The 57671-nt window shown below is 43.9% G+C and carries 46 protein-coding genes, 1 tRNA gene and 2 pseudogenes; 22 read left to right on the top strand and 27 right to left on the bottom strand.

Going from position 1 to position 57671, the window contains the following annotated elements:
* Positions 1-96 precede the first annotated feature (96 nt).
* Both F6K63_RS01770 and F6K63_RS01765 read right to left on the bottom strand, forming a co-directional pair.
* On the bottom strand, positions 97-882 hold the full coding sequence (locus F6K63_RS01770) for a toxin-antitoxin system YwqK family antitoxin (protein ID WP_287310530.1): 786 nt from the start codon (positions 880-882) through the stop codon (positions 97-99).
* A 428-nt stretch (positions 883-1310) separates the two neighbouring features.
* On the bottom strand, positions 1311-2123 hold the full coding sequence (locus tag F6K63_RS01765; RefSeq protein WP_287310528.1) for a toxin-antitoxin system YwqK family antitoxin: 813 nt from the start codon (positions 2121-2123) through the stop codon (positions 1311-1313).
* 1029 nt (positions 2124-3152) lie between these two features.
* Here F6K63_RS01765 and F6K63_RS01760 point away from each other — a divergent pair.
* The 4 genes from F6K63_RS01760 (at position 3153) to F6K63_RS01745 (ending at position 7347) form a co-directional block, all read left to right on the top strand.
* A complete protein-coding gene (locus F6K63_RS01760; protein ID WP_287310526.1) occupies positions 3153-4646 on the top strand; it encodes an FHA domain-containing protein in 1494 nt (497 codons plus the stop codon).
* A gap of 279 nt (positions 4647-4925) precedes the next feature.
* Positions 4926-5741, top strand: a complete 816-nt coding sequence (locus tag F6K63_RS01755; protein ID WP_287310524.1) for an SDR family oxidoreductase — start codon at positions 4926-4928, stop codon at positions 5739-5741.
* 87 nt (positions 5742-5828) lie between these two features.
* The gene (locus tag F6K63_RS01750) at positions 5829-6365 is read left to right on the top strand and encodes a DNA-binding protein (protein WP_287310522.1); all 537 of its coding nucleotides are present in this window, start codon (positions 5829-5831) and stop codon (positions 6363-6365) included.
* A gap of 514 nt (positions 6366-6879) precedes the next feature.
* On the top strand, positions 6880-7347 hold the full coding sequence (locus F6K63_RS01745; RefSeq protein ID WP_287310520.1) for a hypothetical protein: 468 nt from the start codon (positions 6880-6882) through the stop codon (positions 7345-7347).
* A 463-nt stretch (positions 7348-7810) separates the two neighbouring features.
* Here F6K63_RS01745 and gltX read toward each other — a convergent pair whose 3' ends face one another.
* From gltX to F6K63_RS01725, 4 genes are all read right to left on the bottom strand, one after another.
* Positions 7811-9259, bottom strand: coding sequence for a glutamate--tRNA ligase (gltX, locus tag F6K63_RS01740; RefSeq protein ID WP_287310518.1), 1449 nt, complete (start codon positions 9257-9259; stop codon positions 7811-7813).
* 130 nt (positions 9260-9389) lie between these two features.
* Positions 9390-9463, bottom strand: a tRNA-Asp gene (locus F6K63_RS01735).
* Positions 9464-9742: 279 nt separating this feature from the next.
* Entirely contained in the window at positions 9743-10006 is a 264-nt protein-coding gene (locus F6K63_RS01730) for a hypothetical protein (RefSeq protein ID WP_071986763.1), read from the bottom strand.
* Positions 10007-10209: 203 nt separating this feature from the next.
* Positions 10210-11766 (bottom strand): TM0106 family RecB-like putative nuclease, encoded by a 1557-nt coding sequence (locus tag F6K63_RS01725; protein ID WP_008177541.1) that lies wholly within the window; start codon positions 11764-11766, stop codon positions 10210-10212.
* Between the two features lie 834 nt (positions 11767-12600).
* On the opposite strand from F6K63_RS01725, the gene psaK reads away from it, so the two are divergent.
* Positions 12601-12870 carry a photosystem I reaction center subunit PsaK gene (gene psaK, locus F6K63_RS01720; protein ID WP_287310516.1) on the top strand — a complete coding sequence of 90 codons (270 nt, stop codon included), beginning with the start codon at positions 12601-12603 and terminating at the stop codon, positions 12868-12870.
* 128 nt (positions 12871-12998) lie between these two features.
* Here the strand turns inward: psaK and F6K63_RS01715 are convergent, their stop codons facing one another.
* From F6K63_RS01715 to uvrA, 4 genes are all read right to left on the bottom strand, one after another.
* Positions 12999-14291, bottom strand: coding sequence for an FGGY-family carbohydrate kinase (locus F6K63_RS01715; protein ID WP_287310514.1), 1293 nt, complete (start codon positions 14289-14291; stop codon positions 12999-13001).
* Positions 14292-14408: 117 nt separating this feature from the next.
* A complete protein-coding gene (locus F6K63_RS01710) occupies positions 14409-14747 on the bottom strand; it encodes a XisI protein (protein WP_287310512.1) in 339 nt (112 codons plus the stop codon).
* Positions 14732-15151: an element excision factor XisH family protein gene (locus F6K63_RS01705; RefSeq protein WP_287310511.1), complete on the bottom strand. Its 420-nt coding sequence runs from the start codon at positions 15149-15151 to the stop codon at positions 14732-14734. Before F6K63_RS01705 ends, F6K63_RS01710 begins: the two co-directional genes overlap by 16 nt.
* A gap of 122 nt (positions 15152-15273) precedes the next feature.
* Positions 15274-18258, bottom strand: coding sequence for an excinuclease ABC subunit UvrA (uvrA, locus tag F6K63_RS01700; protein ID WP_287310510.1), 2985 nt, complete (start codon positions 18256-18258; stop codon positions 15274-15276).
* Here uvrA and F6K63_RS01695 point away from each other — a divergent pair.
* Together F6K63_RS01695 and F6K63_RS01690 are read left to right on the top strand one after the other, a co-directional pair.
* A complete protein-coding gene (locus tag F6K63_RS01695) occupies positions 18257-18394 on the top strand; it encodes a hypothetical protein (protein ID WP_154659628.1) in 138 nt (45 codons plus the stop codon). The two genes, uvrA and F6K63_RS01695, sit on opposite strands and share 2 nt — an antisense overlap.
* A 257-nt stretch (positions 18395-18651) precedes the next feature.
* Positions 18652-19626 carry a potassium channel family protein gene (locus tag F6K63_RS01690; RefSeq protein ID WP_287310509.1) on the top strand — a complete coding sequence of 325 codons (975 nt, stop codon included), beginning with the start codon at positions 18652-18654 and terminating at the stop codon, positions 19624-19626.
* Between the two features lie 352 nt (positions 19627-19978).
* On the opposite strand, the gene F6K63_RS01685 is transcribed toward F6K63_RS01690, so the two are convergent.
* Positions 19979-20128 carry a hypothetical protein gene (locus tag F6K63_RS01685; protein ID WP_165691804.1) on the bottom strand — a complete coding sequence of 50 codons (150 nt, stop codon included), beginning with the start codon at positions 20126-20128 and terminating at the stop codon, positions 19979-19981.
* 149 nt (positions 20129-20277) lie between these two features.
* Here F6K63_RS01685 and F6K63_RS01680 point away from each other — a divergent pair, with 149 nt between their 5' ends.
* The 3 genes from F6K63_RS01680 to F6K63_RS01670 all read left to right on the top strand — a co-directional run bounded on the left by F6K63_RS01680 (position 20278) and on the right by F6K63_RS01670 (position 23251).
* The gene (locus F6K63_RS01680) at positions 20278-21090 is read left to right on the top strand and encodes a spondin domain-containing protein (protein WP_044491755.1); all 813 of its coding nucleotides are present in this window, start codon (positions 20278-20280) and stop codon (positions 21088-21090) included.
* Between the two features lie 128 nt (positions 21091-21218).
* Positions 21219-21455 carry a hypothetical protein gene (locus tag F6K63_RS01675; protein WP_287310507.1) on the top strand — a complete coding sequence of 79 codons (237 nt, stop codon included), beginning with the start codon at positions 21219-21221 and terminating at the stop codon, positions 21453-21455.
* A gap of 20 nt (positions 21456-21475) precedes the next feature.
* Entirely contained in the window at positions 21476-23251 is a 1776-nt protein-coding gene (locus F6K63_RS01670; RefSeq protein WP_287310505.1) for an ABC1 kinase family protein, read from the top strand.
* Here F6K63_RS01670 and F6K63_RS01665 read toward each other — a convergent pair.
* The 7 genes from F6K63_RS01665 to F6K63_RS01635 all read right to left on the bottom strand — a co-directional run bounded on the left by F6K63_RS01665 (position 23246) and on the right by F6K63_RS01635 (position 30735).
* Positions 23246-24433 carry a hybrid sensor histidine kinase/response regulator gene (locus F6K63_RS01665; protein ID WP_287310503.1) on the bottom strand — a complete coding sequence of 396 codons (1188 nt, stop codon included), beginning with the start codon at positions 24431-24433 and terminating at the stop codon, positions 23246-23248. The two genes, F6K63_RS01670 and F6K63_RS01665, sit on opposite strands and share 6 nt — an antisense overlap.
* A 165-nt stretch (positions 24434-24598) precedes the next feature.
* On the bottom strand, positions 24599-25036 hold the full coding sequence (locus F6K63_RS01660) for a response regulator (RefSeq protein ID WP_287310501.1): 438 nt from the start codon (positions 25034-25036) through the stop codon (positions 24599-24601).
* Positions 25037-25051: 15 nt separating this feature from the next.
* On the bottom strand, positions 25052-26176 hold the full coding sequence (locus tag F6K63_RS01655) for an RNA-guided endonuclease InsQ/TnpB family protein (RefSeq protein WP_287310712.1): 1125 nt from the start codon (positions 26174-26176) through the stop codon (positions 25052-25054).
* A complete protein-coding gene (locus tag F6K63_RS01650) occupies positions 26163-26792 on the bottom strand; it encodes an IS607 family transposase (protein WP_008177576.1) in 630 nt (209 codons plus the stop codon). The genes F6K63_RS01655 and F6K63_RS01650 overlap by 14 nt, the downstream gene beginning before the upstream one ends.
* Before the next feature lie 64 nt (positions 26793-26856).
* Positions 26857-29139: a sensor histidine kinase gene (locus F6K63_RS01645; RefSeq protein WP_287310499.1), complete on the bottom strand. Its 2283-nt coding sequence runs from the start codon at positions 29137-29139 to the stop codon at positions 26857-26859.
* Between the two features lie 346 nt (positions 29140-29485).
* Positions 29486-29680, bottom strand: a complete 195-nt coding sequence (locus tag F6K63_RS01640) for a hypothetical protein (RefSeq protein WP_287310498.1) — start codon at positions 29678-29680, stop codon at positions 29486-29488.
* On the bottom strand, positions 29653-30735 hold the full coding sequence (locus tag F6K63_RS01635) for a DNA cytosine methyltransferase (RefSeq protein ID WP_287252444.1): 1083 nt from the start codon (positions 30733-30735) through the stop codon (positions 29653-29655). Before F6K63_RS01635 ends, F6K63_RS01640 begins: the two co-directional genes overlap by 28 nt.
* 494 nt (positions 30736-31229) lie before the next feature.
* Between F6K63_RS01635 and F6K63_RS01630 the strand changes: the two genes are divergently transcribed.
* From F6K63_RS01630 to F6K63_RS01620, 3 genes are all read left to right on the top strand, one after another.
* Entirely contained in the window at positions 31230-33014 is a 1785-nt protein-coding gene (locus F6K63_RS01630) for a pentapeptide repeat-containing protein (RefSeq protein ID WP_287310496.1), read from the top strand.
* Positions 33015-33512: 498 nt separating this feature from the next.
* Positions 33513-33968 (top strand): DUF6335 family protein, encoded by a 456-nt coding sequence (locus F6K63_RS01625; RefSeq protein WP_008177584.1) that lies wholly within the window; start codon positions 33513-33515, stop codon positions 33966-33968.
* 350 nt (positions 33969-34318) lie between these two features.
* On the top strand, positions 34319-35161 hold the full coding sequence (locus F6K63_RS01620) for an excalibur calcium-binding domain-containing protein (RefSeq protein WP_287310494.1): 843 nt from the start codon (positions 34319-34321) through the stop codon (positions 35159-35161).
* 11 nt (positions 35162-35172) lie between these two features.
* On the opposite strand, the gene F6K63_RS01615 is transcribed toward F6K63_RS01620, so the two are convergent.
* Positions 35173-36408: an RNA-guided endonuclease InsQ/TnpB family protein gene (locus tag F6K63_RS01615; RefSeq protein ID WP_287310710.1), complete on the bottom strand. Its 1236-nt coding sequence runs from the start codon at positions 36406-36408 to the stop codon at positions 35173-35175.
* 329 nt (positions 36409-36737) lie between these two features.
* On the opposite strand from F6K63_RS01615, the gene F6K63_RS01610 reads away from it, so the two are divergent.
* The 3 genes from F6K63_RS01610 to F6K63_RS01600 all read left to right on the top strand — a co-directional run bounded on the left by F6K63_RS01610 (position 36738) and on the right by F6K63_RS01600 (position 43819).
* Positions 36738-42494: an alpha-2-macroglobulin family protein gene (locus F6K63_RS01610; RefSeq protein WP_287310708.1), complete on the top strand. Its 5757-nt coding sequence runs from the start codon at positions 36738-36740 to the stop codon at positions 42492-42494.
* A 194-nt stretch (positions 42495-42688) separates the two neighbouring features.
* Entirely contained in the window at positions 42689-43501 is an 813-nt protein-coding gene (locus F6K63_RS01605) for a hypothetical protein (protein WP_131827032.1), read from the top strand.
* A 120-nt stretch (positions 43502-43621) separates the two neighbouring features.
* The gene (locus F6K63_RS01600) at positions 43622-43819 is read left to right on the top strand and encodes a hypothetical protein (RefSeq protein WP_131827033.1); all 198 of its coding nucleotides are present in this window, start codon (positions 43622-43624) and stop codon (positions 43817-43819) included.
* A 124-nt stretch (positions 43820-43943) separates the two neighbouring features.
* Here F6K63_RS01600 and thrC read toward each other — a convergent pair whose 3' ends face one another.
* From thrC to F6K63_RS01570, 6 genes and pseudogenes are all read right to left on the bottom strand, one after another.
* Positions 43944-45062 (bottom strand): threonine synthase, encoded by a 1119-nt coding sequence (gene thrC / locus F6K63_RS01595; RefSeq protein ID WP_438941752.1) that lies wholly within the window; start codon positions 45060-45062, stop codon positions 43944-43946.
* A 200-nt stretch (positions 45063-45262) separates the two neighbouring features.
* Entirely contained in the window at positions 45263-46672 is a 1410-nt protein-coding gene (locus tag F6K63_RS01590; RefSeq protein WP_287310492.1) for a DEAD/DEAH box helicase, read from the bottom strand.
* 402 nt (positions 46673-47074) lie between these two features.
* Positions 47075-47206 carry a hypothetical protein gene (locus tag F6K63_RS01585; RefSeq protein ID WP_287310490.1) on the bottom strand — a complete coding sequence of 44 codons (132 nt, stop codon included), beginning with the start codon at positions 47204-47206 and terminating at the stop codon, positions 47075-47077.
* A 521-nt stretch (positions 47207-47727) separates the two neighbouring features.
* The gene (gene rimO / locus F6K63_RS01580) at positions 47728-49050 is read right to left on the bottom strand and encodes a 30S ribosomal protein S12 methylthiotransferase RimO (protein ID WP_008177602.1); all 1323 of its coding nucleotides are present in this window, start codon (positions 49048-49050) and stop codon (positions 47728-47730) included.
* A gap of 29 nt (positions 49051-49079) precedes the next feature.
* Positions 49080-49178 (bottom strand): annotated as a pseudogene (locus tag F6K63_RS37040) (hypothetical protein); the annotation flags it as partial.
* 688 nt (positions 49179-49866) lie between these two features.
* On the bottom strand, positions 49867-50307 hold the full coding sequence (locus F6K63_RS01570) for a hypothetical protein (protein ID WP_131827034.1): 441 nt from the start codon (positions 50305-50307) through the stop codon (positions 49867-49869).
* Positions 50308-50402: 95 nt separating this feature from the next.
* On the opposite strand from F6K63_RS01570, the gene btpA reads away from it, so the two are divergent.
* The gene (gene btpA, locus F6K63_RS01565) at positions 50403-51233 is read left to right on the top strand and encodes a photosystem I biogenesis protein BtpA (RefSeq protein ID WP_008177609.1); all 831 of its coding nucleotides are present in this window, start codon (positions 50403-50405) and stop codon (positions 51231-51233) included.
* Here btpA and F6K63_RS37575 read toward each other — a convergent pair.
* Positions 51205-51348 (bottom strand): annotated as a pseudogene (locus F6K63_RS37575) (hypothetical protein); the annotation flags it as partial. The gene btpA and the pseudogene F6K63_RS37575 sit on opposite strands and share 29 nt — an antisense overlap.
* Before the next feature lie 292 nt (positions 51349-51640).
* On the opposite strand from F6K63_RS37575, the gene F6K63_RS01555 reads away from it, so the two are divergent.
* From F6K63_RS01555 to F6K63_RS01540, 4 genes are all read left to right on the top strand, one after another.
* Positions 51641-52633, top strand: coding sequence for a vitamin K epoxide reductase family protein (locus tag F6K63_RS01555; protein WP_287310488.1), 993 nt, complete (start codon positions 51641-51643; stop codon positions 52631-52633).
* 35 nt (positions 52634-52668) lie between these two features.
* Entirely contained in the window at positions 52669-52809 is a 141-nt protein-coding gene (locus F6K63_RS01550; protein WP_287310486.1) for a hypothetical protein, read from the top strand.
* A gap of 26 nt (positions 52810-52835) precedes the next feature.
* Entirely contained in the window at positions 52836-54113 is a 1278-nt protein-coding gene (locus tag F6K63_RS01545; RefSeq protein WP_287310484.1) for a BaiN/RdsA family NAD(P)/FAD-dependent oxidoreductase, read from the top strand.
* A 338-nt stretch (positions 54114-54451) separates the two neighbouring features.
* Positions 54452-54985 (top strand): hypothetical protein, encoded by a 534-nt coding sequence (locus tag F6K63_RS01540; protein WP_287257243.1) that lies wholly within the window; start codon positions 54452-54454, stop codon positions 54983-54985.
* A 31-nt stretch (positions 54986-55016) separates the two neighbouring features.
* Here the strand turns inward: F6K63_RS01540 and F6K63_RS01535 are convergent, their stop codons facing one another.
* Entirely contained in the window at positions 55017-55856 is an 840-nt protein-coding gene (locus F6K63_RS01535) for a prephenate/arogenate dehydrogenase (RefSeq protein ID WP_287310482.1), read from the bottom strand.
* Positions 55857-55914: 58 nt separating this feature from the next.
* Between F6K63_RS01535 and F6K63_RS01530 the strand changes: the two genes are divergently transcribed.
* Positions 55915-57477 carry a pentapeptide repeat-containing protein gene (locus F6K63_RS01530; RefSeq protein WP_008177617.1) on the top strand — a complete coding sequence of 521 codons (1563 nt, stop codon included), beginning with the start codon at positions 55915-55917 and terminating at the stop codon, positions 57475-57477.
* Positions 57478-57671: the final 194 nt, after the last annotated feature.

Here is a 57671-nt window from a genome sequence, read left to right as displayed (position 1 = left end):
GGCTGCAATTATTCTCTACACCCCAAACCCAGAGCCAAGTTTGAGTTCCACATCCTTAGGAGCTAAAAAGGCTGCTTGTTACCCCCTGAGGTTCACTTACTTACTCTGGTTAGTCTGCTGGTAAGTCTGCCAAGAAAGTTTTACGATTGCCAACTCCCACCAGAAATAGTTCCTGGAGCTCGAGTGAGAGCGGTTCCGCTCAAAGCGGTTGATTTCTGTGAGGATGCGATCGCATTCTGTGGTGCTAACTATACTACAAGCCTGGCTCAGTAAACTATCCACTGAAGTACTTTTACCCTCAGGAGTATACCACCCATGTGACCCCTGTTTAGCAGTCTGACCGTTGGGATAATACCGAGTTAACCCCCCGGCAGTCTGACCGTTGGGATAGTACCAAGTTAACCCCCTGGCAGTCTGACCGTTGGGATAATACCAAGTTGACCTCGATTTGGCTTTTTTCCCATTTGGCCAGTCTAACGAATACCTCCGATCTTGCCTAGGACGTTTGCAGATAACTTGCTGTAAACCTTCAATCGTACCCACAAACTTTTTTCCCTCTTCTGTCATGCTGGCTAGTTCTGCCATTACGGTCAGATCGAAGCAATCTTTAGAGGAATTTAGTGGTGACTCAATACTTGATGAAGGTAAGTTACTATGTCCACAGTACTTATATTCTAGGGTAGCTAGATTATCACTATCTAAGTTTTCGCGAATCGCCAAGCGACGCACAGCACGAATCTCGCTACATTGATTAGATTTAGAGGTAGCCCGGTCTTGGGGGTTTTCCTCATAAGCGACTACCGGTGCAGATAGGTTATTAGTCCCTAAGCCAATAGTACATAAGGTTAAGAGTGATAATAACACTCGAATCGGATATTTCATGGAGATGAATCTTCCTTAACAGATCAATAGTCTGAACAGCCAGGATTATCAGATGCCTTGGCTTCTCACTGACTACTACAGACGTTGGATGATATTAAAAGTTTCAGCATTAAAATAATATTGGTCGGGATTGCAAAGTAAGCATTCAGCTGTCAGCTATTAGCTATCAAAAGTTATGTTTAGGTACTTATAGCAATTCTCAATAAATCTAGTCTAGGGTTTGAATTATAGCGCTACGCGCAAGGCAAGAGGTAAGAGGCAAGAGGGAAAAGTTTACTACAAAAGCTTTTGAGCTTTTATCAATGTCCTAAGTTTAATGCGTAGTGCTATACAGCTCCAATTATTCACTAAACCCCAAACCCAGTGCCAAGCTCTGGCTCCACACCCTTACGAGCTAACAAAGCTGCTTGTTAGCCCCTGAAGTTGAATTACTTACTCTGGTTAGTCTGCAGGTAACTCTCCCAAGAAAGTTTTACGATTGCCAAATTCCGCCATAAAGTGCTTCTGCGGTTCTCCTCAGAGTTTTTCCCGTCAGAGCTGTTCTGGTCAAAGCGGTTGATTTCTGTGAGGATGCGATCGCATTCTGTGGTGCCAACTATACTACAACCCTGGCTCAGTAAATCATCCACTGAAGTACTTCTACCCTCAGGAGTATACCAATTTGACCCCGATCTGGCAGTCTGACCATTGGGATAATAATTCCAATATGATGACTTGTATTTGACAGCCTGACCGTTGGGATAATACCAATTTAACGACGCCGATTTGGCAATCTGACCATTGGGATAATACCAATTTGACCCCAATTTGGCTGTTTCCCCATTTGGCCACTCTAACAAATACCTCTGACCTTGCCTAGGACGTTTGCAGGTAACTTGCCCTAAACCTTCAATCGTACCCACAAACTTTCTTCCCTCTTCTGTCATGCTGGCTAGTTCTGCCATTACGGTCAGGTCGAAGCAAGCTTGAGAAGAATTTAGTAGTGACTCAATACTTGATGAAGGTAAGTTACTATTTCCACAGTACTTATATTCTAGGGTAGCTAGATTATCACTATCTAAGTTTTCGCGAATCGCCAAGCGACGCACAGCACGAATCTCGCTACATTGATTAGATTTAGAGGTAGCGCGGTCTTGGGGTTTTTCCTCATAAGCAACTACCGGTGCAGATAGGTTATTGGTTACTAAGCCAATAGTACATAATGTTAAGAGTGATAATAACACTCGAATTGGATATTTCATGGAGATGAATCTTCCTTAACAGATCAATAGTCTGAACAGCCAGGATTATCAAATTCCTTGGCTTCTCACTGACTACTAGAGACGTTGGATGATATCAAAAGTTTCAGCATTGAAATAATCTTGGTCACAATTCCAAGGTAAGCATTCAGCCGTGAGCTATTAAGCTGTTGTGAATTTAAACTGTATAAGCGAGTGAAATCAAATAAAAAATATAGATCCCAGTCCCCTTTTGCCTCTTGCCTTGCTAAAACGCATTTTCATTTGATATGTAAACATAAAATTGATCTAAAAAGCGACTGCATCGCTTTTCCCTATTCTCTGTCCCCTGTTCTCTAAAATCCAATTTAATCAGATTAAAGAATTAATTTTTATGAGGTTTTATGAATTTTTATGAGGTTTGATGAGGTTTTATGAAGTGGCTTGTGTAGACAGTTTATGAATACTTTATAATCCTAAAAATTCCCAGTAAATTGTTTAATACCAAAATAACTTGAGAATAAATTATTATCCAGAGCATCTACGTAGTAGATCTGAGATCAGCATCGCGTCAGCTATCAGCTAACGCGCTTCTTGAAAAGCTGCCCAAACAGCGATTGATGATAAGTGCAACAGAAGCAAGCAGCCATGAAAAGCCCATGGGCGTAGCAAGTCGCCCACTAAAGAGAGCCCTTACTGACAGCTCACTGCTGATAACTGAATGGTTAGTGTCTGAGTAAGAAAATGGTATTGCATAAAAAATTACCAAAAGGCTGAAAAGTATATAGCCATGTGTCCAACACTGAACTTTTGCGAGAGGTCAAGGGTACTAGGTATGATGCTGGTATCAAGTGTTAATTCAATTGTGAAGTTAGCATAGATCATCCTCTCATAGTTCATTACCAGGACTTATGCCAAATTGAGTAACAAACGCAAACGCACTTATATAGTATGGTGTGTTATTAACGCACCCTAGCGGCAGAGTTTATGGGTAAGTCCTGAGTAATTGACACAATTGACCGATTATTGCGGTAATCTGGAGTGACACGAAACATGCTGAAAACTATACTTATCAACTCTCAAAGCAACGAGTTACAGGAAAAAACCCTGAAACGGAAAACTGGGATTCAAGGTGAGTATCTTATTGGTCGTCACCCGAGTTGTGACCTAGTTCTGGATAGTCCTGTAGTTAGTCGTGTACATGCCAGAATCCTATGCCAAGGGGGACAGTATTACTTTGCTGACCTCGGTAGCACCGATGGCTCTCGGATCAATAATGAGGACATGGATGTTAACCAGAACTGGCTCCTGAGGGAACAGGATATTATCCGCATCGGTGACTTTGTCCTGCTGGTCAAAGAACTACAGGAGTATGATTCTAACCAGGAACAGAACCTAGTGGTAGATGGCAATAGCACTGGGATGAAGCGGTGGACTAAGGGTAAGATTACTGTCCGCTGTGTGCAGATCATTGATCAGACCCATGATGTCAAGACCTTTCGCTTTGTGGCGGACCCGCCAATGTTGTTCAGCTATAAGCCAGGTCAGTTTGTCACTCTGGATTTGGAGATTGATGGCAAACCAGTCAAGCGTTCCTACTCTATCTCTTCGGCCCCCTCACGTCCTTATACTTTGGAAATTACTGTCAAGCGAGTGCCAGCACCAGCCGATGCTCCTGATGTACCTGCGGGTTTGGTGTCTAACTGGTTGCACGACAACATCAAAGTCGGGTCCGAGGTCAGATTAAATGGCCCAATGGGGAAATTTACCTGTGCTGACCATTCTGCTAATAAACTGCTGTTCATTTCAGCAGGTAGCGGGATTACTCCGATGATGTCCATGTCTGAGTGGCTTTGTGACATTGGGGCTGATGTGGATGTGGTTTTTGTCCACAGCGCTCGTAGCCCAAAAGATATCATCTTCCGTCAGAAATTAGAGTTGATGGCGGCTTTGCACCCCAACTTTAAGCCTGCTATTACCACCACTCGTCCAGAACTAGACCAAGCTTGGTGGGGTTATATCGGAAGACTTAATCAAGCCATGCTGGAAGAGATGGCTCCTGATTTTCGCGATCGCATTATTTATGTCTGTGGTCCGAATCCCTTTATGGCAGGGGTGAAAGAGATGCTAGCCGGTCTAGACTTCCCGATGGAGAACTACTATGAAGAGAGTTTTGGTGGCAAAAAGCCCTCAAAAAAGACAGCAGCAGCACCGACTCCTGAACCAGTCAAAGCGGAAGGTCGTCCTAAACTACAGTTAGTGAAATCACCGTCAACCTGTTCAGAACCAACTGTAGTCTTTGCTAAGTCTGGGAAAGAAGTCACCTGTGATGCAGAGGATGTGATCCTAGATGTGGCGGAACAAGAAGGTGTGGCATTACCAAGCGGTTGCCGCATGGGAGCCTGTGGTGCTTGTAAGCAAAAGCTTCTAAAAGGGAAAGTAGAGTATGACGAGGAACCTGATGCTCTCGAAGAGGATGAACGGAAGGAAGGCATGATTTTGACTTGTGTGGCTCATCCTGTCGGACAAGTGGTAGTTAGCGCTTGAGCTATAGCAGTTCTCAATTCGGTGAGGTACTTTCGTCCTAGGTTTTAGGGAGTCGGGAGTCGGGAGTCGGGAGTACCTTATACATTATCTGTCTTTTACAACAGTCATCTTTTCGCTTTTTGTCACATAACGTGAATAATTTTTGATTGGCGCACGTTGCATGTAGTTTGGCGTAACTTGCTAGTGAAATTTCCCCCTTCGTTAGTATAGGATCAAACTGAATCGACATTCAAGCATGAATTGTCATAGTCAAATAACAAAAATTAGTTTGAATCCAAAATGAGTAATACAATTTTAATTACAGGAGCAAGCAGCGGTATTGGAAAAGCAACTGCAAAATTGTTCCAGGAAAAAGGTTGGAACGTGGTTGCAACCATGAGAAGTCCAGAAAAGGAAACAGAACTAACCACCCTTGATAATGTATTGGTGACAAGACTAGATGTTTTAGACCAAAATTCAATTACAAAAGCCATTCAGCTAGGTATTGAAAAGTTCGCTAAAATTGATGTTTTGGTAAATAATGCTGGTTATGGTGCTTTTGGCCCTTTAGAAGCAACCCCCAGGGAAAAGATAACAAGACAATTTGATGTTAATGTTATTGGGCTGTTAGATGTAACCAAAGCAATCCTACCCCATTTCCGACAAAATAAAGATGGTATTTTGATTAATATTTCATCGATTGGTGGCAAAATGACCTTTCCATTATTTTCATTATATAACGGGACTAAATTTGCTGTTGAGGGGATTTCAGAAGGTCTGAGTTTTGAAATGGAAGCAATTGGCTGCAAAGTGAAAATTATTGAGCCAGGCATTATCAACACTGATTTTGCTGGCCGCTCCCTTGATATGAGCAACGATGAAAGCCTAACTGAGTATCAAGAATTAATTGGTAAGCTGTTCAATTCGATGGAATCTTTCCCTGATCAGGCTTCTGAGCCTATTGTTGTCGCTAACGTGATTTATGAAGCAGCGACAGATGGCACTGATAAATTGCGATATACTGCTGGCGAAGATGCTAGGATGATGGTAGCTAATCGAAAAGAATTGGATGATAAGATGTTTATCCAAGGTATTAAAGAGCAATTTGGTATCTAGTTATCATAGAGAGTTTATCCTGAAGGGGCGAGGAAACAACCTGAAATGCTTGGTATGTAAAGTTGCGTAGGGATTGAGGTGGGAACCATGATTAAAAATCAAAGACAGTATGACTACAGCCAAGAATTAGTTCGTCAATTTGAATCTGACTTATCTGTTTATGACGCTCAAGATGAAGAACTCAAAAAAAATGATTGTTGGTGGAAGATTAAGCGCGATTCATTACAAAGTCATCTTAATGCTTTAAAAACCGAAGTTGCTGAAGACGAAACCCTCATCAACCATGACAATCTTACTCCAATTGTTCTGAAGCTTGATGATATGAAAAATCTACCACAACTTCTTATCAAAGCTCGTATAGCTGCTAATCTAAGCCAAAAACAACTGGCGGATATCGCTGGTTTAACCGAGGAAAAAATCATAGACTATGAAGCTAAAGACTACCAAACAGCGAGCCTTATAGATTTTTTGTTTGTCCTTGATGCCCTGGATATTAAGCTCCAAAAAGGTGAGTTTTTAGTTCCTCTAGATACTCTCAGAATAACCCCAATTACCGCAGAAGAATTGATGGGTAATACATCTAGTGAAACCTCTCAATCAATTGGCTGCATCTCATCTTTGTAAAAACATCATCGATAAATAATCCTATTTACAGCGACGCTGATATTCATCACTACTCTGGGGGAAGATCGCAAGGGGTGCATCTCATTTTTGCTGTTTGACACAGTGGTGCGTTACGGGGCGGACTGTCCAAACCCTGACTACGAGGCGAAAAATGAAGGCCACCCTAACGCACCCTACGGAAAATTTTCAAAACTGAGATGCACCCAATCCTCCTTTGATTTTTGTTCCAAGGCAGCGGAAAATTCGTTGACTTTGAATAAAAAAACTGCTTTAGGATGGGATTTATTCGATTAAAAAAAAAATTGAGTTAATGATATTTTTATCTGTTACCATTTATACCAAATTAGATGCGTTTACCCTGCCATCGTGGTTTGACTGGATACCAATTCTGTCATTGTTTTACCCAATTAGGATAACCGTAGCGCTAGATACACATAAGTTTTCCTGTGCTGCAACTGAGACAAACGGTTGTGATACAATCATATGGGCTTAATAAAAAAAAAGGAAGTATTTGATGAAACGTCTTTTTTCCTTGCTGCTGTCAGGAATCCTGATGGTCTCTAGCACGCTATTGTTGGGTATCGCCATCGCTGAGGGCGTTGCCCCCGGTCAAGCACAAGCACTGGTTGAAGAAAGTCTGACTGAAGAAGCACAAGCACTGGTTGAAAAAAGTCCGACTGAAAAAAGTCTGGCTGAGTGTTTTTACAGTCAAGTGAGTCAGGGTAAAGATGTGAAAGAATGTGACTCTGCTTTAGAAAAAGAGCGGAACGCACTCAAATCTGTTGAACTTAAAACAGCTGCTCGCTGTTCTAAACTCCAAAATATGGTGGAAACAAACAAGCCTGAATATCTGAGGCTTTATGACGTGAGGGATTGCCATTTCTTCATAGAAGACAGTCCGTTTTGGACTAGTATTTACTATGGCGATTCTGACTCTCCTTGTAAATACGATTCCCTTTATAAGGAGTACGTCTGCGAATAATTGTTCGTGCGATCGCACTACTGTCTGTGTATCATATCAAACCTAAGTTGTGGGCAGATTATCCCAGTCAAGAGCTTAAATATCTCTCGTTCAATCTAAAATTAATTTAGCTTTTTAATTCATTAGATTTTTCGACCTCAGAGTTAGAATAAGTTTTGCTTACTCCCTTGAAAGTTTTAATGAAACAGCCAAAATTTATTAGTGGGTTGAATTGTTTTCATTGGTGGCCTAAAACAACGTTTGCGATAACTGATTAGCCGGATTTGATATCAGATGCATCCGAGCTAAGGTTAATAAACAAAGGAAATGTTTCTTAACGGTAGCTCGGTTTCCCCACTAAACTTCCCCGCAATTGTCGGGAACTTCGGACAAGGGAACTTCGGATCAGGGTAAAAGAATAGACTTAAACAGGATCAGAAATGGGTTACCGATAGATAACCGATCGGTAACCCATCCGTTGCAATCATGCCACCTTCAGCAATGACTCCTTCAAGCGAGTTTGGTCAAACCCTTGCTGATGAAGCAGTACCCAGGATTCGATCAAATCAGGACCATTGACATCCCCAGTTAGTGCAGCACGAAGCGATCGCATAACCAATCCTTTCTTGACCTTTTGCGCTTTTGTGACTTGGTTAATAATCTGCTTAGCTTCCTCTGGACTCAGCTGTTGGTAATTACCCAGTTGCTCAAGAATAGCTTGCACCACCTCACTAGCACCAGCTTTTTTCAGCTGCTCTACGGCCTGCTCAGTGTACTCAACTGACTCAGTAAAGAACATCCGAGTCATCTCTACTGCTTCTGGCAAGCGAGTCAAACTTGGCCCAATCATAGCAGTCAACCGTTCCAGCCAAGGGCGATTTTCCACAGGATCACAGTTGTGCCCAGCACTTTCCCAGTAGGGAATCAACAAGTCCACTAACTCAGATGCACTGATCTGGTGGATATATTGACTATTAATCCAATCCAGCTTAGCCCAGTCAAACTTTGCCCCAGCTGGGTTAACCCGTTCAAAACCGAACTTTTGAGCGGCTTGAGCCAAGGTAAAGATTTCCTGAGTGGAATCAGGGGGAGACCATCCCAGCAATGTCATATAATTAACCATCGCCTCAGGGGTAAAGCCCATGGCTTTGAAGTCAAAAATAGAGGTTACACCATCGCGCTTGGATAGCTTCCGTCCCTCATGGTTAAGAATCAGAGGTGTATGGGAAAATTCTGGGACTACACTCCCTAGGGCTTCATAGAGCAAAATCTGTTTAGCAGTATTAGCAATATGGTCTTCACCGCGAATGACATGGGTAATCTGCATATCAATGTCATCCACCACCACAGCTAGGTTGTAGAGAGGCTGACCGATATCATTCTCTTGAGATGCCCTAGCAATCACCATATCACCCCCAAGGTCACTCCCTTTCCAGGTGACTTTACCTCGGACTAGATCATTCCAGACAATCTCCCGGTCATTATCAATCATAAAGCGGATCACCGGCTTGCGCCCTTCCGCCTCAAATGCTGCTTGTTGTTCTGGTGTCAGATTTCGATGGCGATTGTCATAGCGGGGGGCTTCTTTTCTTGCCTTTTGAGCTTCCCGCAGTTGTTCTAGTTCCTCAGCTGTGGTGTAGCAGCGATAAGCCAATCCCTGGTCTAAGAGTTGTTGAATAGCAGCACTATAAAGGTCAAGACGTTGGGATTGGAAAAATGGTCCTTCGTCCCACTCCAGTCCCAGCCAACTTAAACCATCGAGGATATTTTGGGTATATTCCTCTCGCGATCGCGTTTGGTCGGTGTCTTCAATGCGCAGAATAAACTTACCGCTGTGGCGACAGGCAAATAGCCAGTTAAATACAGCGGTTCTAGCGGTACCAATGTGTAAATTTCCGGTTGGACTTGGGGCAATACGGACTCTAACTGTCACAGCTGATTGCTAAGAACCTAATTACTATAGTCTTTTCGTCTCTATTGTACCTGCAACAATCAACTACTCCGACTAGATCATCTTCAGGATCATCTTTAGGAGGAGTCGATAGTATCCTACATTTCTTCTACGGGACTGACGGGGCTCGAACCCGCAACTTCCGCCGTGACAGGGCGGTGCTCTAACCAATTGAACTACAGTCCCAATCTCTGAACCATTTACTATTGTTATCTATGACTGGTGTATTTGTCAAGGCTTTTTTTGAAAAAAACCGAAAAATACTTTGAGCAGTCACTTTAGAGCTCTGAGCTCTCAGCCGATTTGCCTTGAGCTTACCCTCGACCAATGACCGAAGGCTCAGTTTATGGCTGTGATCAGTATAACCTATCCCAGGGCTTAAGCAATAGGGTGCGTGAATCAAGCACCCTAGGGCTCACTATTTTTTTTTCAAGACCAAAAACCTTATTTACTACTATGGCAGAATCACCATTCTCTTTTGGTGTTGGAGACTTTTGAGATTAAGATTGCCTCTGAAGCTGTTCTGCTGAATGGATAAAATCGTTCCAGGCTAAGAATTAATAGGAGCATCAAAACCTGTACTGGCCAAGGTGCCATAGCAAAACCAAATATTAGACAGACAATGGTACTGCCTACTCCCAATAGGCGAGGGATTTCGTGAGAGACTCTCCAAGATATCAAGATGCTCCCTAGGGCAGTTACCAAAAGAATTAGAAAAAGTGGAAGCATATTAATCACCTCTTATCAAATAAATTTTAGACCTCAATAAATTCTAGACCTCTAAATTCTAGACCTCTTAAAATTCTAGAGAGGGCTCCCCTCCATCCAATGATGGCGAAAGCCCCCTTTAGATTTAATTTAGCATCTACCTATACATTGTGTGTGTCAGCTAGATTACAAAATCTAATAACTTAATAAATTGTTGCATAACTTCATGCTAAGTTTTGAAAGTTAATCGTATTGGGCAAAGTGTTGGGCAAAGTGTTGGACAAAGTGTTGGACAAAAAGTTGACTAGCCACTCCTTGAGGTGATATGTAGCGCGGCAGTCATCTTCATTGTAGCGCTGGATCATTTCGAGAATAGAGTGATTGCCTGTTTGTAACCACTGGTCATACAAACACACAGATTGGGAGCCAGTCATATCGGGGTCTCGCCACTCAAAGCCCAAGCATCTCGCCAAATTTTTCAGAGAATAACTCTCCACTGGCATGGTCACAGTATCAATAACTATTTGATGAACATCCACGAAACGATTTAGCAGGGGTTTAACTATCTGTCGTGGAGTTTGGTAAAGGGTTGCTAAGCGCTTGACCGTGTCAACTTCATACTTGGAAAAATGGAAGATTGGGGCATCTGGATAACGCTCAACTAAGTCTAAAAATTGTAGCCAGATGAATCCTTCTTGCCAAGAATGTTCTGCGAATAGGTTATGGAAAGTCTCTGTTTCAGTGCGTCGATCAATCACCAACACCCCTAGCAAATACTCCAGGGGCAAATCAGGCTGTGCTTCAATATCAAAATAAAGCTCAACAGATGCTGTCGGTAAAGAGTCTTGATTCGGGAGGTCTGCCGAGATTTTGGCATTACCATTCCCTCGCTCTAGTTGTTCGTATTCAAGTATACTAAAGTAATGTTTGGGATAAAGCAGCACCCGGTTTTGTACCTGAGATTGGGCTTGCTGCACCAACTGGAAAGCTACTGAGCTACCAAAGCTGGGCTCTAATTCAGTAATCGTAGACGTGGCTAAGGATTCGATTGTGGTTACTCCCAAAGCCTCCAAATCCCGATAGCGGCTGGGTGTTACTCCAGGCAATAGGGAAATGTGCTCCACAGATTTAGCGATCGCATAACAACTGTGATACCAACAGCAAAGACTACACCGCTGACGGGAAATGAACACCTCTGGTTCTTGTCGCTGCAATAGAGTCTCAATACATTCCGATAGCAGTTGTTCCATCAGTGGCACCCATCGTTCTATTACCACGGTGTAGCACTTTTGGTTACGCAAAATTAATGAGCCAGTGGTGGGCCAATGTCCTTGTACTGCTGCTAACAGCTGAGCACGAAAAGCAGTAAGGATTTTATACTCTGGCTTGGGTCGTTTGCTGAGCTTAATGGTGGTGGGAACATAGATCCAATCACCAAAATTAGAACGTCCCGGCTGTTTGACCAGCAAATCAGGAAAACATAGCAATGTCACCCCGTCACCAGTTGGCATCAACAGTACCCCTCCAGAAATGTACTCCGTCCCTTGTTGCATCAGTTTCAAGGTGGCCTGTGCAGCAGCGTGCCAATCTGTTCTGGGGTAGCGGGGTGAGTGGTGGGGCACAGTAGCCAGAATCTGTTGTTTATGGTCTCGGCTTTTCTGTTGCAGTTTCAGCAGAAAATCTGAGGGTAGGTCTTGCTCTGTGGGGTCTCCATAAATGTCCAAAAACGCTCGACGCCGACAGCGTTTGTAATCTAAAAGTAATGCGTCCGTCAGCAGCATAATTATAGTTTCAGGTGACATACTCCCACACTCACCTTGTCAGGTTGAGTGTGGGCTTCTTACCAACACCAGCCATCGCTATCGGCTTTCGCCGACGCGGGGCGCGTTCGGTTACTCGGTAAGCTTTATTAACGATACGGGATGCCCCTCCGCACCGGAACAATTAAAAAAAGTTCTTTTTTTTACTTAGCAGGTGGCGGTTAGCTCTTAATTTGTTTTCCCTACTATTTTCAGTATAACGTTTTTCAGGCTGTTTATCAGAGTTCCTGTCCGGGATTCATCCCTGGAGACGAAACCTTAGGATAGTGGAGCCAAAATCGGCAAAGTTTTAACCCTTTTACGCATAACCGACTAACCATAAAGGCGACCCTATCCTTACGGTAACTTTAAACACTCATGGCGTAGCATTGAGGTGTGGGGCATAAGAGCGGAGGAAGCTAACCCCCCATGGCTAGTGATACTCGCCGCTAGGCGTAAGATATCACCAGCCATGCAGGATGAATTAATCCGGTCAACCCGGATTGATTGATCAATCCAGGGTTTATCCCGCTTTTATTAATTTATGTAAATTTACCGAAACATTGACTGAGCAACCAGGGATTACTTAACAATTATTTACATAAAGGCTTGATTTAATTTTACCGAATCCCACCGCCCAAAAGTCTAGTAATCACGGGCTTTCGCTCTCTAATCAAGGGTAATCAAAGCAAGAGTGGCAACGGAATCGACTTTTCCAAAAAAATTAGTAATGACACCGTGCTGGTAAAATCTTTATAAAAGATTAAATCTTTAAGAGATCACTGTAAGAGTCTATCAAAAACAGGAGAACACAAATTGACTTACTCAATCTTGCTTGCTGCTGCATCTGCCGTTCCCAACACCCTGGAATGGAGCCCGACAGTCGGAATCATCATGATTGTCTGCAATGTCCTAGCGATTGCCTTCGGAAAAGCTACTATCCAGAATCCTAGCGCAGGTCCGGCATTGCCTATGCCTGAGTTCTTCGGTGGCATGGGTCTTCCCGCCCTACTGGCAACCACCAGCCTCGGTCACATCATAGGACTAGGCACTATCTTAGGATTGGCTAACATGGGGATTCTCTAGAAGTTAGTAGCTGTCGGGTATAGGGCGAACTGGGATAGTGATGATGGTCAGGTTGATCCAGGGCTGATAATTCACAGCAGATTCTCACCCAGTCACTCGGTCATGCAGTAATCCTAGACACAATTACCCTATACCCGATCTGCTAACAGGCATCCCTGCTTTGCCAATAGTGCTGTACCATAAGCAGCCGCTGTGTGAATAGATTTCAACATCGGTACCATGAGCTGACGCTCTCGAATCCTTGTCCAGGTAGGATTTTTGGCACCACCACCAGCTGTATAGACACCGGTTAACGGACTTGCTCCGAGCTGTTGCAACAAACGATACCCCCTAGCTTCAATTCGGGCTATGCTTTCAAGCATTCCTTGGAGAAATTCCACGGAATTATCGGGTTTGGGTTCCAATCTTGGCCGGAGATCAGGGTCATTAATGGGAAAGCGATCGCCTGGTCTAAGTAAGGGATAATAATCCAAGGCACTTTCTTGCTCCGGGTCGATTTGAGAGCTGAGACTTTCTAATTCTCTGTCACTGAAAAAGTGGCGTAGTACTGCTCCACCCGTGTTGGATGCGCCACCGGTAAGCCATAAATTTCCCAATCGATGACTGTAAATCCCAAATTTGGCGTCTTCTAGAGGAGTGGTACTCAATAGTTTCAATACCACGGTAGACCCAAGGGAGGTTACCGCTTCACCTGGTTGTTTGGCACCACTAGCGATAAATGCGGCAATACTATCGGTGGTACCTGTACAGACTAGACAATCTGGTGATAATCCCAAGCCGTGAGCTACCTCAGGGGTTACAACTCCTACTGGTGTACCGGGAGCCAAGACGTTGGGTAGCATGGGTGACACCGGTAGCTGTTTGAGCCAGTCAGGATAGCAAAGATTTTCAGGATTATAACCGAGCTTTAAGGCATTGTGATAATCACTTATGCCTAGTTTTCCATGCAATAGAAAGGCTAACCAGTCCGCTTGATGGAGGAAGTATAGGGGATTAGTTTCAGCAGAGCTTTTGCTGATCAGATCTGTACAGTCATACCACCAGAGAAGTTTGGCAAGGCTGGAGGTAGCACTTAAAACGACATGGTTGGGAGGAGCAATGGTTCTAAGTTGTTCCATCACAGCTACTCCTCGTGGATCGTTGTAAAGGATGGGTGCATCTACAGGTTGACCGATGCGATCGCATAACAAAACTGTTGCGGAGGTGCCATTAATTGCGATCGCATTAATTTCACCCTTGATTGACTGGGGAATTTGCTCAATCAGGGAAAATAATACTTTCTGCCAGTGTGTTGCGGTATCGATGGTGATGGCTTGGATTGGAAAGGGATATTGAGTCTCAGCAAAGATAGTACCAACAGAGTCGATCACTACTGCCCGTGCGCCAGAAGTTCCGAAATCGATGCCTAGATAGACAGTCATTAGGGATTAGGGATTAGGGAATTTAGAATTTAGAATTTAGAATTTAGAATTTAGAATATTAGAATTTTGAATTTTACCTCATTCTACATTCTGCATTCTACATTCTGCATTCCACCTTTAGCCTACTGCAAAACCTGTATATTGTCTTACTTGAGGATGGCGGAAACCAAGTACAATATCGTTTGCGGGAATACCTGCTTCCAGTAAATCGGTAGCAATCCCCTCTTCCGTATCATCGTATTGAATCCAGATTTTGTCACCAATTAAATCTAGGTGAATTGGTGTAGCGTGTAGGTACTGGTCATCATTCCAACCGATGTCTAATACTAAATAGTGTCCTCGCTGATCATCGAAAAGCACTTTAGAATCATAGCTGTCAGGTAGGGAAGCACGATAGTCAGCGTGTTCCATTAATACTTTTTTGATGATGTCTTGGTAGTTTAATCTGGTATCCATTGAATGAGTGTTTCACTATCGTGATCAAAAACAATTAATTTGATAATTTGCTTCTTTAGCAATACTTTTCCCAATTCTATGGTAAACACGTTTTTAAAGGTTAGTCTAGAAACGGCAAGATAAAGACGGCGCTCTACACCCATTTCATCCATTACTTGACGATACAGGATATACTGCCCTAAAGCCTGCTCTAAATCTTTTACATCAGACTTTCCTACAAAACTCTTGACTTCAACAACAATTTTTTGTATTCCTTTTTCAGCACTAATTAGACGTTCCGCACCAAGATCAGCAGATAAGCGTTTGTTGCCTATCTGTAGGGGAAATGGATCATGGGTAATTGTCCAGCCATCCTTTTGTAAGGCACGCTTAACCGTATTGTGGTAGATGTCTCGCCTTGCCATGTCAATCTTTTACCTCTAGCATCATCCTCAACTAGGATGGAAACTCAAATAGCGATCGCATCAGAAAAGCCATCCCTGAAACATGCCCTACAACTAACCCACTGAACACTAAGCACTAAGCACTAAGCACTTAGCAGTCCTTCCTGTCGCGGGTACTCCTGCAAAACCTCCTTCAAATACTGCCCCGTATAGGACTTAGGATGCTCTGCTACCTCCTCTGGTGTTCCTGAGGCAATTACTTCTCCCCCTTTATCCCCACCTTCTGGTCCTAAGTCTATTACCCAATCAGCACAGCGAATCACATCTAAATTGTGTTCAATCACCAAAACAGAATTTCCTTTATCTACCAAGCGCTGCAATACATTCAACAAGTGATGAACATCATAAAATGACAATCCTGTTGTCGGTTCATCGATTAAATACAATGTCTTTCCCGTTGCCCGACGTGACAATTCTGTTGCCAACTTCACCCGCTGTGCTTCTCCACCAGATAATGTTGGTGCTGGTTGCCCTAAGTGGATATATCCTAAGCCCACATCTACTAAGGTTTGTAACCGAGATGCTGCTCTTGGAATATTCTTAAATACCTCCAAGGCTTCTTCCACTGGCATATTTAAAATATCAGCAATGGAATATCCTTTATACTTCACTTGCAACGTTTCTCGATTATATCTCGCTCCCTTACAAATGTCACATTGTACATAGACATCGGGCAAAAAGTTCATCTCAATGATATTCACACCCTGTCCCGAACAAGCTTCGCAACGTCCCCCTTTTACATTAAACGAAAATTGCCCTGGCTTGTAACCTCTAGCTTTAGCTTCAATAGTTTTGGAAAATACCTCTCGAATGGTATCAAACACTCCTGTATAGGTAGCAGTATTAGACCGGGGAGTGCGACCAATGGGAGATTGATCGATTACGATTGCTTTATTAATAGCGTTGAGTCCCTCAACTTGACCCAATTCTTTGGGAAAGGGTACTTTACGAGTCAGATGATGTTGTAATGCTGGGTAAAGTAATTCGTTTACTAACGTAGATTTACCAGAACCAGATACACCTGTAATGCTGACTAATTTCCCTAGTGGTATCTCTACTTCAATGTGTTTGAGATTGTTACGATGAGCATTTTTAATCACAAAGGAACGACCATTTCCCTCTCGACGTTTACTAGGGGTTTCAATTACTTGCCGTTTTGATAAATAGGCTCCGGTTAGGGAATTATCAGTTGTGATTACAGTCTCTAAATCCCCTTGAGCAACAATTTCTCCCCCATGAATTCCTGCTTTTGGACCAATATCGACAATATGATCGGCAGTGCGAATGGTTTCTTCATCATGTTCTACAACAATCAAGGTATTCCCCAAATCCCGCAATTTGATCAGAGTAGTCAGTAACCGTCCATTATCTCTTTGGTGCAATCCAATACTCGGTTCATCTAATACATATAGAACTCCAGTTAAGCCTGCTCCAATCTGAGTCGCTAGGCGAATCCGCTGAGCTTCTCCACCGGAAAGGGTCATGGCTGGACGGTCAAGGGTAAGATAATCTAATCCTACATCAAGCAGAAATTGTAATCGGGCTTTAATTTCTTTGAGGGCAAGGTCACCAATTTGAGCTTGGCGGGGGGAGAGTTGTAAGTTATCAATCCGTTGACGACATTGGCGAATTGAGACACTAGTTAAATCATCAATATGATATTGTCCTAACCGCACCGATAGTGATTCTGGTTTAAGCCGTTTACCATGACACTCTGGACAAGGTTGATAAATTAAATACTGCTCTAGCTTTTGTTTTGATGCTTCAGAGCTAGTGTCTTTATACTGTTTTTCTAGGATTGGGATAATGCCAGCATAGCGTTTGTAGTACCCTTTTTCTTTGCCATAAGCAGAATTATTTTGAATGTAGATTTTTTCGTCGGTGCCGTAGAGCAGGATGTCTTGTTGTTCAGAGGTTAGCTGATTCCAGGGAGTTTGGATTTCAAAACCATAGGCTTGTCCTACGCTATAGAGTAGGGAGATGTAGTAGGTGTTGTCTTTTTCTGACCAGGGGGCAATAGCACTATATAATGGTTGAGTAGGGTCAGGTACTACTAGTTCTGGAGAAAAGGTTTGTAAATTACCGATACCGTGACAGAATGGACAAGCGCCATAGGGGGAGTTAAAGGAAAATAATCGGGGAGATAATTCTTCCATTACTGCCCCATGTTCTGGGCAAGCAAAGTTTTCTGAAAAGACGATTTCTTGGGGAATGTCTTGGTCAGATGAACTGCCATTTTTTGGAGGAGTACGTCTATAATTATGATCAGATTTGACATCTGCTGGCTGTGCTGATGTATTATCTAAAACTTGGATAACTGCAATTCCAGTAGAACGTTTTAGGCAAGTAGCAAGGGAATCGGTAATCCGTTCTTGAATACTAGGCTTTTTGATGAGACGGTCAACCACCACTTCAATGTTGTGGGTATAATTTTTATCCAATTCGATGGTATCGGATAGGTCAAAGGTTTCACCATCGACTCTGACCCGCACAAATCCTTCGGTGGCTAAGCTGGATAATAGTTTCTTGTGAGTGCCTTTTTTGCCTCGGATAACGGGAGCCAGGATATGGAAGCGAGTCCGGTCAGGCAGTTCCATAATGCGATCGCACATCTGGTCGATGGTCTGGGGAGCAATATTGCGATCGCATCGGGGACAATAGGGTTCACCAGCCCTTCCAAACAGTAATCGCAGGTAATCGTAAATCTCTGTAACTGTACCAACGGTGGAACGGGGGTTATGGGATGTAGATTTCTGGTCAATGGAGATAGCGGGGCTTAAGCCTTCGATGGCATCCACATCCGGTTTATCCAGTTGTCCCAGGAATTGACGAGCATAGGCACTAAGGGATTCTACATAACGGCGTTGTCCTTCCGCAAAGATAGTGTCGAATGCCAGGGAGGATTTGCCGGAACCGGAAACACCAGTAAAGACAATAATGCGATCGCGTGGCAGTTCCAGATCAATATTTTTCAGGTTATGCTGTCTAGCCCCCCGAATCCGAATGGTGTTTTGAGCAGAGTTAGGGGTGTGGTCTTGGGTGTGGTTGGGGTTAGAGGATTTTGGCATGACCGACAGCGGCTTTAAACTCCTTAACAATAGTAGCGCTATCCGTTCCTATAGTAATGTTAAACCTAAGCATTCAGACCTTTGCCGAACGCCCTCTAGCTTTCAGCTTGAGCGATCGCAGATTGAAATTGTATAGTTTTTGTATAGTTTTCAGTAAACTTGAAACACTCCAAACCCCACTCCCGAGCTCCTGAGCCCCCCTGCACCCTTGCCGATTCAATCTATAAATTAGATGCACCCGCAGCTTAGCCATTACCCGAGAATAGATCCCCGTGAAGGGATATTATAGTTACTTAAACCGACATGATCTAACCATTACCTCTAAGTCAAATGATCTTACTATGGAATCGAAAATTCTGGAATTTTTTGCGCAGTGAAAACCTTGATAAAGTAATGATGATTATTATTATAATTATTACTATTAACACCATCACTATATCATGGCTGGAACCAGATATCTCAAAAGCAGATGCTTTCTGGTGGAGCATCGTCACCCTAACAACTGTTGGCTATGGTGATATCACACCTGTCACAGTTGGTGGTCGCTTTATTGCTATTCTCGATATGTTTGTGGGGATTGGATTCTTAGCCATCTTCACCGCTACCCTCGCTGGTATTTTTGTCGATCAAAAAATTAAAAATGATCTAGGTATGGGGTCTTATAAATTTAACAATCACTTGATTATTTCCGAATGGAATTCTAGAGCACAATTTATTATAAATGAGTTGCGAAAGTTTCCTAAAACTCAAGATGATAAAATTATTTTAATTGCCAATATAGACCGGAAGCCTATCGAAGACAATAATTTGTTTTTTATTAAGGGCAACGTATGTGATGAAACCTTGAATCGAGCCAACTTGATCCAGGCTAGAACTGTTATAATTTTAGGGGATGACAGCATAGATGAAACAGCTCGCGACGCCAAAGTTATACTATCTACCCTGACAGTAGAAAGTATTAATCCCAACGCTTACACAGTTGTGGAGCTGGTAGATGAAACTCATGTTAAATCCTGTCAGCGGGCTAAGGTTGACGAAATAATCGTTAGCAGTGAGTTAAGTAGCATGCTCATTTCCCAAGCTGCTCTTAACCATGGAATTACCAAAGTTGTCTCTGAAATATTAAGTACTCAAAGTGGCAACAAGCTTTATAAAATTGCGATACCTGAATCTCGGGTGGGTAGTTCCTTTATGGAAGTATTTACGTATATGAAGCAAGCCTATCAAAGTATTGTCCTAGCAGTACAAAAAGGAATTGAAGGAGATGTTATCTCCAATCCACCGACAGATTATAAACTTGAGAATGGTGACTATTTAATTGTCGTTGCTCAAGATGAACCACGACCGCTACAGAAATCTTCAACGTAAGTGTGATATGTCACCTGTAATGTGTTAATTAACCATTGTAAATGGTTAATTTTAAATGGTTAATTTTAATTAAATTAACGAACACCCTTCCAGCATAAGTAGTCAACCCTAGATAATATCACGTCATGAGACAAGGCTGAGAGAGGCGGAAAATTATCAGTAAATTATCAGCAAATTTTCAGCCTCTATTCAGCAACAATTAAACCAAGAAACCAATAATTCTAGTCAAGCTACTAACCTAGGATTAACCACTTGATACGGTGCCAGCAAAATCAGTTTTGAACACTAAGTTTTGAACACTTAGCTGATTAACTCTACGGTAAGCATTCAGCTATCAGCCGTCAGTCGTCAGCTAATCAACGGTCGGTAGTAAACAAGCTGGGGCTGCTGATACGGCTGCTTGAAAATCCCTGCTTGTTTTACTCATCCAACCCCGAGCAGTTAAAGCATCTAATAGCTGTTCGCGTAGCGTGGCCATTCGCGTAGCGTGGCCAACGGCCAAGGCCTTTAGCTGTTCGCGTAGCGTGCGCGTAGCGCATTAGCTGATAGCTGAATACTTACACTCTACGGATAATGATGTAGCTGTATAGATAGTTGAGCAACACACTCATTGACAAATCTACCATATTGATCTCATTGATCAGAATCACCATGAAGCATTCAATTATTAAATCACTCAAAATCGTGACCATGGTTACGGTAACCTCTACACTAGCCATGGCATCTAGGGCAACAGCAGCCACCCTTAAGGTGACAATTGAAAGCCTGGCACCGGAAAACGGCACGTTATTGACTCCAGTCTGGGTTGGTTTTCATAATGGTTTGTTTGATATTTATGATCGGGGTGAGGCAGCTTCACCAGGACTTGAGCGGATTGCAGAGGATGGCAATGCAGCAGTGCTTAGTCAAGAGTTTTTTGCTAGTGGTGCGGGTTCAGTTGATGGGGTAATTCCTGGTCCAAATGGTCCAGTTGCTTCTGGGGATATTGCCCAAGCCACATTTACTGTAGATTCTACTAGCCGTTACTTCAGCTACGCAGCAATGATTCTTCCCAGTAATGATGCTTTCATTGCTAATGGCAACCCCTTGGCTTTTGAGATTTTTGATGAAGAAGGTAATTTCACTGGAGCTGACTTTACCGTTCTCGGTTCTCAAGTTCTGGATGCAGGTACGGAAGTTAACGACGAGCAGCAGACGACTACTGCCTTCTTCGGTCAAACTATTCCTGATACCGGTACACCAGAAAACGGAGTTGTCACCCTGCATCCAGGTTTTATCCCAGGTGGACCGATTTTATCAACTGAGACATTTGCTCAAGGTGACTTCACAGTGGATGGCTACCAGATAGCACGTATTAAAGTCGAGAAAGTGCCAGAATCTTCTACTACTGGAGGATTACTTGCTATCGGTGGGTTGTTATGGCTGGGTAGCCGCTGGCGTCAGAGTCTTAACAGATTCGCGTAAATCCCTTTGGCAATTGACCATTGAAAATTTTCAATTTTCCCTTCTTGATTAACAACAGTATAAAAATAACTAGTTCACTAGACTCAAGATACATGCGATCGCTTAAATCTCAGGCTTGACTTGGCATAGTGCGATCGCTTTTTTTAAACCAGTCTAGGGAAACTCAACACTGGCACGGCATCCATCAATATTTCCCGCTCTTGACGACACCCGACACCCGACTCCCGACTCCCGACTCCCGACTCCCGACTCCCGACTCCCGACTCCCGACTCCCGACTCCCGACTCCCGACTCCCGACTCCCGACTCCCGACTCCCCTTGACCAACCGCAAAGTTCAGGAGATAATTTTCTTGTAATTATTTAACAAATCTTAAAATACTAACCTTGCAGTACGAGCCAAGAACCATTTCTGACTACTACCGCCAGCGTTCTCGGCTAGTCTGGGGACGCAGGATGGCTTTGGTAGGGGCATTGATTACCTTTAGCATCAGGCTAGCGTGGGATTTCGTCACCGGTAGCCTTACCCAAAATCAGCCTCAACGAGCCTGGGAATTTCGCGAAAAGCTGACTGAACTTGGTCCAACCTTCATTAAATTGGGACAAATCCTTTCCTGTCGTCCGGATATTGTTCCTCCTATTTATTTAGAGGAACTCACTAAATTACAAGACCAATTACCTCCTTTCCCTAATCATATTGCCTATCAGTTAATTGAAGAAGAATTAGGGGATAACTATAACAACATCTATGGCTCCCTGAGCGATAAACCCGTAGCTGCTGCTTCCCTAGGACAAGTGTACAAAGGGACACTCAAAACTGGTGAAATTGTAGCAGTAAAGGTGCAACGCCCTGGTCTGGTAGAGTGTATTTCCCTAGATATCTATATCTTGCGGAAAATAGCAGCATGGGCGCAAGAATCAATATCCTTTGTTCACAGCGACCTAGTAGCACTTATCGACGAACTAGCTATTAGCTTGTTTGAAGAAATGGACTATAACCAGGAAGGTCGCAATGCGGAACGATTTGCCGAACTTTACGGTGACATTAACAATATCGCTGTACCACGTATATACTGGCAATACTCGGGGCGGCGGGTGTTAACCATGGAGTGGATCACTGGGACTAAATTGACGGAACTAGAAACCATTAAAGCCCAGGGATTAGACCCGAATACCCTGATCGATGTAGGATTTCAGTGTTGCTTGCGGCAACTTTTAGAAGAAGGTTACTTCCATGCTGACCCTCACCCTGGCAATTTATTGGCTACCCCTGATGGGAAATTGGCTTATCTTGACTTTGGCATGATGAGCTCAGTAGAACCGTCTTATCGGTATCGCTTACTGGAATCGGTTGTCCATATTGTTATTGGTGATTTTGAAGGTTTAGCAAAAGACTATAAGAAACTCGACTTTTTGCCACCGGAGACAGATGTGACCTCGCTGATTCCTGAACTCACTGATATTTTTGGTGGGGTGATGGAAGCTACTGTGTCAACATTCGGCTTTAATCGTATTATTCGGAAGCTATCCCCGTTACTTTATAAATATCCATTTAAATTACCCACTTACTACCTCCTGATTTTCCGCAGTGCCGCTACCTTAGAAGGGATAGCAATTAAGCTCAATCCTAATTTTCAGCCCTTCAATCAAACGTATCCCTATGTTGCTCAACGGCTGTTAACGGATTCATCCCCTGAATTAAGGACTTGTTTACAGGAGATTGTCTATCAGGATGATGAAATTCAATGGCATGTTTTGGAGGAGTTATTAGGTCAGGTGCGCACCAGTAGGAAGTTTGATATTAGTGCGCTCTTACACCAGGGTTTAGAATTTCTCTACTCCGAGCAAGGGAGTATATTGCGTAATGCTCTGGTTGAAGAGATGGTTACCAGTTTAGAGAATCTCTCATACAAGACTCTTGGCCAGATAACTGCATCGGTGGGCTTGGCGGTTAATGTAACTGGAAAATTAGAGTCTCCTAACCTGGAGCGGATGGAAAAGATTGGGGCTATGATTATTGAATCCTCTAGGTTTGACCTAGAATCGGTACCGAAGATGCTGGAACTTTTGTTAAAGCAGGAAACTCAACGGCTAGGTCAACAAATTGCTTCCGAAATTGCCAGGCGAATGTTTCGCTTGAGCGAAGAATCCCCGTCCTTATAGGCCGGGGAGTGTCAACATGATTAACGGTAAACTAACGGTAAATGTAGTACCATCTCCCAACTGACTCTTGAGAGAAATCTCACCACCATGAGCTTCCACACATTGTTTAACAATAGCTAGTCCTAAGCCACTACCAGGAATTGAGCCAACATTGCTAGCACGATGGAAAGGCTGAAACAGTTGCTGTTGGTCTTCTGGAGGAATGCCCATCCCCTGGTCTTGAATCCGGAAGATAACACATTCTGTCTGAGCAATCAGTTCAAACTGAACTGTTCCCCCTGTGGGTGAGTACTTAATAGCGTTGGTGAGCAAATTGCTAAAAATGTGTCGCAGCAATCGTTCATCCCATAGGGCTTCCCTCAATTCCCCTTGACTGGTAAAAACTAGCTGATGGTTGTTGTTGGTACTGATTTGTAACTCTTCCACTAATTGGTGACAAAACCGTTTCAAATCCAACCGAGTAGGTTGACACAGGAGTCTACCGGAATCAGCTTTACTGATTAATGAAACCTCATCCAACAACTGGGCCATGTTTTTGATGGCCGAGCGAATTAGCCGCAAATGAACCAGTTTTTTTTCTTGAGGTAATTGTTCCTCTTTGTCTTGGAGCAATCCAGAACAAAGGAGGATTGTATTTAAGGGATTACGAAAGTCGTGAGAGAGCATGGAAACAAATTCAGCTTTGCGCTGGTTGACTTCTTTGGCTCTAACCAACTCAGCGGTTTGTTCCTGAACCTGACTTTCTAGGGCTTGATTTTCTTGTCGTAATGCAACTGCTGCCTGCTTACGTTCAATAGCATAGCGCAAGGAACGAACCAGCATTTTTGCCTTGACTTGCCGCTTGACTAGATAATCTTGTGCTCCTTGACGAACTGCTTCAATCGCTAATTCATCATCATTGGTATTGGTTAGCACTACAATCGGTAAACTAGGCGCTTGCTTCATCAAGGGTCCGAGGGATGCTAGTCCGTGGCTGTCCGGTAGAGTCAGATCTAATAAGATCACATCGTAGGGAATTGAGATTGCTCTAGCCTCAGCGATTTCCTGGAGTGCATCCCGCAACCGCTTGACATGAACTAGACTAAACTGCCTGAACTGAGCTTCTTTCAAAAACTCTTGTAACAATCTGGCTTCTGCCAGGTTGTCCTCAATTAACAAGATTTTTACTGAGCCTTCAGGCATTACCTTTGAGTATTTATTCTGTGGGCTTATTGGTCTGGATTTCTCCTTTGATCGAGAATCCTGATTGGTTTCCTTGTTTTGTATTAGTCAACCCTGATGTCTAATCCTTAGTGTCTCATGGTTCATTCCTAATCTGTAATCCCTAATCTGTAATCCCTAATCCCTTTATTGTGATGGCAGGGTGACAGTGGAGAGCCAAAAGTCTTCAATTCCTTTGACGATTTTGAATAATTCGCTAAGATTGCGGGATTTGGTAATGTAGCAATTCACATGCAAGTCATAACTCTGGAAAATGTCATCCTGATTTCTTGAGGTAGTTAATACCACCACAGGAATTCGTTTGAGATTAGAGTCAGCCTTAATCTCTGCGAGCACCTCTCGACCATCCTTTTTTGGCAAGTTTAAATCTAGCACGATCAGGTCTGGACGGACGGCATCAGCATACTCTCCTTCTTGGTGTAAGTAAGCCATAGCGTCCATGCCATTTCGGACTGTTACTACCTGGTGGGGTACCGAGCTATTTTTTAACGCTTCTTGGATTAAGCGAATATCGGCTTTATTGTCTTCAACCAAAAATATGATTTTGTGTCTTTCGTGCAACATTTAACCTCTCTAAACCTACCCATCAGCAGGAATGATCTGTATAGCACCAGGTGAAAACCTGGTGGTTGTTGCCGACAAAGCGCGGATCATTATGTTCCGCGCGCCATTCCAATCCCGTGGTAAAGAGAAGCCACATTTTGGGCATTGGAATTTTTTACTGCCGCCTAATTTTTCGTGAATTTGACCACATTCTGGGCAAGTTTTACTGGTGTAAGATTCGTTAACTAAGACAACCAAAACATCATGACGATCTGCCATTTGAGTTAAGTGCTGGCGAAACTTGTAGTGACTCCAAGTGAGCATGTTACGAGCTGTTTTCTTGTTTAATTTCCTAGCTGACTTTACTACCATCACAGATGTCTCAAACGTTGGTAAAAAGATAAGCTTGTAATTATTGACAAGGAAAGAAGCTGACTTGTTATGGCAGTCCTTGATTAGATTTTGAATCTTTTGGCGTAAACGATGAGCAGCATTTTTCATTGCTGCGCTTTGGCGCACGCTTCGCGAACGTCTCTGTCTTTTTGCAGAGCTTAAGTCAATACGACTCATCAACCGATCTAGTTGCTGACAGAGTCTTTGAATCCTGCCAATATCACCAGAACCTATTTCTACATAAGTTTTACCATCAAAACCGGTAATAAATGTTCTAACGCCTGGGTCTAAAGCTATTACTTTATCCTGAGCAGTAGGGATAGGTTCAATATATTCCGGAAAAATCCCGTACCATTTCCCTTTAATCCATACTAACTGAGTTCCATATATGCATTCTTCAGGGAAACCTTGAGGTGAACGATAAGACAAGCCTTTTACTTTTGTTGGGTACCAGCATTTTTTTTTGAAGTCTCCCGCTTTAAATTTAATAACTTGCCTTGTTTCTCGACAAGATTTAAACTTAACATAACCCTGATTGGCTTTGGCTTGCTTGAAACTATCAATTGCATCGGCTACTGCTTCTTGTAATTGATGACCTGGAAGTTGGTTTACCCAATCTGGTATATCAACTTTTCTCGCTAGTTTTTGTAAATCATAAGCACTACCTTTATAACCGTTTTTAAGCATGGCTACTGACCAATTATAGATCCAACGATAAGCATTAAGCCAAGTTTTCCAGATTTTATGAAGTTCTTTAGACGGAAACACCCTGATCTTTGAGACACTGTTGGGTGTCAACTTCACCGTCTGATTCCGAGGTTTTTTCTTGTACCGCTTTCGTGACTTGTTTTTGGTATTTTCGGAGTCCGTAAAGCCTAGCAGAGAAACAGTGGAGGATGGACAAGATATCTTCGACGAGTTCTTGCTCTGGGGATAATTTACGTTCATTGAGAACCAAGAGTTTAACTCCACTTTTTTGGCACAACCATTCAAGTAACGGAAATCCAAATCGGACTGCTCTATCTGGGTATGCAATGACAAATGCCGAGATATCACAGCTGTATATTCGTTCCAATATTTTGAGAAACTTTCGCCGTTTAAAATTGAGTCCCGATCCAACTTCTGAAATAACTTCAGCGTTTGGGTATTTTGACCGTAAAAATTCAGCTTGTCGATCAAGGTCGTCTCGTTGGGAGTGTGTAGAGACTCTTGCATAAGCGACAATGGGCTTACTCTGCGTGTGTTGTCCTTCAACACAAAACCTTCTTTGATTCCCTTGAGTCCTGATGCTGTCAAGTCTTCCGTCTTTATCCCATCTCCTGAGTGTTGTAATGGAGACACCGTAATATTGGGCTGCCTCTTTTGGGGTGACATATTTTTTCATAACAGCTTAACCTTTACAAATCTATACTTACATATTTGTAAAGGTATGACAAGGTTTGATAAGATTAAATGCTCATAGTTACACCTCCGTTTCTACGCTCACGCTCGCGTCCCCTTACTGGAATTGTAAAATAGAAGGTGGCACCGTGACCTAGTTCTGACTCTACCCAAATTTTGCCCCGGTGGCACTCCAGAATCTTTTTACATATAGCCAAACCCATACCTGTGCCAGGATACTCATCCCGGGTGTGCAGACGTTGGAAGATCACGAAAATGCGATCGCTAAACTGCGGTTCAATGCCAATGCCATTATCCTGCACTGAAAATAGCCATGAATCTTCGAGTCGTTTTGCCCCCACATGGATTTCCGGTGGCTGTTCACTGCGGAACTTGATCGCATTACCGATTAAGTTCTGGAACAGTTGCATCAACTGGGTGCTATCAGCCATAACTGTTGGGAAGGGGTCATGGGTAACCACTGCTCCAGTTTCACGGATGCGTCCCCGCAAATTAGCCAGAGCATGGTCTAAGGCCGTTTCCACTTCCGTCAGTTTAAACTCAATGCCCTGCAAATCGACTTTCGAGTAAGCCAACACATCATCAATTAGGGTTTGCATGAGGCTGACTCCCTCAACCGCAAAGGTAATAAACTCGCTGGCATCTTCGTCAAGCTTGTCATTATAGCGCATTTCTAAAAGCTGCACATAATTCGCCACTTGATTCAGGGGTTCTTGCAGGTCATGGGATGCCACATAAGCAAACTTTTTCAGTTCAGCATTGGAACGTTCTAGATCCTGAGCCAATTGAGCCAATTCATCAGCTTGGCGCAGAACAATATTAATCAGTGCTTTCCTCAGTTCCAGTGCTGTCTTAATTTCTACCTGTTTCCAGGGTAAAGAGGTTAAGCGAACGGTTTCTTTCCACAGTTCAAAGGATTTACGGGGCGACAGTTGCAAAGTCCCCTCTGTGTGGGTTGTTTCAAAGGCTTTATTGGGGTCACCCCCCCAATTAACCGTTTGAATCACCTCTGATCGGAACCACAGTACATAGTTTCTCTTGGAAATGGGGATGGCTAGCAGGCCACTACCAATATCTTTAAACCGTTGTGCATCAGGATAAATGCGAGGCAGAGAATCAGTATAGAAAACCTCTTGATTAACATTCTGTTTCAGCCATTGCACCAAAAACTTCAGGTCTTCTTCACTAGGGGTTTCACCAATAACCGTAAAATTATCCCCAAAACAAATTGCTGCACCTTGAGCACTGGTTAAGTCCAGTAAATTGGGGTCATGCTTAACTAAGCCATCAATAAAGTTTTCTTCTTGGGACATATATTCAATCAATATTGATTGAATATAGGACAACTTCATCTGATAGTCATAGTCTTCCGTCTCTTCTCGGGCTGAAATTTCTGAGAAAATCACTCGTCCTAAAAATTCGCAAGCTTTGCGCAACTCATAGGATACATACTTAGGAGTTTGATGATGACAAGCAATAAGTCCCCATAGTTTTTTATCTTTAATCAATGAAATAGTCAAAGACGCCCCAACTCCCATATTGTGGAGGTATTTGATATGACAGGGGGAAGCACTTCTGAGAATTGATAATGTTAAATCAAGGGGGCGATTGGTGATGGGATTATCGCTAGGAAAAATCTCAACAGGTTGGGAATTTGCATCTGGAATTAAGCGGATCCAATTGGAACAGAATAATCTTCTAGCTGGTTTAGGAATATCGGATTCTGGATAGTGTAAGCCTAGGTAAGATTCCAGACTGTCTAGTTTTTCTTCCGCAATAACTGCTCCATGGTCATCATCTTCAAACTTATATAGCATCACCCGGTCAAACCCAGTGACCTTTCGCACCTCTTTGACAATAATTTGACAAAAATCGCGGAGATTTGAGGTTTGTTGGAGCTGGTTGATGGAGGCTCTTGCTAGATGATAAAAGCTTAAAAATGGGATAGTCTCCCGGGAAACTGCTGGTTCTAATTCCAGAATCAGACATCCATCTGAGTTACGATGAAACACAGCATCAAATACTGCGTAATCATCACCTTTTTTCCTCGCCCAAATTTTAGTAGGATTGATCAGGTCTAGATTTTCCTCAGATAACCCAGCTTTAATTCTCTCCACTTGGAATGGGTCAAGTACATCTTCTAGAGTTTTTTCTAGTATTGCTTCGACAGGGATCCCCAAAACCCTAGAGGTATTGTTGCTAACTTGTAATATTTTTAGCTCAGGCTCTTCCAGTACCAACAGTGTCCCATGAGGCTGAATTTGACCAATTACATGAATCGGTTCGTGATCCAATCTGGTTTGTTGTGCTGGTAAATCTATTCCTAGCATAATTCTCTGACCTTAATCCAGGATTATAAACAGTTATACGAGTTCTAGAAGGAAGGCTCTCCGATTATCGATATCATTCCTAATACTATTTGGCCTAATACTATTTGGTCTAATACTTGTGGATCTTTAACCGAACTTACCTATGACTAGCTAGCAATCTCTAGTATATCCCAGGAAGTCAACGACTAGGTCTAGAGTAATTTTTAAAAAAACATTAAATTTTTTGTCCTGCCTTTAGATCTTCTGCTGTTTATGGGATTCCTCTTGCCATCAAGAGGAATGTTAGCCTTGCTTATAAAAAAATATTAATAATAATACGTAAAAACTCAATATTTAATAATTTAACTTAACAAAAAACGTTAACTTCTGATGGACAAACGTGAACGCAAATCAGGTTGTTACACATCACTTTCATCTCCCCACACTCCATTAAGGGAGTAGGGAGTAGGGAGTAGGGGTAACTAAGTTGACTGTATCTCCCCACACTTCCCACACCTCCCACACTCTTATCCCCTACAGCCGCAGATGCAATTTGTCGCAAAGCTGATCAAAATAGGATTGAAAGTCTTTTGTCGTTGATACCTCAGAGGGGAAGATGGCTTTATGGATTGCTTCTCCAACTGCTTTGGCTAACCGTGGTGGTACAGCATTACCAACCTGTCTGTATCGTGATGTTTTAGAACCTTTGAATACAAAATGATCAGGAAAGGATTGGAGTCTAGCTGATTCCCGTACCGTCAGCCGTCTTACCCCTTCAACTGTTCCTGATCTCGGCTTTCCCCCATTCATTAAATGACGGTGATACACCAGTAAAACACCTTCAGGATCAATAATGTGGGTGCAGTAACCGACTGTAGTAGCGGTAATGGTAGGACTTGGTGCATCGAAATTGATGGGTTTTCCCCCACCTTTGACTAGAGTTGCTGTCCAAGGGGTAGGACGAATAACGGGTTTATTGGCATAGGAAACTTTAGTGGTATTGGGCTCATAGTCAGGAACATCAGTTAAGGCTGAACCCGATGAAATATAGGGATTAGATGTCCCTAAACCATGGGTTTTCCGGGGAAACGTAAAATCATTTTTTGTGGCTAAACCGACGAAAAATAGACGTTCACGATACTGGGGAATTCCATAGGATGCTGCCTCTAACACCTCTACATAAACTGAATAATCTAGGGTTTGAAGCTGCTGCTCAATCCATTGATAATAGTGATTTTTTTTAGACCTTTGCAACCCAGGCATAGTTTCCATTAAAAATGCCTTTGGTCGAATATCCCTTACCGCTCGAATAAATTCTGGAACTAAATCCTTAGGCTTGGCTCGGGATAACTGTTTATTTCGCTCTTGGTTTGGGACAGAAAAAGGTTGACATGGCGGTGAACCTACTACTAGGTCAATACCTTGAAATTGAGTAAAGTCTATAGCTCGAACATCGGAGCGAATAACATTAGTGCTAGGAAAGTTTTCTCGATAAGTGGAAACAGCAGACTTATCAATTTCTATTGCTGTGGTGATCTGCCACCCAGCCATATGGAAACCTAGAGAAAGGCCACCTGCCCCTGCAAATATATCGATGGCGTTTTTTGAATCATTCATGACTTAGGGAGCAGTTTTTAGCTATCAGCTATAGCATTTTTATTTGGAGTAGGGAGTAGGGAGCAGCGGTAAGAAAATTTACTGTACCTCATAATTATGATCAGGGCTATATTTGGACTAATTGTAGTTTAAGGGTATCAGCTGATTTTGTTATGCCAAATTGGTACATATTTGATTATTTACGATCAGGTTAGTAAGGTTTAAGGGTTAAGGTTGAAGGTTTAAGGTTGGAGGTTGGAGGTTGAAGGTTTAAGGTTGGAGGTTGGAGGTTAGAGGTTGAAAGTTGTTAGCCTTTGGCGTCCCTTGTAGGGTAGGGTGAAAATACTGAGTGATCTGAATTAGCTAAAACCATGCTATAAATACCCGGTTTTTTCCCACTCTCCTCACCCTCCCCAAACTTCCTAGTTTTTACCCTATTCCCTATTCCCTATTCCTTATTGCCTATTCTCTGTTCAATACTTCTGATGCTAGAGTTATGCTAAATCAGCAAGACAATGACAGAGTTTAGCCAGGGTAATAAAACTAAAAAACTAACTATCGCCGCTTCTTCAAAAGGTGTAGAAACAGCGAAAAAGGCTTTGGACAAGCTAGGCTTTGAGCTAAAAAGTAACTTTCCCAAGTCACAAGGAATAAGTCACTATACAGTTACCAAATTTTTTAAATCAGAGGCAATTCAGCTTGATTTATTTAAACGGATATGCGAGGGATTGACCCTAGACTGGAAAGAAATTGCGGGAATAGCAGAAGAAAAATCATCAGAACAGCTAAACAAAAATGATGGCAGTAGCTCAGAACCGGTGCAGGGTGTGGAGCCAAGTCAACCCCTGACGCACCAACAAACTGTAATCCAGAGACAAAGTCAAACAATAAAAGCTGTTCTTTTATTACAAGGGGATATAAATTCAGTTCAACCTTCAAAACTGATTGAATCTATTTTACAAGAATCCTCAGGATACACGATCAACATTATTGATATTAAACCAAGCCGCTTAATCCTAGAGGGGTCTCAAGAAGCTATCGAACGGCTTGAAGCTCGGATAAAATCAGAAGACCTAAAACAATTAAGCGGTTTTCCTATAAAAGATATTCAAATTTTGAACGAAAGGTCAGATGATGAAGACAATAGCAAGCTTGATCATAAATGGCGTCTAGTCGCAGAGATTGCTAACAGTGGAGCTGTGGGTCGAGACTTGAGGGGTGCGGATCTCAGTGATACGGACCTCAGTGATGCCAAGCTCAGTGGTGCCAACCTATGTGATGCCGACTTGAGGGGTGCCGACCTGAGTGGTGCCGACTTGAGTGGTGCGGAATTGATTCGTCCTAAGCTGAGTGATGTGGACCTCAGTAGTGCTAACCTGATTCATGCTAATTTGATTCGCCCCAACTTCAGTCATGCCAACCTCAGTGGTGTTAACCTGATTCGTGCCAAGCTGATTGGTGCCAACCTCACTGGTGCCAAGCTGATTGGTACCAACCTCACTGGTGCTAAGCTGATTGATGCCAAGCTGATTGATGCCAACCTCAGTAATGCCAACCTCAGTAATGCCAATCTCAGTAGTGCTAACTTCAGTAATGCCAACCTCAGTAATGCCAATCTCAGGAGTACTGAGCTGATTGGTGCAAACCTCAGGGGTGCCAACGTTAAAGGTACTGAGTTCAGTGGTGTCAACCTCAGTGGTGTCAACCTCACAGCTATTTTCCTATATGGTGCCAACCTCAGTGGTGCCAACCTCAGTGGTGCCAACCTCAGTGGTGCCTACCTGAATCCTATCACCTCCAAAGGTGTCCGCTTTAGTGCTGCAAACCTCAGTGGTGCCAACCTGAATGCTGCAGACCTTAGTGGTGCCGACCTTAGTGATGTAAACCTTAGTGGTGCCGACCTGAATGCTGCAAACCTTAGTGTTGCAAACCTTAGTCGTTCCAACCTCAGTGGTGCCAACCTCAGTGGTGCCAACCTTAGTGGTGCCTACCTGCATCCTATGATCGTGTATGGTGTCCCTTTGAGTGCTGCAAACCTTAGTGGTGCCAACCTGAATGCTGCAGACCTTAGTGGTGCCAATCTTAGTAGTTCCCACCTTAGTGGTGCTGACCTGAATGGTGCCGACCTCACTGGTGCGGATCTCAGTGGTACTAACCTCAGTAGTGCCAACCTCAGTGGTGCCAACCTCAGTGGTACCAAACTCAGTGATGCTAAAGTCAAAAACGCCCGATTCGCATATATTGTAGGAATTGATGAATCCACCAAGCTTGAGCTAATTAAAAGAGGAGCAATTTTTTAGAATTTCTCAGGTGAACCCTCTGAAATTAGTTCTTGAAACATTACCAGTTATGTGTATTAAAAAAGAGCGATCGCATAATTTACATCACTGGTAATTCGACTTGTAATTTATCTGTATTAAAAAAGAGCGATCGCATAATTTACAGGGTGCATCTCATTTTTGTAAAAAAGTTCCGTAGGGTGCGTTAGGGGAGCCTTATTTTCAGCCTCGTAGCCAGGCTTTGGATAGGCCGCCCCGTAACGCACCACCGTGTCAAACAGCAAAAATGAGATGCACCCTTAGGGAAGGCGTAAGCAGTGAGAAGTTTACAATTTATTGAGTAATGTTTCATAGTTTTGCTAACTGATAGCATAGCGTTATATTCCTGATAATGCTGGGGTGAAGGGAGTGATGGTGATGGGGAGAGTGCTTGTGAATTTTAATTATTTTAGCAGTATAATTTAATTATAAGGAGAATTTTAATGAATCAAACAATGACACTAATCAGGAGTAACGATTATGAAAGATTACAAGAACAACGATGTAGTCAACTCTTATGAAATTGTCAACCGAGAGGAAGGGTATACTCACAACCGTAATACTGAAGAAGTCTTGTTAGCAGACCTGACTGGAATAGAAGACCCTGACCGGATTTTTGAGGGTGTGGTTGACCGTGACACTGGGATGGGACGCACCTTGGAGAAGTTGAGAATTAGCAAACTATCCGGTGGCAATGTGACCGGTGGCGATATTTATGATAATTGGTATCAGGCTGAAGTAGTGGGGGAAGAAGCAGTTGGAGGACAAACGCCCACTCCTGACCAAAATGTAACTGAAGACTTGCTGGAGTCCATGGGGATTTCTTCAGTTGATGGTGAAGCTGTGCAAACTCGAGACAAGTTAGAGGTTCGTGATCACCTCCGCTGGGAGCTGAACCCTGAATCTTCTGAAGATTACTCCGAGCACTCGAAATAAGGTACTGTTGGCAACGGATGGCTTAACGGATGTCAGGGATAGGGAGAGGGATTGATGTTTTTTTGGGGATTATTTTGGGAATTGATTAGTTTGGGAATATCGGGACTTAAACCATAAAAAACGTCTAAAAGAGGGGATATTTGCTGCCAACCTTAGTTTTCCCCTCTAGTTCAATCCCGATGAATCAGACAACTACCGCAAAGGAAACAATGATGATTTATACTAAAAAAAATTCTGGTAATTTCCTGGCGGTGTTTGTGTGACATAATAATACAATTGAAGTATGTAATGGGCTTGAAAAATTAGACAAATTCACGTAAAGTCATTAAAGTAATCTCAACCATAGAATAGTGAAACAAATTTTCCTGAGAAGCTTTCAAGCTTTTGTGATGACAGTTCTGTTGATGCTTTCGATAGTAGCATCACTGACTAGTTACCCCGATATAGCCCTAGCCCAAACAGATTCTAACATCTCCAGCCCTGGTTCTCAGGTTGAAATCCTACATCCAACTGCTTTTGTTAACCTAAATAATGGCTCGTTCACACCTAATTTTGGAGCTGTAGCTAACATTTTCAATGGCAATGGACTGACTGGTAGCGGCACGGAACTGGATCAACTCCACGTAGCTGGAGGAAATTCAGCTAACTTTCTCTCAGCTAAGCTAAATCATTGTGCAACCGCAGCTGATGTCAACTTTGACTTTGACTTTGGCAGCCCAGTCCTATTCAATACACTAGCCCTCTGGAATTACAATGCTTTCAATACAACGGCAACTAATCGGGGCATCAAAGACTTTATCTTAGTTCTCTCTAACAATTCAGATTTTAGTGATCCAGTTTTTGAATCTTCAACCCTAACTCTGCCTAAAGGACCTGCAACCAATATTCCGGCTACTATCTTCTCTTTTCCTAATGTGGAAGCTCAGTTTGCCAGAATCGATGTTGTCTCCAACTATGGACCGACAAGTCTGATTGGCTTATCTGAGGTTCGTTTTGCCAAGATGGTTACTAACACAACACCTATCTCGTCTGCTGCTGCAGAACCTGAATTTCCCGATTGCGTGAATTCAGATTGCAATTGTTCAGATTTCAGTACTCAAGCTGAAGCCCAACAGGTTCTTGATGGCTTTCCCGGCGACCCCCACCGGCTAGACCGTGATAAAGATGGTATCGCTTGTGAGTCACTGCCTTGACACTCCCCGTCCTAAAGGAGCGGGGATTCTTCGCTCAACGATTCGACTTGCTGAACCTGGCCGGAACCAAGAACAGTAGAGGTCAAATCTCCCGAAGCGTTTCGGCGAAGCCGACGCTTCGCGAACGGATCAATGATCCGAGTTCCTGTGTGCCCCACAGTACTCAAGGCTCTCGTTCTAATATTTAGTGCGGCATTGTGGTCCCTGTCTAGCTCACACCCACATTTGCAGGTATGAGTTCTAGTAGATAGGGACTTCTTAACAACTTCCCCACAATCAAAGCAATTTTGACTGGTATAGGCAGGATTTACTGCAACAGTTATCCGACCGAATTTAGTCCCAAAATGCTCCAACCATTTCCTGAATTGATACCAACCCGCGTCATTGATAGATTTAGCAAGACAATGGTTCTTAACTAGATTTTTTATCCTCAAGTCTTCATAGGCGACCAGATCGTTAGATCTGATTACGCAACGTGCCAGTCTCTTGGCATGTTCTTCACGTTGCCTACTTATCTTGAGGTGTTGCCTACCTAATCTATTAACCGCTTTTCTCCGGTTGGATGAGCCTTTCTTTTTCCGAGAAACCCGGCGCTGATAAAATTTTAATCGTTTTTCGTTTTTTCTATAAAACCTAGGGTTAGGTTCAGAGTTCCCATCAGAGTCTGTATAGAACTCTTTGAGTCCCACATCCAAGCCAATAGTCTTACCTGTCGAGTCTATTTCTTCTTTTGCGTTAACCGCAACACAGAACTGAACATAGTACCCGTCAGCCCGCTTGACTATCCGAACCCGGTTGATTTGCTTTTTATCAAAGCGCCACAAGTCCCAGGTACCCTTGAGTTTAAGCTTCCCGATTCCTTTTTTATCTGTGAACGTTATCGATTTTTGATCAGGAGATAATTTCCATCCTGATTTTTTATATTCGACAGAGCGAGCACATTTTTGAAACTTAGGAAATCCTTTTTTCCCTGGAACTTTTTTCTTGCAGTTATCGTAGAAGCGAACAATCGATGACCATGCTCTCTCAGACGCAGCCTGGCGGGCAGTAGAGTTGAGTTCATTGGCAAAAGAGAATTCTTTGGCAAGGATTTTAGAATACCTGCTAAGGTCACTTTTTCCTGTTCCTTTGTTGTCTAACCATAGACGAATGCAGCTATTTCGGATAAATTTCACTGTCCGTATAGCTTCGGCTATAGCTGAATATTGAGATTCTTTTCCTTTGGCTTTGAACTCTAAAATAATCACCGAATCTCGACCTCCTTCGGCGTTCGCCTTTGGCATGGCTTACGGCTAAGCCGACGCTACGCGAACAATTTGCTTTTATACTAACATGTGTGTATAAAAGTGTCAAGGCTACTCCTCAAAAAAAAAGCCGTCCTAGAAGGACGGGGCTTTAAACCCAAAATTTTTGGTAAACAAAGTGGGCGTTGCTGAATCATTCCATTATTAACCAACGCCCCTACTACACCAGCCCTACCCCCAGGAGTAAACGAAACTTAGCACAATCCTGCCAAATTAAAAAATCTGAGCTTTAATCAAAAATGGAAGCTCCAAGAGGAAAATCTAGGCACACCATGGGTAGGGTAATTAAAACAGCCATAGGGTTATTACTGGGATTATCTGTGATCCTAGGTCTAGTAAGCTGTGATAGCGCTAAACTTACTTCAGGGTTTGAACCATTACCAGCAGTTGCTCCCCTACCGATGCCTCAAATCCCAGAGTGGATTGAGCAAATTAGTCCCATCGGCATGGCTGAGCCCCTTTCCCAAATTCGGATTCGCTTCAAAGACCCCCTGATTCCCGTTGAACGCTTGGGGAGTCCGAATCAGCGGGAAATATTACAGAAATTTGAAATCATACCCCCTATCCCTGGGAAATTTCGTTTCTTAACCCCACGGATGGTAGGATTCCAAGCTGACCAAGCTCTGCCTCTAGCCACTCGTGTCCAAGTTACCCTCAAAGCTGGATTAGCTGACCTAAACAATCATAGTCTAGAACAAGACTTAGCCTGGACCTTCAATACTGCCCCGATCCAGTTAACCAATTTGCCAGCAACTCAGAGGAATCCAGAAGCTGAACCAGAACCGATTGCTCTGGAGCCTAAGTTAGAGTTTACCTCCAATACTCAATTGGATGTCGCTTCAGTAAACCAGCACTTGACCATGACACCGAAAGGTCAGACTCAGAGTGTCAAGCTAGATGTAGCCCTTAAGGAACAAGAGGATGTTTCCTCAGAGTATAGGCAACCCGCTCAGGAATTTAACCCCTCCTTGCGGCAATGGATTTATACGATCAACCCTAAGCAAGCCCTCACTAAAGCTACCGATTACAAATTAGCCTTTGCCCCTGGTGTGCGTCCCGCTCGCGGCAATATCGCGACCGAAACCCCTTTCGTTAGTCAAGTCAAAACCTTTGACCCCTTGACCTATCAGGAAACCACATTTTACGGACAGCCAGAGGCGGGAGGCGCTTATGGACGGTTTGTGAAAGGGGCAGCTCAGTTGGAATTTAATAATGGTTTGCTGGCCTCTTCCGCCATGGAGAATATTACGGTTGAGCCTGCTCCCAAGGAAGCTCCCAAATTGGTGCAAGCTTATGATGGTAATCGCTTCGTTAACCTTAATCCTTGGGCATTAGAACCAGAAACTACCTATACCGTTACTCTCGGTGCTAATCTCACTGACCAATTTGGGCAAACCTTGGGTGAACCTATAACCTTTAAGTACGAAACAGGGGATTTAGCAGGGGATATCTGGGCTCCCTCGGATTTGCATATCTTTCCCTCTACCCTAAAAAGCAATTCCGAGTCCCTACAGTTGAATATTTCTACGGTCAATTTACCGCAACCAGAGTATAAAGCGGCTTATCGCATCGTTCAACCTACTGACTTAGTCTATAAAGATTCTGCTTATCCCAGTGGCAAGGGCAATGATTTATTACCGAAGCCAACTCAATGGGAACGTTTCCGGGTAGCGGGAAAGAAAAATAAAACCACTAATATCGCGGTTTCCCTGAGGAAACGACTGGGAGGTCCAACGGGAATGTTGGCCTATGGGGTGCAAGGGAAAGCCAATCGCTATCAGGATGGGAATGGAAACGAAAAGTGGTGGGAACCAACCTTTTATGGCATGGTGCAGCTGACCAATTTGGGAGTGTTTGCGCAATGGTTTCCTGATTCCGGTTTGGTGCAAGTGAATCATCTGTCCAATGGCTCACCAGCAGCAGCAACGGTAGAGATATATAAGTCTGAGCTGAATGCTTCCTATCGAGGCTCACCAAAACCTTGTGCGATCGCAAAAACTGACAGAACTGGCACCATCGCCCTAAATACCCAGGCTCTTCGGCAATGTATGAATGGGGCAACGCGCTTTAATAAAGGTCCGCAATTACTGGTAATTGCTAAAGAAGGCAAAGACTGGGCATTTACTCGAACCAATGAATATAGTGGGTATTATGGCTACGGGATTTATTCAGACTGGGACAATGGCAAACCAAAATCCCGAGGCACTATTTTCTCAGACAGACAGCTTTACCAACCAGGAGAAAAGGCTTGGTTCACCGCAGCAGCCTATTATCTAGAAAAAGATAAGCTCACCCAAGACAAAAATGCATCTTATCAGGTCACGCTGGTAGAACCCAATGGTAAGAAGACAGGTTTAGGCACTAAGAAAACCAATGAATTTGGTACCTTCTCCCTAGAATTACCCCTGAAAGAGAATCAACCCCTAGGTTTCTATACCGTTCAGGCCAGGGGAAGCAATGGCAGAGAAATTTCAGGTGGTTTCCGAGTAGCTGAGTTTAATCCTCCTAACTTTAAAGTTGACCTAACCCTTGCTCAAAAATTTGCTAACATGGGCGAGAAGGTGGACGCTAATGTCCAAGGAAATTATTGGTTTGGTTCAAATGTAGATGGGGGCAAGGTGGCTTATTACGTCACCCGCACCCCCGTCTACTTTACTCCAGAAGGATGGGAAGAGTTTTCCTTTGGTCAGCAGTGGTTTTGGCCCCAGGAAAGACCGCAAGTTACCAGTGATGTACTCCAAACTAATCAAACCTTGAGTGAGTCTGGGGAAAGTAGTCTAACTATTCCGGTGACGAAAGACCTGCCCTATCCCATGACTTACCGGGTAGATTCCCAAGTTACCGATGTTTCAAATCTGTCGGTATCCGATTCTAAAACATTTACAGCTTTACCTAGCGATAAACTAATTGGATTAAAAGGGGATTGGGTGGCGGATGCCGGAAAACCATTCCCTGTAGAAGTGATTGTTACTGACCCCACTGGTAAAGTTATCAAAGGACAATCAGTACGCCTGGAACTGCAAGAGATGAAATACAGCAGTGTCACCCAGGTCTTGGCAGGGAGTCAGCGAGAAAAGAATCAGGTGGAATACAAAACCGTTAAAGAGGTAACTGTCCGTTCCGGTAGTAGTCCGAAATCCATTAAGCTCACTCCCCCCTCATCCGGTTCTTATCGAATTCGCGCTAATTTAGCTAAAGCTAAAAATGACTTAGCAGCAACAGACTTACAAATTTGGGCAACCGGTGGAAACTCAGTGTACTGGGGGTCTCGCTATGATAACTCTCGCCTGGATATCAAACTAGACAAGGATAGCTATAAGCCGGGGGAAACAGCCACAGCCTTGATTCAATCTCCCTATGCGGAAGGAGAATTGTATTTTTCAGTAGTTCGCAACAATACTCTCTATCGCAAAGTAGTGAAAGTTAAAGGGGGTGCGCCAGAGATTAAGTTCAAAGTCACTCCGGAGATGGTACCTAATGCAGCAGTAGAAGCAGTAGTAGTGCGCCAAGGCAAACCCCTATCCCAAGTGGAGCCGGGGAGTGTAGAAAATCTGGTGCGGATTGGTTTTGCTCCCTTTAATACCAAGTTGGATGATAACTATCTCAAGGTAACAGAGACATTGCAGTCTAAGTCCATTGAACCTGGTGCTAAGCAAACAGTGGAATTAGCATTGCAAGATTCTAAGGGTAAACCAGTAAAGGGACAGTTGACCGTCATGGTTGTCAATGAAGCCATCTTGCAACTGAGTGGCTACCAAGTACCGGATTTAGTAGAGACCGTGTATGCTCAGCAAGATATTTCCACTCGCTTCAGTGATAACCGTCCTAAGGTGGTCCTAGAAAGCCTAGCGACGCGAATGATGGACAAAGGCTGGGGGTATGGTGGAGGAAAGTCTTCTGGCGCAGCTAGTACTCGGATTCGCACGGAATTCAAACCCTTAGCCTACTACAATGGTTCTCTAGTAACAGATGCCAATGGTAAAGCAACGGTAACCTTTAAACTACCAGATAATTTAACCACTTGGCGGGTGATGGCAGTAGCAACGGATGGCAACCTACACTTTGGTAATGGCCAGGCTACCTTTATCACCACCAAGCGGCTGATGGCTAATCCAGTATTACCTCAATTTGCTCGTCCAGGCGATCGCTTTAAAGCTGGTATATCAGTTATTAATAATACTGGGCAAACGGGAGATTTACAGATTAATGGACAACTGACCGGTGCCGTTCAGTTTGATGATGGTAAAGGGCCTACGCTGAATCAAAAAACCTCAGCCAAGACCGGAACCAGTGGTTATCGTTTTCCGATGGTAGCCAATAACTTGGATAAAGCTAAAGTCAAGTTTACGACTAAGCTCAATGGTAATCAGGATGGGTTTGAAGTGCCCTTAGCTGTTAAACCCGTTGACATTACTGAGCAAGTGGTGGAATCGGGAGTAACCAGGAATCAAGTAAAAATCCCAGTGAATATAGCTAGTAACGTGGTACCTGACGCAGGAGGGTTAGAGATTTCCCTAGCTAGCACTCTGATTCCTGAGATTACTGCTCCCGCTAAGCAAGTATTGGATAACGAAGACTTACCTTTCTTAGAACCGGTAGCAAGTAAATTAGCGATCGCATCCAATTTGGAAATACTCAGCAAACAATATGGTCAGACCTTTGCTGAGTTTAACCCTAGCCAAAAAGGCACTGACGCTATCAAACAGTTACAGAAACTCCAGCGACCAGATGGTGGTTTTGCCAGATGGCCGGGACAAAAATCCTCAGACCCCTTCGTGTCTCCCTATGCTGCTACTGCTCTAGCTCGGGCTAAATCAGCAGGATTATCAGTAGATGCTGGGATGGTGAGCCGTCTCCAGAACTACTTGCAGAAAATATTGGCAAATCCTGGTCAGTATGATTATTGCAAGAGCGTAGTGTGTAAGAGTAAGGTGCGATTAGAAGCACTGATGGGTTTAGCAGAACTCGGTCAGACCCGCAGTGACTTCCTAGGATACCTTTATGAACAGAGCAGTAACTTCGACCGGGTCACTCAGATTAAATTAGCGCGTTACTTATTACAGTTTCCTCAGTGGCGGAGCCAAGCCCAAACTCTAGTTAATCAGTTTCAGGAAAGCATCTATCAAACTGGGCGTTCAGCTCGGATAAATTTACCCCAAAGCTGGCGTTGGCTGGATTCGTCTACTACTGCACAAGCTCAAGCCTTGCGTCTATTTATTGCCCAAAACAGTTCAGCCGAGGTTCGCAGTAAACTATTACAAGGGTTATTAGAGTTACGGCGAGATGGCACTTGGCAAACTAGCTACGATAATGCCCAAGCCTTGAGTGCCTTAGTAGACTATAGTCTATTAGAGCCTACACCCCCCAGCTTTGGAGCAACGGTGCAACTAGCAGGCAAAAAACTTGGCTCAGCCCAGTTCCAGGGGTATAAGAAACCTAGTCAATCGATTCAGGTTACCATGGATAACTTACCCCGAGGTCGCCATGACCTGATTGTCAAAAAATCTGGTTCAGGGACTCTACACTACTTAACCAGCTATCGTTATCGCTTACAAGGCAATCAACCCGGTCGGTTTAATGGATTACGAGTAAACAAGACCATACGTCCCGCTAATCAAGAAAAGGTGTTACGAAAGATTGGACTGTATGCTCTCAAAGACCCATTAACAGTACCAGCAGGACAAGTGTTTGATATTGGCGTGGAGGTGATTACCGATCATCCAGTGGATCATGTCGTGATCGAAGATCCCTTACCAGCTGGGTTGGAAGCAGTGGATACTAGTTTCCAAACTGCTACTCCTTACTTCCAAGCTCAACAGGATAGCTGGCAAATAGATTATCAGAAAATCCATCGCGATCGCATTGTGGCTTATGCCGATCGATTGGAGGCTGGTGTCTATAATTTACATTATCTGGTGCGCTCAGTTACACCAGGAACCTATTTATGGCCCCCTGCCCAAGCACACCTCAACTATGCCCCAGAAGAATTTGGCAGGTCGGCTTCCTCTACGTTAGTGATTAATGATTAGTGATTAGTGATTAGTGATTAGTAATTAGTTAATTGTTAATTGTTAATTGTTAATTACCATTATGCCTTTGCCTTAAATTGACAAACGAGTAGTGATTGAATACCCTTTTAAAGTTGATGGTGCTAAATCCATATCCGAATCAAAAAACGAATCCCAATAAAAAACCAAATGTCCGCCCCTTGGAGGTCAAGCTAATGTTAGAGTTTAATAAATCTTCAGCTATCGACATCGAGAAAGGAAATTCGACAACAACTCATAATCATGAAACCATTGAAACCGTTGTCAAAACGGAGAATCAGGAAACTAATAAAATAGGCTTAACTCAGCCAAAATTTTGGTCTAAGCCACTGATTGGACATATCGCCTTAACTTCTGTATTGGTTTTACTGATTACTGTAGGAGTAATCTTTCTCTATTCCTTAGGTAACTACCAAACCCAAAAGTGGTTGTTACCCCCAAGAGCACCAGTTGCCTATACTGAGACCATCGCTGAGGCTGCTCCCCTTGAACAAGAAAGAATTAGTGACCAAATCCAAGAAATCCAAGCGCGAGACCAAAGACATTTTAAAATGATGACATTCTTCTACAACAATTACTATATGTCTAAGTTAATGACCTATGGTACAGCGATTGTAGCAGGAATTTGTTTACTCTTTATTATTCGAGCAGGTTGGAATAGTACTCACCCTTATGTGATTAATATCTTCGTAGTGGTTTCAGCATCAGCTATTATGTTTGGAAATCTTCCTGGATTATTCCGGTATGAGGACAGTATTGTCAATAACAAACAGTTATACCTGAACTATGCATCTCTAAAGAATGAGGTAAATAGCTACTTGGTCACAGGTCAAGATATCCATGGCAATCCTAGAGAAATGAAGTACTTCATTAATCACATTGATCAGGAATTAAGTCGATTAAATCAACTACCAATTGGGTTTGAGAGAACTCGACTCTTAGATTATCCCAATTTATATAGCAGCTCTCAATTGGATCAGGGACTTTAGTCCTGGGTTATAGGGAGTAGGGAGTAGGGAGTAGGGAGTAGGGAGTAGGGATGCAGTTGCTGTTTCCGTGTTCAATTTAGTCTAATGATATTTTGGCTGAAATGGATTTTACTAGGTGTTATGCTAGCAGTGAGCATCCTACTCCTAAGGCAAGTCCTCTATGACCGTTGCTCAAGAATCTACTTAGGTCTGAAATATCCAGCACCAGGTAAATTGGTAGATGTGGGCGCTAAACCTTGGCCAATAGGCACGCGCGTCGCGTTCAACCAACCGGTTAATCTACCCTACACCGAACGCCAAAGGCGAACAAGCAAATAACCTTTAACCTAACAACTAACCTAACAACCGGTTAACCTTCAACCAAATAACCTTCAACCAAATAACCTTGGCCAATAGGCCAAGCGATCGCGTTCAACCTAACCACCGAAGTTACGACCCATCCCTAACCCTCTGTTGGCTTTAACCCGATCACCTCTGCCACAGCAGCAGTTGTCGGCTCAATCCCTTCTGTCAATGGGTTGTTGCTGTGTTCGATTGCAGTATCTGGATCTTTGAGACCATTACCTGTCAGTACACAAACCACGGTTGCTCCTGTGGGTACCTGGTCTTTTACTTTCAACAAACCAGCTACTGATGTAGCGCTCGCTGGTTCACAAAAAATTCCTTCTTGGGATGCCAATAACCGATAGGCATCTAAAATTTCTTGATCGGTAACGCTATTAAATGCCCCTTTACTAGCTTCTTGGGCTGCGATCGCTTTTTCCCAGCTAGCTGGGTTGCCCACCCGAATTGCGGTTGCAATGGTTTCGGGATGCTCTAGGACTTTGCCAGCGACAATCGGAGATGCTCCAGATGCTTGAAATCCCATCATTTGGGGTAAGCGATCGCATTTCCCGTGTTCATGGTACTCGCAAAATCCCATCCAGTAGGCACAAATATTGCCAGCATTCCCCACTGGTATGCACAGCCAATCAGGAGCATCACCTAAGTTGTCCACTATTTCAAACGCAGCTGTCTTTTGACCTTCTAAGCGATAAGGATTGACGGAATTGACCAAGGTCACGGGATACTTTGATGCCATTTTCCGGACAATTTTCAAGCAGTCATCAAAATTTCCCTTAATCGCTATTACTGTTGCTCCATATACCAACGCTTGGGCTAATTTCCCCAGAGCCACATAACCATCAGGAACAATCACAAATGCCCGCATTCCCCCCCGACTAGCGTAGGCTGCTGCTGATGCCGAGGTATTTCCGGTACTAGCACAGATTACCGCCTGGTCTCCTGCTTCCTTAGCTTTTGAAATCGCCATGGTCATTCCCCGGTCTTTAAAACTACCGGTAGGATTGAGACCGTCATATTTCACCAGTACCTTTACTCCTCTGCCAATAATTTTGGCAATAGTGGGCACAGGAATTAGGGGAGTATTACCTTCGAGTAAGGTTACCACTGGTGTGGAGTCAGTGACTGGCAAATAAGGACGGTAAGCCTCAACTAAGCCAGGCCAGTTGAGTGAAGTAGAAATGCCACCACTCACAGTAGACGAATCAGAAACAGACAGACTTGAAGCCACGTTTGGTTAGGGAAGTATTAAGGGTGAAGTATCAAGTGTGAAGTGTGAAGTATGAAGCATGAAGCATGAAGCATGAAGGTTATGAGATGTCAACCCTTCCATTGATTTTTATTGCTTACTCAGCAACTGGTATATTTTGCTACTTCATCCAATACGCCTTCATCCTTTACACTTCATCTTTGTCTATCTTATCTTGACTGATTCTGAATCACAGGCTTTCTGGGTTTTTCTGTGCGATGGCGTTTATCTGTGTTAAGCCGCAGTTTGGGACGTTCCACCATTCGTTCTTCGAGATCGTCACTAATGGGGGGTTGAGTTTTGTCATAGAACAATTGCAATGCTGCCGCTGCGATCGCATGAGCATCATATTCTTCTTCCAACTCCCGTACAACTGGCAAGAAAGAAGCCATCCGTTCCCCTGATAAAGCTTCCTGTAACTCTGCCTGAAGTCTTTCTAAGCGCCGGGCCTCAATTTGTGAGCGGGTCGGAATCCGGGTAACTTCCAACCGTTGCCGCACCTTGCGCTCAATCTGGTAGAGTTTACGGCGTTCAAAAGGTTGAATCAGGGTAATTGCTGTTCCTGTCTTACCAGCACGACCGGTACGACCAATGCGGTGAATGTAGCTTTCGACTTGATCTGGCAGGTCAAAATTGATCACGTGGGTGAGATGATCCACATCTAGACCACGAGCAGCAATATCGGTTGCTACTACCCAACGCACTTGATTTTTCCGGAACCGATATAATAACCGCTCCCGCTGACTCTGACTCAAATCACCGTGGTACTCATCTACACTGTGACCAGCCGCTTGTAATTGGTTCGTTAGTTCAGCAGCAGCTTTTCGTGTCCGCACAAAAATGATTGAAGCTTCTGGGTCTTCCAGTTCCAGAATCGGATGGAGAGCCCTGATTTTTGAGCAGCCACGGGGTACCATGTAAACTCGCTGTTCAATGCGCGCTGGTGCTGCTTTCGATTGCTGAACTTTAACAGTGACCGGGGATTTCAGGAACTTGCTGACTAGGTCCTGAATTGGCCGGGGCATAGTTGCTGAGAAGCAAGTAGTCTGACGATCTTCGGGAGTCTGTTGCAGGATTTTCTTAACATCATCGATAAAGCCCATGCTTAACATTTCATCGGCTTCATCAAGTACCACCCAGCTCAGGTTTTCCAGCTTAAGGTCTCCCCGGTCTAGCAAGTCAATCACCCGTCCGGGAGTTCCTACCACAATCTGAGCGCCTTTGTACAGCATCCGAATTTGCCGCTCAATGGACTGACCACCGCAGACGGTTAGTATATGCAATCGACGGTCCTCACTGAAGTCCCGAATCGCTTGGTTAACTTGCTGGGCTAACTCTCGGGTTGGGGTTAGAATTAAGGCTTGTACGGTTCGCTTGTCCAAGTCAATGCGATCTAGCATTGGTAGGGAAAACGCTGCTGTTTTGCCAGTACCGGTTTGAGACATACCGAGTACATCATGGCCATTGAGCAGTTCAGGAATAGCTTGGGCTTGGATAGTAGTAGGTGTAGTGAAGCCGATTTTTTCGAGTTGGCTTACACAAGATTCAGACAATCCCAGGCTTTGGAAAGAAACGGTCATAAGTTATTTTTCGATTTTTCGTTGGTTAGTTGTGGTTTTTTTTCTGGTAAGTCAGAAAGTTAAGTTAGTAGTTGAACGTGTCAGGAAACATTGTCATGGCTATAAAGACAGTGAGCCATCAAGTTTGACTCACCATGGCTTTTGCCTTGAGACACCTATGATGAGATTACATGAGTAGAAAGCGGTTTAGTTTCCACCCATTTGGTGTTGATAGGCATCAACTCCGCGCGTTGCACCTTGTCTTGATGCAGTCGCGCTTTGGGTTAACCCCCCTCAGGTCGGTAATGGTGCGTTTGACCTTGGCGAATTAAATTCGCCACGGGTCGCACCTCTGCATGGCTGTCACCATCAGCTGGGGTCTGTTGCGACCTATTTAGTGTGCCTAAAAGCTTGAGAGTAGGTTCATCCCACAAGAACACGTCTTACAGACGCAATGGTTAATGCCCTAGACACAGTGTCTTGATGCAATAGCGAGTGGGGGAAACCCCCAAGACCGCTTAGGTGCGCTTTCCGTTGGCGAATTAAATTCGCCACGGGTCGCACCTCTGCATCGCTTGTCAGGTTGAGGGTGGCTCCTTGTCTTGATGCAATAGCGAGTGGGGGAAACCACGGCAGTCGCTCATGGGGGGAACCCCCAAGACCGCGCTGCCTCCCCAAGACCGTAATGGTGCGTTTGACCTTGGCGAATTAAATTCGCCACGGGTCGCACCTCTGCATCGCTAGCTAGGTATTGCCCGTTGGATTCGGGTGGGGTAAATCATCCCAAATTTGACCCTCAAAGCTGAATTGATGCACCGCTCAGCTAGTTTTTACCCCCTAAGCAGGTCTTTTAAGTGTGCCGTTTACTGTGCCGTTTAGTCTGCCGTTTAGTCTGCCATTACTATGGGCGACAGAACTATGGGCGACAGACACCGGCTTTTCACAAGGCTAGACACCTTGTCTACAGCTCCATAATCTAAAAGACCTTGGATCAGGTCTGGTTCAGGATTGACCAGATTACTTCCCCTAGTGGTGGAGTGTTTAATTCCAGCCCCTAGTTAAAGCCTGTAGCTTTTTTAAGGAGGTAGTACTACAGAACCATACAAGTCGTAGACATCACTATCAGTAATTTCTACTGATACTATGGTTCCTAAAGAGGCATCACCTTGAACGTAGACCAATCCATCCACCTCAGGAGCAAACCTGGCACTACGACCAATTAATTCACCCGTTAAGGGATTTTCTTGTTCTATGAGAACATCAACTATCTTGCCCAGACAGTTTTGATTTTTTTTTAAGGAAATCGGTTGCTGAACTGCCATCAGGGCATCCCGTCTGGCATCCATCACCCCTTGGGGCAACTGATTAGGCAATTTGTATGCTGCTGTTCCCTCCTCCGCAGAAAAGGTAAACACTCCAACATGGTCACATTCATGATGCTGGACAAATTCCAGCAAGTGTTCAAAGTGCTGCTCTGTCTCGCCGGGAAACCCGACAATAAAGGTGGTTCGCAACACTGCATCAGGAAGTGCAGTTTTGAGTTGCTTGATGATAGCGTCATTTACTCGTCCCTGCCAAGGACGGTTCATGGAGCGGAGGATTTCTGGATGGGAGTGCTGTAGAGGCAAATCGAGATAAGGAAGAACATTATGAGTTTCCTGAATGGCTTTAATGACGGATGGGGTTAAACCGGTGGGATAGGCGTAGTGGATCCGAATCCAGGGGATGTCTACTTCACCTAATGCTCTCAACAGTTCTGCCAGTTTTGGTTCACTGTATATGTCTAAACCATAGTTGGTGGTGATTTGCGAAATTAAAATCAGCTCTTGAACCCCTTGAGATGCCAACTGCTCGGCTTCCGCAACAATGGATTCTATGGTACGCGATCGCTGCTTTCCCCGGAGGTGCGGAATGATACAGAAGGAACAGCGGTAATCACACCCTTCTGCCACCCGCAGGTAAGCAACCCCTTCAGAAGTTGTTCGGTAGCGTGGCGTTGTTTCGTCAGCAATGTAGCTTGGTTCAGTAGAAACCTCTTGAACGCGATCGCCTGTTTCTACTCTTTGGATTACATCTACTATTTTATGGTAGTCCCCGGTTCCCACCACTGCCACTGCCTCAGGCAACTCTTCCAGTAGTTGGCTTTGGAAGTGTTGAGCCATACAGCCGGTGATCACAATTTTTTGATTAGCTTCCGCCAGTTCTACCAGCGTCCGGACTGATTCTCGCCGCGCTTCTTCTATAAAACTACAGGTATTTACAATAACATAGTCAGCTAATTCTTCATTGGCATCAACCTGGTATCCTGCCTGAACCAGCAGACCCAGCATATGTTCGGTATCAATGCGATTTTTCTCGCAGCCCAAGTGAGATATTGCTACAGTTGGCTTTTTGCCCATTCATTCATCATCTTATATTGTACTACAGCTTAGTCACATAACCTACTGCCCAATAGCCGCACCTTACACCATTGATTGAGCTTGGTGTGATTGAGCTTGGTGTGATTGAGCTTGGTGTGATTGAGCTTAGTGTGATTGAGCTTGGTGTGATTGAGCTTGGTGTGATTGAGTTTGGTGTGTCAGTGATGTGCTCAACTCCTAATCTGCTCTCCTAATTTACTAGTACTGATGTTCCATGTTGATTTCACTATCAAAACCTATACACTAATTGTAAATTAAATTTTATTAAAATATTCAAAAAAATATTAGGAAATCTAAAAATATTCCCCACAGCCAATCATGCCATCGTCGGGATCGTGACTCCAACAGACCCCCGTTGGTAATATTCCTCTATGGGGGAGCGGGGGAGCGCTACTACAGTTATTAAATCGAGTAGTGCTGATCTCGGCTGTTAAGCAATTGCGGTCGGAAAGCTCAAAGTTGACAGGACAAAGGTTAGTAAACAGCTAGAGAAAATGTTGCAGAGTCTACCAAAAACTCTTATTATTTGTTAGAATTGAATTAGGGTAACACCGACAGGGATTATTATGTAACTTAAATTAAAGCCGAAAACCAAGGGTTTAATAGTTGCGCTCTCGACCTACGGTGGAACCAAATTTTTTGGAATTTTTATGGCGCTCGCGGGATATTCCGTCAGAGAAGCGCGGAGATACCCCCTGGATGTGAAAGCATCTTGCATTGGCGGGCTAGGGTCTATCTTGGTAGACTTTGGTAGCTAAAAAGTATCGGTACAATCTACTGGTAATATATATAATCCTATTTTACCTTTGACCTAGAATAAGTACGCATCAAAAACAGATGCAGTAGTTTTACGGCTAACCTCTCTCTTGGTGCGCGTTCCCTTGGCGAGGGAACCTCGCGCCTTGTCTTGATGCAAAGCGCGAGTGGGGGTTCCCCCCAAGACCGCGCTACCTCGCTGCATCGCTGTCGCACCGCTGTTAACCTAGCACCACTAGAAATGGTCTTCAGGAATTTTGGTGCTTGCTTTGGGGATAGCACTGACCGATACAATTGGTTTGAGCGACTGGTTTTAGCAACCGGTCGAACTAAATCCCAGGTTTGATCAAAAGAGTAAGCACCATAGCTTTTCTCTTGGTGCGCGTTCGGTGTGGGCGTTGAACCTCGCGCCTTGTCGCACCGCACCATTAATGCCAGTGGTAGACCGATGCCAGAAACGGCATCCGACCCTACTCTCAATTCCCAAGTTTTCTACAGGGGGCGCTGGTCCGCTCTATCTGTACCTTTTCCTCCCCGCTCCCTGATGAGATGGGGCTTCCAAACATCCCAGGATTGTGAACTTAGAGCAAATTTTCCAGACACCGAATCCAATCATAGGAGTTGTGCATTTGCTGCCACTCCCTACTTCCCCGCGCTGGGGCGGTAGCCTGCAAGCTGTGATTGACCGAGCCGAGCAAGAGGTCACCGCCTTAGGCTCTGGTGGAGTGGATGGGGTGATTGTTGAGAATTTTTTCGACGCCCCATTTACCAAAAACCAGGTCGATCCAGCAGTAGTCAGTACCATGACGATCATAGTCCAGCGACTGATGAACCTGGTTCCCATACCAATAGGGATCAATATTTTACGCAATGATGCTCATAGTGCTTTGGCAATTGCTACTTGTGTAGGGGCTAAATTTATCCGCGTTAATGTTCTGACTGGGATTATGGCAACAGATCAGGGCTTAATTGAGGGACAGGCTCATACACTCTTGCGCTACCGTCGGGCACTAGGTAGTGATGTTAAGATTCTTGCTGATGTTTTAGTTAAACATGGACAACCTTTGGAATCACCGAATATCACCATAGCTGTACAAGAAACTATAGAGCGGGGGTTAGCTGATGGTGTGATTCTATCTGGCTGGGGAACCGGTACTCCTACTAATCCCCAAGACCTGGTGTTAGCCTCGGCGGCGGCTAAGGGCAAACCAGTGTTTATTGGCAGTGGCGCTAATTGGGAAAATATTTCCACCCTGATGCAATATGCTGATGGGGTAATTGTTTCTAGTTCCCTCAAGCGTCGTGGACAAATTGATCAACCTATTGACCCGATTCGGGTCAGTCAATTTGTGGAAGCAGTACGCAGTAGTGTGTCTGCTAAACAAGAACAAAAACCAATTGTTTGACCGTTGAAGGTTGAAGGTTGGCCGGTTGAAGGTTGGCCGGTTGAAGGTTGGCCGGTTGAAGGTTGGCCGGTTGAAGGTTGGCCGGTTGAAGGTTGGCCGGTTGAAGGTTGGCTGGTTGAAGGTTGGCCGGTTGAAGGTTGGCCGGTTGAAGGTTGTTCGCCCTAGGCGTTCCCTTAGGGTAGGTTGTCTGTCAGAATGCAGAATGTAGAATGCAGAATGTAGAATTCTAAATTCTAAATTCTACATTCTAAATTAAAAAATGTTGTTGGCCCTTGGCGTTCCCCTAGGGTAGGTTCAAGGTTGAGCATCAACAGTATCTCACCTTGGTTTCTGTCTATTGGTTGTTTGACTTGATAACGTAGTAGTTAGAACTTTCAAGCAACCCCTATTCCTCATTAATCTAGATTATGAGTGTGAGTCGCAGGCGTTCTGCCCCCTGGATTTATCGTTGGTCCCGTCAGCTGATTGCTGCGATCGCTGTCGTGGGTGCCCTGTTAACTGCTTATCTGACTGTGGTTAAACTGACAGGTGGTACTGCAGTTTGCAGCGCGGGTGCAGGTAATGCTTCTAGCTGTAATGATGTCCTTTCCAGCCCTTATGCTAGTATATTTGGTCAGCCACTAACCTTGTTTGGCTTCCTGGCATACACCAGTATGGCTACATTTGCCTTGGCTCCGTTGTTAGTCAAGGGAGACCCAAAGAAGGGACTTCGCTCAAAACTAGAAAATTGGACTTGGTTATTGCTGTTGGCAGGTGCAGCAGCTATGACAGTTTTCAGTAGCTACTTGATGTACTTGCTAGCGTTTGAGATCCAAGCAGTATGTCTATACTGCATCAGTTCAGCATTATTTGCCATTAGCCTGCTAGTCCTAACCCTTGTGGGTCGCAGTTGGGAAGATATTGGTCAAATTTTCTTTATCGGTATGATCGTGGGCATGATCACCTTGGTGGGTACCTTAGGGGTTTATGCGAATGTTGGGGAATCCGTGGCTACATCAGCAGATAATGGTGGTCCAATTCCCACAGCCACTGGTGCGCCAAACGCAGCGATTGGTGGCTGGAAAGTTAACACAACCTCTGGTCAATCGGAAATTGATCTGGCGCGTCATTTGACTGAGGTTGGTGCTAAGAAATACGGAGCTTACTGGTGTCCCCACTGCTATGAGCAGAAGCAACTGTTTGGAAAACAGGCATTCTCTCAAATAAATTATATAGAGTGTGCTCGTGATGGCAAAAATGCTCAGACACAAGCCTGTATCGATGCTGGAATTAAATCCTATCCTACTTGGCAAATTAATGGCGAATTGCTTCCTGGTGTCCAAACTCTAGAAGAATTGGCTAATGTCACTGACTATAAAGGCTCAAGGGACTTTAAGTACTATTTGCCAGGACGATCCTAATTGGGAAGTGTGGGAAGTATGGGAAGTGTGGGGAGATGGGGAGATTTTTATTAAGGGTAATTATCGGTTCTGATAGTAATAAGGTAAACAAGATTTTTTACCGATTCCCGATTCCCGATTCCCGATTCCCAATTCCCGATTCCCGATTCCCGATTCCCGATTCCCTAAACTTGTGAAGAATATATATTGATAGTTCAGCCAGTTGGATAATTCACAAAATCTCAATGTCGTAGTCATTGGTGGTGGAGCCGCTGGTTTTTTTGGGGCAATTACCTGTGCCACTACTCATCCCCATACCAATGTCACTCTGCTAGAAGCCTCACGCCAGCCATTATCGAAAGTGCGCATCTCTGGTGGTGGACGCTGTAATGTTACTCATGCTTGTTTTGATCCAGCCCAATTGGTGCAAGCTTACCCGAGGGGAAGCAAAGCATTGCGAGGGGCTTACACCCGCTTTCAACCTAAGGATACCATTGCTTGGTTTGGGGCTCACGGTGTTGAGCTGAAAACTGAGGCAGATGGCAGGATGTTTCCGATTACTGATACTTCCGAAACTATTGTTGATTGTCTCTTACAAGTAGCTAAGACCGCAGGGGTGACGATTCGCACTAGTAATCCCGTTAAGTGGATCTCTCGGCAATCTTCCCAACACCCGACTCCTGACACCCCACACCAGACCCCAGGAGGATTTGAAATTGGGTTGAGGAATGGTGAGACTATAAAATGCGATCGCGTTTTGATTGCTACTGGTAGCAATCCCCTAGGCTACCGTTGGGCAAAAGCCTTAGGTCACACCATCGAAACCCCCGTTCCTTCTCTATTCACTTTTAATATCCCAGACTCCCGTTTACAAGATTTAGCTGGGGTTAGTGTTAAACAGGTCTGCCTCAAATTACCCGATGCTGGTAAAACTTTGAAGGAACAAACGGGACCATTGCTAATTACCCACTGGGGTTTAAGTGGTCCAGCGGTACTCAAGCTTTCTGCTTGGGGGGCGAGAGTGTTGCACGAACACCATTATCAAATGCCCTTGTTGGTGAATTGGCTTCCTGAGTATAATCCAGACCGATTGCGCAAATTACTCCTCGATGTTAAATCCCAGTTACCTCGACGCTTCATTACTACTAGTTGTCCCATTCCTATCCCAAAGCGCCTTTGGGTGAGCTTAGTCACTAGTGTGGGAGTGGGAGCACAAGACCGTTGGGCTGAGTTATCGAAAAAAACCGTACATCAGTTAGTTCAAGAACTGACTCAGGGACGCTATTTGATTCAAGGTAAAGGGGTTTTTAAGGAAGAGTTTGTTACTTGTGGTGGTGTTAGTCTCAAAGAGGTGAATTTCAAGACTATGGAAAGCCGCCAATGTCCAGGTCTTTACTTTGCTGGGGAAATTCTGGATATTGATGGAATTACTGGGGGATTTAATTTTCAGAGTGCTTGGACAACGGGTTGGTTAGGAGGTCAAGGGATTGGAAATAGTTAGTGCTGTGGTAATTGGTAATTTGCCTTTTTTTTGTCCATTAATTGTGATAGTATGTATCTTGGGTCAGACTAGTTAGACATTTTTCAATTTCGTTGCTCCTCAAATTATTACACAACCAGGGATTGATCGTAGGTCGCGCTAGGTGAACGGCAAATTATTTCCTCAACTAACTATATTGGGTAAATTCAAATTACTCACTTACCAATATGCTCCGGAATAACTTTTGTCAGTCAATCAGGAATTTCATAATCGGATATTGCTAGGTCGTAAATTCTGAAAAACAGACTTTATGAATTTAATATAAAAGTAAAAGTAGAGAGATTTTTGGTGTCCCAATCATGTGGAATCCAAGCCAGGTTGACTATTTGGAAGTAGACCCTGTAACTCAGGAAATTTTCCAGCAGTACAAATACGCCTTAGCTTATATCGGGGTAGACTTTGACAGGGAAGATGTCCAGGCTGCTGTGATCGGTTGCTCTCAGGGTATGGAGCCCGCCTTCCAAACAACTATCTCTTACTGGATTTGGAAACAAAATAATTACGAAAAGTTTGAATATCCAAGTGCTTTCCTTATAAAAGCCCTTAACCAACAGTGGACACCTAAGTCATGGTCTAATGAGTACTTGGACAACCCCAAATTCAAGAGCCCCTGTCAGCTTTGGTGGGAGAAAGCAGCAGAAAAATTAGGAAAAGATGTTCGTAACTCCCTGATTGCGGATGTTGCAGAAAAGGAATCTGGCTATCAGTACATCTTACTCATGTCTGGTCAAACTATCTCCTTAGAAATAGTCAATAATTGGAGCTGGGAAAAATTCTATGAATATGCAATTGAGTCTAAGAGACAAGAAGAGGAGCGGATAAAAAGGTTATAAAAACTTAAGCTCAATAACAAACTAAACAAACTCAGGAAACAAATTTTTTCCGCGCTACGTGAGTAGTTTCAAAGATTGTTTCCAGACTCGACCAATCTTCCTGTTCAATCACCTCAATTATCTGGTCAAGGCGATCGCGATACCCTACAAGCGTACGCATTATCGACTCCTGATTGTAACGAGCCATCATTACTCGCAGTTCTGGATTACCACCCCCCACACGGCTAGTATCACGAAAACCAGAACTAGCTAACTGTTGGGCTAACCTCAAAACCACTGGGTCAGTCTCCTGCATACAAGCATCAATCAAACTCCCACTCACCATCACCGGTAGATGAGAAATCCATGCTACCGCTTGGTCATGGTTTTCCGGGCTTGTGATGTAAACCAATGACTTAAGCGATCGCACAATCTCCTCCACCTTCTGAAGTGCTGGTTGTGGTGTTGTCTCAATGGGGGTCAGTACATAAGGGTTTCCTACAAATAGATTCGACACCGCAGCTTCCACACCACTGTATTCCCTTCCTGACATCGGATGACCACCTACAAAATTTTCCCACAGGGGAGCTATTTCTCTAACCACTGGCATTTTGACCGAACCAATATCAGTGATTACGGTATCCTTGTAAAGATAGTTGACTAAATGCTTGACAGTAGAGGCGATCGCGGCTATTGGGGTGCAAATAAACACAACCTCTGCTGTGGCTAGGATACTTAAGTCAATACTCGCATCATCAACAATGCCGTGATCAAGTGCGAATCGACAGGTTTTTGGTTGACGAGAGACTCCCAAGACCTGATGACCTTGTGCTCTCAAGTCCAATCCCAGGGACCCACCCATCAATCCCAGTCCTACAATACCAATTTTCATTATCTCTCACCCAGATTGAGCCTATGCCATGATAAATATTAATTTTTGTTAGATTGTAATGAATGTCAGGGAAATTATCCAACAATATGCAGCAGGGGTAAGAGATTTTACAGCTGCGGATCTTACGGAACTGAACCTAAGCGGCGCTACTCTTAGTGGTGCCGACTTGAGTGAAGCTAACCTGAGTATAACTAACTTAAGTGGTGCTAACTTGAGCGGCACAAACCTCCGCCGAGCCAACTTAAACATTGCTAGACTCAGTGGTGCCAATCTCTATAAAGCCAAGTTAACACAAGCAAAGCTCAATGTCGCAAATTTGATTCGGGCTGATTTAAGAGGTGCCCAACTGATTCAGGCATCACTGATTCGTGCTGAGATGGTTCGTGGTTCCCTAAGTGGAGCAAATCTAACTGGGGCAAACCTCTCTGGTGCTGATTTACGAGAAGCCACCCTCAGACAAGCCAATCTCAGCCGCGCTACCTTCAATGAAGCCAATCTAGGGGGGGCAACCCTTAGTCAAGCCAATTTGAAGGGAGCGCACTTAAACGGAACAAATCTGCACAAAGCCGATTTCAGTGGTAGCAATCTCAAAGGGGTTGAAATCAGACAAGGAAATCTCACCTGTGCCAATTTTAGGGGAGCTGATCTCAGTGGGGCAAATCTACGCTGGGCTGATTTAAGTGGAGCAAACCTCAGTTGGGCTGATCTGAGCAACGCTAAATTAAGTGGAGCTACCTTAGTTGGGGCTGATTTGAGCAATGCCAATTTAGTTAATACCAGTTTAGTACACGCTGATCTTAGTAAGGCCAGGCTGATTAAAGCCAATTGGATTGGAGCGGATTTGACTGGTGCTACCCTGACTGGGGCAAAACTATATGCTGTTTCCCGGTTTGGTCTCAAAACCGAAGGACTGATCTGTGAATGGGTTGACTTAAGTCCCGATGGTGATCAAAGTCAAATTATCCATCTGTCTTCCGAAGCTGCCAAAACCTTTTTCAACGAGACCCTCCCAACAGTAAAGATTATCGTTGATACACCATTAGACCTCAAAGGGAATTTGGCTTTAGCCTCGATTTATAATCAGATAGCCAATGTTTCTGAAGTCCTCAATCAACCGCCCAGCATTGAGGTGGGTGTCCGCAGAACAACCATTACCTTTACGAGCAACAACGCTGACTTATTCATTATCGCTTACTTGGCCATTGTCCCCTTCAAAGATGGAGGTCAAACTCATCGCAATATTGTGACCCTATTAAATAGCCTACCCTCACGATCAATATACACTTTAAGTAATCAAAACAAACAGCAAATCAATAAATTAATTACAAATATTTGCCAAGCTATTGAGCAGATTAAACCAATTAAAACCGTTAAGTTAGCACCAGAAATTAAATCATCGGCTAACTTTTTTATTGCTCCGACTCAGACAATTATTACTAACTCTAGAGACTACTCATTAAGTATTTATTCTAATCAAGATTTTGGGAAGTATCTGATGAATCAATCAAGCTGGAGCGAGCAATCTGAAGACACTACAACACCATCAAGACCAGTATCAACCCTGCCTCCAGTGAGCCAAATTGTTGAATTTATTAAAGCCTGGGATTATTTGACCGGTTAATGGTGTAGACAACACCTAAATCTATTATAGCAATTTTTTATAGCAATTATCAGCAACGTTTGAGCGACATTGCTTATCCTTTTAAGGCAATAGGCAATAGGCAATAGGCAATAGTCAAGAGGGTTTTAAGGGAATCAGCGTCAAAAAAGACTCTACTTCATAAGTGCGATCAACCCTATCAATTAACAGAACCC

This window comes from Moorena sp. SIO1G6 (assembly GCF_010672795.1).
GTDB classification, from domain to species: Bacteria; Cyanobacteriota; Cyanobacteriia; order Cyanobacteriales; family Coleofasciculaceae; genus Moorena; species Moorena producens.
This window is presented reverse-complemented; position numbering and strand designations above follow the sequence as displayed.

Excerpts from the sequence above, each read along its gene's own strand:
- F6K63_RS01760 (WP_287310526.1), top strand. The coding sequence starts at position 3,153 with ATGCTGAAAACTATACTTATCAACTCTCAAAGCAACGAGTTACAGGAA.
- F6K63_RS01765 (WP_287310528.1), bottom strand. The coding sequence starts at position 2,123 with ATGAAATATCCAATTCGAGTGTTATTATCACTCTTAACATTATGTACT.
- F6K63_RS01635 (WP_287252444.1), bottom strand. The coding sequence starts at position 30,735 with ATGAATGATTCAAAAAACGCCATCGATATATTTGCAGGGGCAGGTGGC.
- F6K63_RS01530 (WP_008177617.1), top strand. The coding sequence starts at position 55,915 with ATGAATGTCAGGGAAATTATCCAACAATATGCAGCAGGGGTAAGAGAT.
- F6K63_RS01745 (WP_287310520.1), top strand. The coding sequence starts at position 6,880 with ATGAAACGTCTTTTTTCCTTGCTGCTGTCAGGAATCCTGATGGTCTCT.
- F6K63_RS01605 (WP_131827032.1), top strand. The coding sequence starts at position 42,689 with ATGTTAGAGTTTAATAAATCTTCAGCTATCGACATCGAGAAAGGAAAT.
- F6K63_RS01630 (WP_287310496.1), top strand. The coding sequence starts at position 31,230 with ATGACAGAGTTTAGCCAGGGTAATAAAACTAAAAAACTAACTATCGCC.
- F6K63_RS01705 (WP_287310511.1), bottom strand. The coding sequence starts at position 15,151 with ATGGCAAGGCGAGACATCTACCACAATACGGTTAAGCGTGCCTTACAA.
- uvrA (WP_287310510.1), bottom strand. The coding sequence starts at position 18,258 with ATGCCAAAATCCTCTAACCCCAACCACACCCAAGACCACACCCCTAAC.
- F6K63_RS01750 (WP_287310522.1), top strand. The coding sequence starts at position 5,829 with ATGATTAAAAATCAAAGACAGTATGACTACAGCCAAGAATTAGTTCGT.
- F6K63_RS01730 (WP_071986763.1), bottom strand. The coding sequence starts at position 10,006 with ATGCTTCCACTTTTTCTAATTCTTTTGGTAACTGCCCTAGGGAGCATC.
- F6K63_RS01710 (WP_287310512.1), bottom strand. The coding sequence starts at position 14,747 with ATGGATACCAGATTAAACTACCAAGACATCATCAAAAAAGTATTAATG.
- F6K63_RS01650 (WP_008177576.1), bottom strand. The coding sequence starts at position 26,792 with ATGAAAAAATATGTCACCCCAAAAGAGGCAGCCCAATATTACGGTGTC.
- F6K63_RS01540 (WP_287257243.1), top strand. The coding sequence starts at position 54,452 with ATGTGGAATCCAAGCCAGGTTGACTATTTGGAAGTAGACCCTGTAACT.
- F6K63_RS01600 (WP_131827033.1), top strand. The coding sequence starts at position 43,622 with ATGCTAGCAGTGAGCATCCTACTCCTAAGGCAAGTCCTCTATGACCGT.
- F6K63_RS01770 (WP_287310530.1), bottom strand. The coding sequence starts at position 882 with ATGAAATATCCGATTCGAGTGTTATTATCACTCTTAACCTTATGTACT.
- F6K63_RS01690 (WP_287310509.1), top strand. The coding sequence starts at position 18,652 with ATGATGATTATTATTATAATTATTACTATTAACACCATCACTATATCA.
- F6K63_RS01610 (WP_287310708.1), top strand. The coding sequence starts at position 36,738 with ATGGGTAGGGTAATTAAAACAGCCATAGGGTTATTACTGGGATTATCT.
- F6K63_RS01725 (WP_008177541.1), bottom strand. The coding sequence starts at position 11,766 with ATGCTGCTGACGGACGCATTACTTTTAGATTACAAACGCTGTCGGCGT.
- F6K63_RS01550 (WP_287310486.1), top strand. The coding sequence starts at position 52,669 with ATGGGGAGATTTTTATTAAGGGTAATTATCGGTTCTGATAGTAATAAG.
- F6K63_RS01645 (WP_287310499.1), bottom strand. The coding sequence starts at position 29,139 with ATGCTAGGAATAGATTTACCAGCACAACAAACCAGATTGGATCACGAA.
- rimO (WP_008177602.1), bottom strand. The coding sequence starts at position 49,050 with ATGGGCAAAAAGCCAACTGTAGCAATATCTCACTTGGGCTGCGAGAAA.
- F6K63_RS01715 (WP_287310514.1), bottom strand. The coding sequence starts at position 14,291 with ATGACTGTCTATCTAGGCATCGATTTCGGAACTTCTGGCGCACGGGCA.
- F6K63_RS01665 (WP_287310503.1), bottom strand. The coding sequence starts at position 24,433 with ATGCCTGAAGGCTCAGTAAAAATCTTGTTAATTGAGGACAACCTGGCA.
- F6K63_RS01755 (WP_287310524.1), top strand. The coding sequence starts at position 4,926 with ATGAGTAATACAATTTTAATTACAGGAGCAAGCAGCGGTATTGGAAAA.
- F6K63_RS01695 (WP_154659628.1), top strand. The coding sequence starts at position 18,257 with ATGACCGACAGCGGCTTTAAACTCCTTAACAATAGTAGCGCTATCCGT.
- F6K63_RS01590 (WP_287310492.1), bottom strand. The coding sequence starts at position 46,672 with ATGACCGTTTCTTTCCAAAGCCTGGGATTGTCTGAATCTTGTGTAAGC.
- F6K63_RS01535 (WP_287310482.1), bottom strand. The coding sequence starts at position 55,856 with ATGAAAATTGGTATTGTAGGACTGGGATTGATGGGTGGGTCCCTGGGA.
- F6K63_RS01555 (WP_287310488.1), top strand. The coding sequence starts at position 51,641 with ATGAGTGTGAGTCGCAGGCGTTCTGCCCCCTGGATTTATCGTTGGTCC.
- F6K63_RS01625 (WP_008177584.1), top strand. The coding sequence starts at position 33,513 with ATGAAAGATTACAAGAACAACGATGTAGTCAACTCTTATGAAATTGTC.
- F6K63_RS01660 (WP_287310501.1), bottom strand. The coding sequence starts at position 25,036 with ATGTTGCACGAAAGACACAAAATCATATTTTTGGTTGAAGACAATAAA.
- F6K63_RS01680 (WP_044491755.1), top strand. The coding sequence starts at position 20,278 with ATGAAGCATTCAATTATTAAATCACTCAAAATCGTGACCATGGTTACG.